This is a genomic window from Mesorhizobium sp. ANAO-SY3R2, from assembly GCF_042466635.1.
GTDB lineage: Bacteria > Pseudomonadota > Alphaproteobacteria > Rhizobiales > Rhizobiaceae > Aminobacter.
In genome coordinates this window covers 3,890,172-3,945,085 of sequence record NZ_CP159955.1, presented here as the reverse complement: position 1 = coordinate 3,945,085, position 54,914 = coordinate 3,890,172, and the positions used below count along the sequence as shown (strand labels likewise).

The 54,914-nt window shown below is 65.0% G+C and carries 56 protein-coding genes and 1 tRNA gene (1 of these 57 only partly in view); 31 read left to right on the top strand and 26 right to left on the bottom strand.

The window, feature by feature from the left end:
- Window positions 1-17: 17 nt before the first annotated feature.
- From ABSY17_RS23750 to ABSY17_RS23705, 10 genes are all read right to left on the bottom strand, one after another.
- Window positions 18-401 (bottom strand): VOC family protein, encoded by a 384-nt coding sequence (locus ABSY17_RS23750; protein WP_378946341.1) that lies wholly within the window; start codon window positions 399-401, stop codon window positions 18-20.
- Between the two features lie 196 nt (window positions 402-597).
- A complete protein-coding gene (locus tag ABSY17_RS23745; RefSeq protein ID WP_378946339.1) occupies window positions 598-1,929 on the bottom strand; it encodes a bifunctional folylpolyglutamate synthase/dihydrofolate synthase in 1,332 nt (443 codons plus the stop codon).
- Window positions 1,930-1,953: 24 nt separating this feature from the next.
- Complete coding sequence (gene accD, locus ABSY17_RS23740; RefSeq protein ID WP_378946337.1) at window positions 1,954-2,844, bottom strand: acetyl-CoA carboxylase, carboxyltransferase subunit beta; 891 nt, start codon at window positions 2,842-2,844, stop codon at window positions 1,954-1,956.
- Window positions 2,845-2,880: 36 nt separating this feature from the next.
- The gene (gene trpA, locus ABSY17_RS23735; RefSeq protein ID WP_378946335.1) at window positions 2,881-3,720 is read right to left on the bottom strand and encodes a tryptophan synthase subunit alpha; all 840 of its coding nucleotides are present in this window, start codon (window positions 3,718-3,720) and stop codon (window positions 2,881-2,883) included.
- Window positions 3,721-3,722: 2 nt separating this feature from the next.
- Window positions 3,723-4,943, bottom strand: a complete 1,221-nt coding sequence (gene trpB, locus ABSY17_RS23730) for a tryptophan synthase subunit beta (protein ID WP_378946333.1) — start codon at window positions 4,941-4,943, stop codon at window positions 3,723-3,725.
- 28 nt (window positions 4,944-4,971) lie between these two features.
- Window positions 4,972-5,631: a phosphoribosylanthranilate isomerase gene (locus tag ABSY17_RS23725; RefSeq protein ID WP_378946331.1), complete on the bottom strand. Its 660-nt coding sequence runs from the start codon at window positions 5,629-5,631 to the stop codon at window positions 4,972-4,974.
- 165 nt (window positions 5,632-5,796) lie between these two features.
- Complete coding sequence (locus ABSY17_RS23720; RefSeq protein ID WP_378946330.1) at window positions 5,797-6,555, bottom strand: M48 family metallopeptidase; 759 nt, start codon at window positions 6,553-6,555, stop codon at window positions 5,797-5,799.
- A gap of 92 nt (window positions 6,556-6,647) precedes the next feature.
- The gene (locus tag ABSY17_RS23715; protein ID WP_378946328.1) at window positions 6,648-7,085 is read right to left on the bottom strand and encodes a DUF2852 domain-containing protein; all 438 of its coding nucleotides are present in this window, start codon (window positions 7,083-7,085) and stop codon (window positions 6,648-6,650) included.
- A 119-nt stretch (window positions 7,086-7,204) separates the two neighbouring features.
- Window positions 7,205-8,347, bottom strand: coding sequence for a benzoate/H(+) symporter BenE family transporter (locus tag ABSY17_RS23710; RefSeq protein ID WP_378946326.1), 1,143 nt, complete (start codon window positions 8,345-8,347; stop codon window positions 7,205-7,207).
- Window positions 8,348-8,351: 4 nt separating this feature from the next.
- On the bottom strand, window positions 8,352-9,125 hold the full coding sequence (locus ABSY17_RS23705; RefSeq protein WP_378946324.1) for an alpha/beta hydrolase: 774 nt from the start codon (window positions 9,123-9,125) through the stop codon (window positions 8,352-8,354).
- 198 nt (window positions 9,126-9,323) lie between these two features.
- Between ABSY17_RS23705 and infC the strand changes: the two genes are divergently transcribed.
- From infC to ABSY17_RS23645, 12 genes are all read left to right on the top strand, one after another.
- Window positions 9,324-9,860 carry a translation initiation factor IF-3 gene (infC, locus tag ABSY17_RS23700; RefSeq protein WP_378952988.1) on the top strand — a complete coding sequence of 179 codons (537 nt, stop codon included), beginning with the start codon at window positions 9,324-9,326 and terminating at the stop codon, window positions 9,858-9,860.
- Window positions 9,861-10,065: 205 nt separating this feature from the next.
- Entirely contained in the window at window positions 10,066-10,692 is a 627-nt protein-coding gene (locus ABSY17_RS23695; protein ID WP_378946322.1) for a methyltransferase family protein, read from the top strand.
- Between the two features lie 208 nt (window positions 10,693-10,900).
- Window positions 10,901-11,104, top strand: a complete 204-nt coding sequence (rpmI, locus tag ABSY17_RS23690) for a 50S ribosomal protein L35 (protein ID WP_055981974.1) — start codon at window positions 10,901-10,903, stop codon at window positions 11,102-11,104.
- A gap of 37 nt (window positions 11,105-11,141) precedes the next feature.
- Entirely contained in the window at window positions 11,142-11,543 is a 402-nt protein-coding gene (rplT, locus tag ABSY17_RS23685) for a 50S ribosomal protein L20 (RefSeq protein ID WP_378946320.1), read from the top strand.
- A gap of 100 nt (window positions 11,544-11,643) precedes the next feature.
- Complete coding sequence (gene pheS, locus ABSY17_RS23680; RefSeq protein WP_378946318.1) at window positions 11,644-12,729, top strand: phenylalanine--tRNA ligase subunit alpha; 1,086 nt, start codon at window positions 11,644-11,646, stop codon at window positions 12,727-12,729.
- On the top strand, window positions 12,726-13,157 hold the full coding sequence (locus tag ABSY17_RS23675) for an ASCH domain-containing protein (RefSeq protein ID WP_378946317.1): 432 nt from the start codon (window positions 12,726-12,728) through the stop codon (window positions 13,155-13,157). Before pheS ends, ABSY17_RS23675 begins: the two co-directional genes overlap by 4 nt.
- Entirely contained in the window at window positions 13,154-15,559 is a 2,406-nt protein-coding gene (gene pheT, locus ABSY17_RS23670; protein ID WP_378946315.1) for a phenylalanine--tRNA ligase subunit beta, read from the top strand. Before ABSY17_RS23675 ends, pheT begins: the two co-directional genes overlap by 4 nt.
- 18 nt (window positions 15,560-15,577) lie before the next feature.
- On the top strand, window positions 15,578-16,177 hold the full coding sequence (locus tag ABSY17_RS23665) for a nucleotidyltransferase family protein (RefSeq protein WP_378946313.1): 600 nt from the start codon (window positions 15,578-15,580) through the stop codon (window positions 16,175-16,177).
- Between the two features lie 57 nt (window positions 16,178-16,234).
- Window positions 16,235-16,813 carry a cytochrome b gene (locus tag ABSY17_RS23660; protein WP_378946311.1) on the top strand — a complete coding sequence of 193 codons (579 nt, stop codon included), beginning with the start codon at window positions 16,235-16,237 and terminating at the stop codon, window positions 16,811-16,813.
- Window positions 16,814-16,884: 71 nt separating this feature from the next.
- A complete protein-coding gene (locus tag ABSY17_RS23655) occupies window positions 16,885-17,463 on the top strand; it encodes a YceI family protein (protein ID WP_378946309.1) in 579 nt (192 codons plus the stop codon).
- Between the two features lie 96 nt (window positions 17,464-17,559).
- Complete coding sequence (locus tag ABSY17_RS23650; RefSeq protein WP_378946307.1) at window positions 17,560-18,546, top strand: Gfo/Idh/MocA family protein; 987 nt, start codon at window positions 17,560-17,562, stop codon at window positions 18,544-18,546.
- 102 nt (window positions 18,547-18,648) lie between these two features.
- Window positions 18,649-19,368: a spermidine synthase gene (locus tag ABSY17_RS23645; protein WP_378946305.1), complete on the top strand. Its 720-nt coding sequence runs from the start codon at window positions 18,649-18,651 to the stop codon at window positions 19,366-19,368.
- Window positions 19,369-19,843: 475 nt separating this feature from the next.
- On the opposite strand, the gene ABSY17_RS23640 is transcribed toward ABSY17_RS23645, so the two are convergent.
- Complete coding sequence (locus ABSY17_RS23640; RefSeq protein ID WP_378946303.1) at window positions 19,844-20,953, bottom strand: zinc metalloprotease HtpX; 1,110 nt, start codon at window positions 20,951-20,953, stop codon at window positions 19,844-19,846.
- A gap of 214 nt (window positions 20,954-21,167) precedes the next feature.
- On the opposite strand from ABSY17_RS23640, the gene dnaK reads away from it, so the two are divergent.
- The 9 genes from dnaK to ABSY17_RS23595 all read left to right on the top strand — a co-directional run bounded on the left by dnaK (window position 21,168) and on the right by ABSY17_RS23595 (window position 30,223).
- On the top strand, window positions 21,168-23,081 hold the full coding sequence (dnaK, locus tag ABSY17_RS23635) for a molecular chaperone DnaK (RefSeq protein ID WP_378946301.1): 1,914 nt from the start codon (window positions 21,168-21,170) through the stop codon (window positions 23,079-23,081).
- Window positions 23,082-23,280: 199 nt separating this feature from the next.
- Window positions 23,281-24,411 (top strand): molecular chaperone DnaJ, encoded by a 1,131-nt coding sequence (dnaJ, locus tag ABSY17_RS23630; RefSeq protein WP_378946299.1) that lies wholly within the window; start codon window positions 23,281-23,283, stop codon window positions 24,409-24,411.
- A 100-nt stretch (window positions 24,412-24,511) separates the two neighbouring features.
- On the top strand, window positions 24,512-25,117 hold the full coding sequence (gene pmtA / locus ABSY17_RS23625) for a phospholipid N-methyltransferase PmtA (RefSeq protein ID WP_378946297.1): 606 nt from the start codon (window positions 24,512-24,514) through the stop codon (window positions 25,115-25,117).
- Window positions 25,118-25,202: 85 nt separating this feature from the next.
- Window positions 25,203-25,799 carry an NADPH-dependent FMN reductase gene (locus ABSY17_RS23620; RefSeq protein WP_378946295.1) on the top strand — a complete coding sequence of 199 codons (597 nt, stop codon included), beginning with the start codon at window positions 25,203-25,205 and terminating at the stop codon, window positions 25,797-25,799.
- Entirely contained in the window at window positions 25,796-26,494 is a 699-nt protein-coding gene (pyrF, locus tag ABSY17_RS23615; RefSeq protein WP_378946293.1) for an orotidine-5'-phosphate decarboxylase, read from the top strand. The genes ABSY17_RS23620 and pyrF overlap by 4 nt, the downstream gene beginning before the upstream one ends.
- Window positions 26,495-26,552: 58 nt before the next feature.
- Window positions 26,553-26,840: a DUF1330 domain-containing protein gene (locus tag ABSY17_RS23610; protein ID WP_378946291.1), complete on the top strand. Its 288-nt coding sequence runs from the start codon at window positions 26,553-26,555 to the stop codon at window positions 26,838-26,840.
- 62 nt (window positions 26,841-26,902) lie between these two features.
- Window positions 26,903-27,736 carry a PhzF family phenazine biosynthesis protein gene (locus ABSY17_RS23605; protein WP_378946289.1) on the top strand — a complete coding sequence of 278 codons (834 nt, stop codon included), beginning with the start codon at window positions 26,903-26,905 and terminating at the stop codon, window positions 27,734-27,736.
- A 277-nt stretch (window positions 27,737-28,013) separates the two neighbouring features.
- Window positions 28,014-29,285: a polyhydroxyalkanoate depolymerase gene (locus ABSY17_RS23600; RefSeq protein WP_378946287.1), complete on the top strand. Its 1,272-nt coding sequence runs from the start codon at window positions 28,014-28,016 to the stop codon at window positions 29,283-29,285.
- Between the two features lie 308 nt (window positions 29,286-29,593).
- Window positions 29,594-30,223, top strand: a complete 630-nt coding sequence (locus tag ABSY17_RS23595) for a transglutaminase-like cysteine peptidase (RefSeq protein WP_378946285.1) — start codon at window positions 29,594-29,596, stop codon at window positions 30,221-30,223.
- A 247-nt stretch (window positions 30,224-30,470) separates the two neighbouring features.
- Here the strand turns inward: ABSY17_RS23595 and ABSY17_RS23590 are convergent, their stop codons facing one another.
- Together ABSY17_RS23590 and gshB are read right to left on the bottom strand one after the other, a co-directional pair.
- Entirely contained in the window at window positions 30,471-32,003 is a 1,533-nt protein-coding gene (locus ABSY17_RS23590) for a YifB family Mg chelatase-like AAA ATPase (protein WP_378946283.1), read from the bottom strand.
- Between the two features lie 202 nt (window positions 32,004-32,205).
- On the bottom strand, window positions 32,206-33,147 hold the full coding sequence (gene gshB / locus ABSY17_RS23585) for a glutathione synthase (RefSeq protein WP_378946281.1): 942 nt from the start codon (window positions 33,145-33,147) through the stop codon (window positions 32,206-32,208).
- A gap of 270 nt (window positions 33,148-33,417) precedes the next feature.
- Here gshB and ABSY17_RS23580 point away from each other — a divergent pair, with 270 nt between their 5' ends.
- The 8 genes from ABSY17_RS23580 to ABSY17_RS23545 all read left to right on the top strand — a co-directional run bounded on the left by ABSY17_RS23580 (window position 33,418) and on the right by ABSY17_RS23545 (window position 41,356).
- On the top strand, window positions 33,418-34,761 hold the full coding sequence (locus tag ABSY17_RS23580; protein WP_378946279.1) for a putative bifunctional diguanylate cyclase/phosphodiesterase: 1,344 nt from the start codon (window positions 33,418-33,420) through the stop codon (window positions 34,759-34,761).
- A 312-nt stretch (window positions 34,762-35,073) separates the two neighbouring features.
- Entirely contained in the window at window positions 35,074-36,225 is a 1,152-nt protein-coding gene (locus ABSY17_RS23575) for an acetyl-CoA C-acetyltransferase (protein ID WP_378946277.1), read from the top strand.
- 35 nt (window positions 36,226-36,260) lie between these two features.
- Window positions 36,261-36,863 (top strand): TetR/AcrR family transcriptional regulator, encoded by a 603-nt coding sequence (locus ABSY17_RS23570; RefSeq protein WP_378946275.1) that lies wholly within the window; start codon window positions 36,261-36,263, stop codon window positions 36,861-36,863.
- Window positions 36,864-36,981: 118 nt separating this feature from the next.
- Window positions 36,982-37,749 carry an SDR family NAD(P)-dependent oxidoreductase gene (locus ABSY17_RS23565; protein WP_378946273.1) on the top strand — a complete coding sequence of 256 codons (768 nt, stop codon included), beginning with the start codon at window positions 36,982-36,984 and terminating at the stop codon, window positions 37,747-37,749.
- A complete protein-coding gene (locus ABSY17_RS23560) occupies window positions 37,746-38,687 on the top strand; it encodes a 2-dehydro-3-deoxygalactonokinase (RefSeq protein ID WP_378946270.1) in 942 nt (313 codons plus the stop codon). Before ABSY17_RS23565 ends, ABSY17_RS23560 begins: the two co-directional genes overlap by 4 nt.
- Window positions 38,684-39,316, top strand: coding sequence for a 2-dehydro-3-deoxy-6-phosphogalactonate aldolase (locus ABSY17_RS23555; RefSeq protein WP_378946268.1), 633 nt, complete (start codon window positions 38,684-38,686; stop codon window positions 39,314-39,316). The genes ABSY17_RS23560 and ABSY17_RS23555 overlap by 4 nt, the downstream gene beginning before the upstream one ends.
- 1 nt (window position 39,317) lies before the next feature.
- Entirely contained in the window at window positions 39,318-40,187 is an 870-nt protein-coding gene (locus ABSY17_RS23550) for an SMP-30/gluconolactonase/LRE family protein (protein ID WP_378946265.1), read from the top strand.
- A gap of 110 nt (window positions 40,188-40,297) precedes the next feature.
- Window positions 40,298-41,356 (top strand): D-alanine:D-lactate ligase-like protein, encoded by a 1,059-nt coding sequence (locus tag ABSY17_RS23545; protein WP_378946262.1) that lies wholly within the window; start codon window positions 40,298-40,300, stop codon window positions 41,354-41,356.
- An 11-nt stretch (window positions 41,357-41,367) separates the two neighbouring features.
- Here the strand turns inward: ABSY17_RS23545 and ABSY17_RS23540 are convergent, their stop codons facing one another.
- Complete coding sequence (locus ABSY17_RS23540; RefSeq protein WP_378946259.1) at window positions 41,368-41,727, bottom strand: septal ring lytic transglycosylase RlpA family protein; 360 nt, start codon at window positions 41,725-41,727, stop codon at window positions 41,368-41,370.
- A 733-nt stretch (window positions 41,728-42,460) separates the two neighbouring features.
- Here ABSY17_RS23540 and ABSY17_RS23535 point away from each other — a divergent pair.
- Window positions 42,461-42,835: a hypothetical protein gene (locus tag ABSY17_RS23535; RefSeq protein ID WP_378946256.1), complete on the top strand. Its 375-nt coding sequence runs from the start codon at window positions 42,461-42,463 to the stop codon at window positions 42,833-42,835.
- A 207-nt stretch (window positions 42,836-43,042) separates the two neighbouring features.
- On the opposite strand, the gene ABSY17_RS23530 is transcribed toward ABSY17_RS23535, so the two are convergent.
- From ABSY17_RS23530 to ABSY17_RS23485, 10 genes are all read right to left on the bottom strand, one after another.
- Window positions 43,043-43,127 (bottom strand) — tRNA-Leu (locus tag ABSY17_RS23530).
- 180 nt (window positions 43,128-43,307) lie between these two features.
- A complete protein-coding gene (locus ABSY17_RS23525) occupies window positions 43,308-43,925 on the bottom strand; it encodes a 2,3-bisphosphoglycerate-dependent phosphoglycerate mutase (protein WP_378946254.1) in 618 nt (205 codons plus the stop codon).
- A 32-nt stretch (window positions 43,926-43,957) separates the two neighbouring features.
- Complete coding sequence (gene dapB / locus ABSY17_RS23520) at window positions 43,958-44,767, bottom strand: 4-hydroxy-tetrahydrodipicolinate reductase (protein WP_378946251.1); 810 nt, start codon at window positions 44,765-44,767, stop codon at window positions 43,958-43,960.
- A gap of 2 nt (window positions 44,768-44,769) precedes the next feature.
- Window positions 44,770-46,620, bottom strand: coding sequence for an ABC transporter ATP-binding protein (locus ABSY17_RS23515; protein ID WP_378946248.1), 1,851 nt, complete (start codon window positions 46,618-46,620; stop codon window positions 44,770-44,772).
- 85 nt (window positions 46,621-46,705) lie between these two features.
- On the bottom strand, window positions 46,706-47,728 hold the full coding sequence (locus ABSY17_RS23510; protein WP_378946246.1) for a glucokinase: 1,023 nt from the start codon (window positions 47,726-47,728) through the stop codon (window positions 46,706-46,708).
- Between the two features lie 33 nt (window positions 47,729-47,761).
- On the bottom strand, window positions 47,762-48,145 hold the full coding sequence (locus ABSY17_RS23505) for a methylglyoxal synthase (protein ID WP_378946243.1): 384 nt from the start codon (window positions 48,143-48,145) through the stop codon (window positions 47,762-47,764).
- Window positions 48,146-48,228: 83 nt separating this feature from the next.
- Window positions 48,229-49,323 (bottom strand): penicillin-insensitive murein endopeptidase, encoded by a 1,095-nt coding sequence (gene mepA, locus ABSY17_RS23500; protein ID WP_378946240.1) that lies wholly within the window; start codon window positions 49,321-49,323, stop codon window positions 48,229-48,231.
- Window positions 49,324-49,421: 98 nt separating this feature from the next.
- Window positions 49,422-50,336 carry an SDR family oxidoreductase gene (locus ABSY17_RS23495; RefSeq protein ID WP_378946237.1) on the bottom strand — a complete coding sequence of 305 codons (915 nt, stop codon included), beginning with the start codon at window positions 50,334-50,336 and terminating at the stop codon, window positions 49,422-49,424.
- Complete coding sequence (gene queG / locus ABSY17_RS23490) at window positions 50,333-51,487, bottom strand: tRNA epoxyqueuosine(34) reductase QueG (protein ID WP_378946234.1); 1,155 nt, start codon at window positions 51,485-51,487, stop codon at window positions 50,333-50,335. Before queG ends, ABSY17_RS23495 begins: the two co-directional genes overlap by 4 nt.
- Window positions 51,468-52,160, bottom strand: coding sequence for a glutathione S-transferase family protein (locus ABSY17_RS23485; RefSeq protein WP_378946232.1), 693 nt, complete (start codon window positions 52,158-52,160; stop codon window positions 51,468-51,470). The genes queG and ABSY17_RS23485 overlap by 20 nt, the downstream gene beginning before the upstream one ends.
- 160 nt (window positions 52,161-52,320) lie before the next feature.
- On the opposite strand from ABSY17_RS23485, the gene ABSY17_RS23480 reads away from it, so the two are divergent.
- On the top strand, window positions 52,321-53,127 hold the full coding sequence (locus ABSY17_RS23480; protein ID WP_378946229.1) for an undecaprenyl-diphosphate phosphatase: 807 nt from the start codon (window positions 52,321-52,323) through the stop codon (window positions 53,125-53,127).
- Window positions 53,128-53,276: 149 nt separating this feature from the next.
- On the opposite strand, the gene ABSY17_RS23475 is transcribed toward ABSY17_RS23480, so the two are convergent.
- Window positions 53,277-54,044, bottom strand: a complete 768-nt coding sequence (locus tag ABSY17_RS23475; protein ID WP_378946226.1) for a sulfite exporter TauE/SafE family protein — start codon at window positions 54,042-54,044, stop codon at window positions 53,277-53,279.
- Between the two features lie 17 nt (window positions 54,045-54,061).
- Window positions 54,062-54,914: the 3' portion of a complex I NDUFA9 subunit family protein gene (locus tag ABSY17_RS23470; RefSeq protein WP_378946223.1), read on the bottom strand. The gene runs 122 nt beyond the window's last position; only the last 853 of its 975 coding nucleotides appear in the window; the start codon falls outside the window, past its right edge; its stop codon occupies window positions 54,062-54,064.

The window sequence follows — 54,914 nt, the reverse complement described above, 5'->3', positions numbered from 1 at the left end:
GCCGGTTTTGCGAAGCGCTAGCCGTTGTAGACCACGGAAATCTTGTTTCCTGCGGGATCGCGCATGTATGCAGCGTACCAGTGCGGCCCGTAGTGCGGGCGTGGGTCAGGGGTGCCTTCGTCCGTACCGCCATTGGCCATGGCAGCTTCGTGAAAAGCATCGACTTCCGCACGAGACTTGACCATGAAACCCACCATCGAGCCATTTCCAGCGCTCGCCGGTTCGCCGTTGAAAGGCTTGCAGACCCACAAGACAAGCCCCTTGCCCGTCCCGCCTTCGGAATATGCGCGCCATCCCGGAAATTCCGTGTGCCTGCTCCATCCGATGGTTGCCAGGACGGCGTCGTAGAAGGAGTTCGACTTGGCGGACTCCAGTGTGCCAACAGTCACGTAGACACTCATTTCTTCTGTTCCTCTGATGGTACGGTATGAAAATTCATATCGCCCCAACCAGAACATAACAAGAACAAAAAATAGCGCTACGTTGACTATCGTGGCAAAAGTCAGCCGCAAAGATCGGAGGTCTGGACCGGCTTAGCGAGAATGAGCATTCCACATGGAAGCTACTGGTTGGGGGCTTCGACCGGGCTTTTGTCGCTCAGGTCGGCGGCGTGCCGTTCTCGGCCAGAACTTCGCCGACCAGATAGAGCGAGCCGCCGATCAGGATGCGCGGCGCAGTCTCGTTTTCGTCCCAGGTATCGCGCAACAGCATCAGCGCATTGGCGACCGAACTGACCGGCTCGGCCGACAGGCCCGCCTCGCTGGCGCGCACGGCAAGCTCCTCATGCGGAACGCCGCTTTCGCTCATCGTCACCGGCACGGTGTAGACATGGCGCGCCATGCCGTGGAACGGACGGAAATAGCCGGTCTGGTCCTTGGTGTTGATCATGCCGGAGATCAGGAACAGCGGCCGCGGAAATCTCTCTTCCTGCTCGGTCAGCGCCTCGGCAATCACCGTGCCGGCACCGGGATTGTGGCCGCCGTCGATCCACACTTCAGCACCCTTCGGCGCAAGGTCGAGCAACTTGCCTTGCGGCAGGCGCTGCATGCGGCCGGGCCAAGCGACGCTTGACATCGCCGTGTCGGCGGCGCGTTGGCTGAGCGGGAAGCCGGCCGCCTTCACGGCAGCGATGGCTGCGGCGGCATTGGCGAACTGGTGGCGGCCGGGAAGCCTTGGCGGCGAAAGGTCCATCAGGCCGTTCTGGTCCTGGTAGACCATGCGGCCGTTCTCTTCATAGGCGAGGAAATCCTGGCCGTAGACGTCGAGCGGGCAATCGAGCCGCTCGGCCGTGTCGATCAGCACCTGCTGTGCTGCCTCGGTTTCCTGCGCACCGATGACCACAGGGCAGCCGCGCTTGATGATGCCGGCCTTTTCTGCGGCGATCAGCTCGACCTTGTCGCCGAGATAGGCCTCATGGTCGAGAGACACCGGCATGATCACCGAACAGGCAGGCCGCTTGATGACATTGGTGGCGTCGAAACGTCCGCCAAGCCCGACCTCGATGATGCAGGCGTCGGCCGGATGCTCGGAAAACAGCACGAAGGTGACGGCGGTCAGGATCTCGAAGACGGTGATTTTCTCGCCGCGATTGGCTTCGCCGACGCGCCGGACCGCGTCCGCCAGCACGTCGTCGGCAACCAGCTGGCCGCCGCCGGGGGCTGCCAGACGGTAGCGCTCATGCCAGTTCACCAGATGCGGCGAGGTGTGCACATGCACCAGCCGGCCGGAGGCTTCGAGCAGCGCCCGCGAGAAGGCTGCGGTCGAGCCCTTGCCGTTGGTGCCGGCGATGTGGATCACCGGCGGGATGTGATCCTGGGGGTTGCCGAGGCGTTCGAGCAGCCGCGAAATGCGGTCGAGCGAAAGGTCGAAACCCTTCGGGTGCAGCGCCAGCAGGCGCTCGATTTCGCGGTCGGCTTCGAGCGTGGTCATGGCAATTCCCGGTCGTGCTCGGCGTTACGCCGCTGGTGCCATGGGTGGCAGGGGCTCTGCCTCGGCCGGCGCCTTGACCAGGATCTTGAGCAGGTTGGCGATCGTCGACTTGAGATCGAGCCGCGACACGACCATGTCGACCATGCCGTGGTCCATCAGATATTCCGAGCGCTGGAAGCCTTCGGGCAGCTTTTCGCGGATGGTCTGCTCGATAACGCGCGGGCCGGCAAAGCCGATCAGCGCGCCCGGCTCGGCAATATGGACGTCGCCCAGCATCGCATAGGAGGCGGTGACGCCGCCGGTGGTCGGATTGGTCAGCACCACGATATAGGGCAGGCCGGCTTCCTTCAGGCGATCCACCGCAACCGTCGTGCGCGGCAGCTGCATAAGGGACAAAATGCCTTCCTGCATGCGCGCGCCGCCAGAGGCGGCAAACAGGATCAGCGGGCGCTTCTTTTCGATTGCCACCTCGAAGGCGCGGATGATCGCATCGCCCGCCGCCATGCCGAGCGAGCCGCCCATGAAGGCAAAATCCTGCACGGTAACGACAACAGGAAGGCCCTCGATCTTGCCGCTTCCCGACAGGATCGCGTCTTCCATGCCGGTCTTGGCCCTGGCGTCCTTCATCCGGTCGACATAGCGCTTCTCGTCGCGGAACTTCAGCGGATCGATCATCACCTTGGGGTTGTCGATCTGCTCGTAGCGGCCGTCATCGAAGAAGAAGCGCAGCCGTTCCTTGGCCGAGATCTTCATGTGATGGCCCGACGAGGGGATGACGTACTGGTTTTCCTCGAGGTCCTTGTGGAACACCATCTCGCCGCTCTCGGGATCCTTGATCCAGAGATTGTCAGGCATTTCCCGGCGGCCCAGCATCGAGTTGATCTTGGGGCGGACGTAGTTGGTGATCCAGTTCATGGTTTTGGTCCTCTTCGACCCAGGGACATGGGATATTTATTGGGCGGGAGCAAGGCGTGCGGCGCGAACGCCTTGGGACAAACCGGTGACAAGCGTGGCGACGGCCTCGGCCGGGTCGGCGGTCTTCTCGCCGTTCGGCCCGATGACGTTGGCCACCGCGTTGACGATCGCCGTCCCCACCACCACGCCGTCGGCGGAAGCGCCGATGGTGCGGGCCTGCTCGGCGGTCTTGACGCCGAAGCCGACGCAGACCGGCAGGTCGGTGTGCGACTTGATGCGTTTGACCGCCTCTTCAACCTTGCCGGTGTCGGCCAGCGCCGAGCCGGTGATGCCGGTCATCGACACGTAGTAGACGAAGCCGGAGGTGTTCTCGAGCACCTTGGGCAGGCGCTTGTCGTCGGTCGTCGGCGTTGCCAGGCGGATGAAGTTGATGCCGGCCTTGAGCGCGGGGATGCACAGCTCGTTGTCCATCTCCGGCGGCAGGTCGACGACGATCAGCCCGTCGATACCAGAGGCCACTGCGTCCGCGAGAAAGCGGTCGACGCCGTAGATGTAGATCGGGTTGTAGTAGCCCATCATGACGATCGGCGTCTCGTCGTCACCCTGGCGGAATTCGCGCGCCATCGAAAGCGTCTTTGCCAGCGTCTGGCCGGCCTTCAGCGCGCGCAGGCCGGCGGCCTGGATCGCCGGGCCGTCGGCCATCGGGTCGGAGAAGGGCATGCCAAGCTCGATGATATCGCTGCCGGCCTTGGGCAGCGCCTTCATGATTGACAGCGACGTCTCGTAGTCCGGGTCGCCGCCCATGAAATAGGTTACGAGCGCGGGACGGCCTTCGGCCTTGAGCTTCGCCATGCGGCGGTCGATGCGGGTGGTCATGATCAGATCTCCATGCCCAGCATTTTCGCCACAGTGTGCACGTCCTTGTCGCCGCGGCCCGACAGGTTGACGATCATCACCTTGTCCTTGCCCATGGTTGGCGCGACCTTGACCGCATGCGCGATGGCGTGGGCGGATTCGAGCGCCGGGATGATGCCTTCGACGCGGGTCGTGAGCTGGAACGCTTCCAGCGCCTCGTCGTCGAGGATCGGCAGATAGTCGACGCGGCCGCTGTCACGCAGCCAGCTGTGCTCGGGGCCGACGCCGGGATAGTCGAGGCCGGCCGAGATCGAGTGGCCGTCCATGATCTGGCCGTCGTCATTCTGCAACAGATAGGTGCGGTTGCCGTGCAGCACGCCGGGGCGGCCGGCATTCATCGAGGCGCAGTGCTCGACGCCGTCGAGGCCGCGTCCGCCGGCTTCGATGCCGACGATCTTGACGCTGCGGTCGTCGAGGAAGGGGTGGAACAGGCCGATGGCGTTGGAACCGCCGCCCACGGCCGCCACGATCATGTCGGGCAGGCGGCCCTCCTGCTCGAGGATCTGCGCGCGCGCCTCGGTGCCGATCACCGACTGGAAGTCGCGCACCAGTTCCGGATAGGGATGCGGGCCGGCAGCGGTGCCGATCAGGTAATAGGTGTCGTGCACGTTGGTGACCCAGTCGCGCAGCGCCTCGTTCATCGCGTCCTTCAGCGTGCCGTGGCCGGAGTTGACGGCGCGCACTTCGGCGCCCAGCAGCTTCATGCGGAAGACGTTGGGCTTCTGCCGCTCGACGTCGGTGGCGCCCATATAGACGAAGCAGGGGAAGCCGAAGCGCGCCGCGACCGTGGCGGAGGCCACGCCGTGCTGGCCGGCACCTGTTTCGGCGATGATGCGGGTTTTGCCCATGCGCTTGGCGAGCAGGATCTGGCCCAGGCAGTTGTTGATCTTGTGCGAGCCGGTGTGGTTGAGGTCCTCGCGCTTGAAATAGATCTTCGCGCCGCCGAGATGTTTCGTCAGGCCTTCGGCATAATAGAGCTTCGACGGCCGGCCGGCATAGAAGGTCGACAGCTCATTGAGCTCGGCCCGGAAGGCCGGGTCGTTCTTGGCCTCGTCCCAGTGCCGCTGGAGTTCGAGGATCAGCGGCATCAGCGTTTCGGCGACGAAACGACCGCCGAAAATGCCGAACATGCCCTGTTCGTCGGGTCCGGTACGGAAGGAATTGGGCTCTGCCGGCATGTTCACGGCCGATCTCCTTGCGGCTGCAGGCCGGTCAGGCGGCGCTGCTTTCGCGCGCGGCCCGGACGGCCCTGAAGAAATTATCGATCAGCGCGTCATCCTTGACGCCCGGCGCGCTTTCCACGCCTGAGGATATGTCGATCCCGGGCGGGCTGGCGAGCGTGATGGCGTCGCCGATATTGGCGGCGTTCAGCCCACCGGAAAGCATGTAATCGACGGAGGCGTCAAGGCCCGCGAGCAACCGCCAGTCGAACGACACGCCGTTGCCGCCCGGAAGCTCCGAGCCGGCCGGCGGCTTGGCGTCGAAAAGCATGCGGTCGGCAATACCGATATAGGCAGCCATCGCCTCGAAGTCAGCGGCTTCGCGAATGGAAAAGGCCTTCATGACCGGCAGGCCGTAGCGCACTTTTACCTCGGCCACGCGCTCGGGAGTTTCCTTGCCGTGCAGCTGGATCATGTCGGGCGCCATTTTGGCGACGATCTCGTCGAGGAAGGCATCGTCCGCGTCGACCGTCACCGCGACTGCCTTGGCCCTGCCCTTCGCCGCCTCACGTAGCCGTCCGGCCTCGTCAGGCGAAACGTTGCGCGGGCTTTTTGCGAAGAAGATGAAGCCGACATGGCTCGCGCCATTGTCGAGCACTGCCTTGAGCGCCTCCTCGGTCTTGAGGCCGCAGATTTTGATGTCGAAAGCCATAGGGCGGGAGTGGCATGAAAAGGCGGCGAAGTCGAGGAAAACAGCGAATAGCGAATAGGGAGTAGCGAATAGGGAGTAGCGAAAATATTGCTTCGAGCGCGCCGGTACTTGGCGTCCTGACCCTATTCCCTATTCCCTATTCCCTATTCCCTATTCCCTATTCGCTCACTCGAACTGTATCGCCTGCAGCGCGCCGCCATTGCGCTTGAGCCAGGCCTTGCAGCGCTCGGTATCGGGACAAAGCTCCTCGCACAGCTTCCAGAATTGCGGGCCGTGGTTCATTTCCCTCAAGTGCGCCACCTCGTGGGCGACGAGGTAATTGATCACCGGCGCTGGCGCCATCATGATCCGCCACGAGAAGGACAGCGTCCCATCGGACGTGCACGAGCCCCAGCGGCTGGTGGTGTCGCGGAAGCGGATCGCCTTGGCGCGGCGGCCGGCGGTTTCGCAGTGTTTGGCAACCAACGCTTCGATGTCGCGCTTCGCCTCGCGCTTGAGGAAGTCGGCGACGCGCCGCGCCAGATGCGCCCGGTCGCCATGGACCAGCAGCGTCGGCCCGTTTTCGTCCTGCGACTGGCGCACGGTGCCGCGCGATCCGCCCTCATGGACGATCAGATGCGGCAGCCCGCGAATGGGGATCTTGATGCCGGGGCGCACCTGCGGCTGGTCGGGCACCTTGGCGAGGCGCTGTTCCAGCCAGCCCTGGTGGCGATTGAGGAAGCGCTCGACCTCGCCGCGCGCCAGGCCGGGCGGCACGGTGACGCGCAGCCCGCGGCCGCCGGCATCGATGCGAAGCGTCAGCCGCCGCGCGCGATCGTTCTCGACGATCCTGAGCGGCAGGGTGCGGCCAGCAACGACATGCTCCCGCTCCTGCACGGGTGCGAGCCTGGGCGGCTGCAGCTTCCTGAGAAAACCAAAGGGCATGGAGGCAGGATAGGTGATTCGAGGGGGCTTTGGAGCAAAAGAAAACGGCGCCGCATCCGGCGGCGCCGTCGTCAGTCGGGGGGTGAGTGGCCTCAGTCGTCGATCTGGCCGGACTTGCCCTTCTTGGGCGTGACCGTTGGCGCGGTCGGCTTGTTGCGGTTGGCCATGAAGCGGTCGAAATCGTCCTGGTCCTTGGCCCGGCGCAGTTCGCGGGCATAGGCGTCGAATTCGTCGCGCATCTCGTCGAGCTTGCGGCGCTCTTCGTTGAGACGCTCGAGTTCCTTTTCGCGCCAGTCGTCGAAGGCGATGTTGCCGGTGGGGGCACTCGCCCTGTAGGAAGCCCGGCGGCAGCCGGCGAAGATGCCGTCCGTCGCGCGGTTGACGTCGCGCTTGAAGCCGTCAAGCCGGTCGCCCCAGATGATATAGGCAAGCATGGCGAGGCCGAGCGGCCAGAACACCATGAATCCGATCACCATCAGCGCGATGGTCGCCGGCGTCCAAGCCGGGCGGATCAATGCAGTCGTGTTCATCGAGTTTGCCGTTCCTTTGTTCGAGGCAGCCACAGAAAAAGCTGCTTCAATGGACATGGGAAGGCGAAAATGGCGATTCAAGACGGCCCGGGGGCAAACCGGACAATGGCCTGGAAAACCTAGCGTTTTTTGATGTTCTCCAGCATCAGCACGATCAGCCCTGCGACCAGCCCCCAAAAGGCCGAGCCGACGCCGAACAGCGTCAGCCCCGAGGCCGTGACCGCAAAGGCGGTGGTTGCCGCCATGCGGTGGTGTTCGTCCTTGAGCGCGATCGCCAGCGCATTGGCCAGCGACGGCATCAGCGCCAGCCCCGCCACCAGCACGATCAGGCTCGCCGGCAGTACGGCGAAGATCGCCACCAGTGAGGCACCGAAGGCGGCGAAGATCACATAGGCGAGCGCATAGAACGGCCCGGTCTTCCAGCGCTCCTTCATGTCGGGATGCACGTCTGGGCCGGTGCAGATCGCCGCCGAGATCGCCGCCAGGTTGGTGGTCGAGGCTCCGAACGGCGCCGACAGGATCGAAAACAGCCCGGTCACGCCGATCAGCGGTCCTGGTGCGGGGTGGTAGCCGGCGGCGCGCAGCACCGCGAGACCGGACAGGTTCTGCGAGGCCATGGTGACGAGATAGAGCGGCAGGGCCAGGCCGATGATCGCGGTTGCCGTGAACTCGGGCGCAATCAGCGTCAGCGTCGACAGTTCGGGTGCCGGCAGCCCGCCGACGCGGCCGGTGAGGAATGCGGCCAGGCCGCCACCGACCAGCACCACAAGGACCGAAAGGGCCGGGTTGAAAAGCCGGATGAAGAAGAACGCGGCGACCAGCGGCAGGACCAGCCAGGGATCACTGGGAACCGTCTTCACCGCATTGATGGCGAAGATGACGACGATTCCGGCGAGCATGCCCGACGCCACCGAGGCCGGTATGCGCGAGATCAACTGCGTCAGCGGCTTGATCAGCCCGGTCAGCACCAGAAGCACGCCGGCAACCAGGAAGGCGCCGACCGCCTCGCCGATGGAAAAGCCGCTGCTTGCCGCGATCAGTGCGGCCCCCGGCGTCGACCAGGCGGTGATGACCGGCATTTTGGTCCGCCATGACAGCCAGGCGGTCTCGAAGGCCATGGCGAGGCAGATGGCGGTGACCCAGCTCGCCGTCTGGACTTGTGTTGCACCCACCGCCTCGGCGGCGGCGATGATGATGGCGAGCGTGCCGCCGAAGCCGACGATGGCCGCGACGAAAGCCGAGATCGGGATCGACAGCCGCATAGGGTCAGCCTGCCCGCCTGATCAGTTCGCCCACCGCCCGGATCATCAGTTCGAGATCCTGCGGCCGCGACAGGCGATGGTTGCCGTTGGGCACCAGCGACAGCGTCGCATCGTCGGCCGGCAAAAGGCTCATCAGCTTGAGCGCGTGGCTGGGCGGCACGTCGGGGTCGGCCAGCCCCTGGATGATATGAACAGGACAGTGCGTGTGGATCGGCGCCCCCATGACGAGGTTCTGCCGCCCGTCCTCGATCAGCGCGCGGGTATAGATGTAGGGCTCCGGCGAATATTCGGACGGCTCCTCGAAATAGCCTTTTTCCATGAGGTCGCGCCGTTGCGCCTCGGTCAGGTCAGGCTCGACCAGCTCGGCAGTGAAGTCGGGCGCGGGTGCGAGCAGCACGAGGCCCGCGACCCGGTCGCCCTCGCCCGCCTTGTCGAGTTCGGCCTTCATGCGCAGCGCGATCCACGCCCCCATCGACGAGCCGACCAGGATCTGCGGCCCTTGCGTGAAGGCGCGGAACACCGCCAGGCTCTCGCCCAGCCATCTGGAGATCGTGCCGTCGGCGAAGGCGCCGCCGGATTCGCCATGGCCGGAATAGTCGTGGCGCAGGAAGGCGCGCCCTTCGCTGGCCGTCCAGGCGGCGAGCGCTTCGGTCTTGGTGCCGAGCATGTCGGACTTGTAGCCGCCGAGCCAGACAACGCCCGGTGCTGCGCCTGCCACGTGTCTCAAGGCGATGCGGTTGCCGTCCACCTCGATGAAGGCTGGTGCGCTTGCTGTCATGTCAAATCCCTCCGGCACGGACTTGTGGCACAGCCGGCCGCAAGGTGGTAGTACCCTGCAAATTCCTTCATTTGGCCCATTTCGGATGCGCAGAAGCAGGTGATTTCCTGTGATTGCTGTGTTATTGACAACGCCCGCGCGCTCCCCACATTGGCGCGCACACAACCTAAACGTAAATGGCTCGAGGAGACCACGACCATTCGCAGACCTTTCAAAGCAGCCGCGCCCACCAAGGACGGCCCGCGCTCCAACCGTGACATCCGGGTTCCCCGGGTCCAGCTGATCGACGTCGACGGTTCGAACCGCGGCGATGTTTCCATCAACGAGGCACTTCTGGCCGCCGAAGAGGCAGGCCTCGACCTCGTCGAGATTTCCCCCAATGCCACGCCGCCCGTCGTCAAGATTCTTGACCTCGGCAAGCTGAAATACGCCAACCAGAAGAAGGCGGCCGAGGCGCGCAAGAACCAGAAGGTCATCGAGATCAAAGAGATCAAGATGCGCCCGAACATCGACGACCACGATTACGAGACCAAGATGAAGGCGGTTCGCCGCTTCTTCGAGGAAGGCGACAAGGTCAAGCTGACGCTGAGGTTCCGCGGCCGCGAGATGGCGCACATGGAGCTCGGCATGCAACTCCTCAACAAGGTCCGCGAGGAGACCGCCGCCATCGCCAAGGTCGAAGCCGAGCCCAAGCTCGAAGGCCGCCAGATGATGATGGTGCTCGCGCCACGCTGACGCCTTGGCGTCAGCGGCCCGAAAATCGACACAGATTTTCGGAAAGCAGGTGGCGCGGAGTAAAATTGTTGGAGCGTCCCTTGCGCGCCTGTTTGGGCGCGCGGCGCTTCATTGCCCCGGCACAGGCCGGGGCGGCATGCATTTCTCTAAAAAGGCGTTGAGCGGTTGAACTCGCCATGCGGGAGCTGCTGGCGAGTGGACTGCAATGAGCGAAAAAGACAAGAACGGCCTGGGCCGGTACCAGCAGATGCGGCGGCTCGTGCTTGCCATCATGATCGCGGTGATGTTCGCCGCCTTGCTTTTCGGCCAGTCCATCTTCCCGCCTGACACCCATATTCACGAGGCCATCGAGATGCTCGGCATCCTGATGATCTTCCTCGGCATCGTCGGGCGGCTGTGGGCCACACTCTATATTGGCGGCCGCAAGTCGGGCGAGGTCGTCACCGGCGGCCCCTATTCGACTACCCGCAACCCGCTCTACGTCTTTTCGACGCTGGCCGCCGCCGGCGTCGGCGCGCAGATGGGTAGCATCGTCGCCACGGTCGGCTTTGCGGTGCTCTGTGCCGCGGCCTTCCACATCGTCATCCTGCGCGAAGAGCGCTTTCTCGAGGCGACATTCGGCGACGATTTTCGTGCCTATGTCGCCAGGGTCCCGCGTTTCTTCCCCAAATTGTCGCTCTACCAGGAGGGGGATACCGGCAAATTCGTTCCGCGGACGCTCCTGACGACCTTGCTCGACGGGCTCGTTTTCCTCGTCGCTCTGCCGGTGTTCGAGATGATCGACTACGCCCAGCAATCCGGCATCGTGCCGGTGCTGTTCCGGTTGCCCTGAGCCCCAGGATTCATTGCAATCGCAGCACTCGCAGGGTGTTGCGAAACGCAGCGCTTGCGGGTATATAGCCGCGTCCAAGAACCGCCCGGCAGGGCATGCCGTGGCGGTTTCCTTTGCTTTTCAGGCTTTGGTCGGCCTGAAAACAACAACATGAAGGGTTTCGAGACGCCTCCGGGCGCCGCGGGATTCCGAAGAACGGAGTAGCAAAATGCCCAAGATGAAGACCAAATCCGCTGCCAAGAAGCGGTTCAAGATTACCGCGACCGGCAAGGTCCTGGCGGCTGCCGCTGGCAAGCGCCATGGCATGATCAAGCGTTCCAACAAGTTCATTCGCGATGCCCGTGGCACGATGGTTCTGGCTGAACCGGACGGCAAGAAGGTCATCAAGAATTTTCTGCCGAACGGCCTCTGAGCACTCGGTCTGGACAGCTTTTTAAGGAGATCATGACATGGCACGTGTAAAGAGGGGCGTTACCGCCCACGCCAAGCACAAGAAGGTTCTCGCCCAGGCCAAGGGTTTCTACGGCCGCCGCAAGAACACCATCCGCATCGCCAAGCAGGCGGTCGAGAAGTCGCTGCAGTACGCTTACCGCGACCGCAAGAACCGCAAGCGCAACTTCCGCGCCCTGTGGGTCCAGCGTATCAACGCCGCGGTTCGCGAGCACGGCCTGACCTACGGCCGCTTCATCGATGGCCTCAACAAGGCCAACATCGAGATCGATCGCAAGATCCTCTCCGACATGGCCATCCATGAGCCGCAGGCTTTCGCTGCGCTCGTTGCCAAGGCCAAGGTCGCTCTTGAGTACCTCAAGAACACGACCCCGAACGCTTTTGAAAGCGCTGTCGGTTAAAGACCAGCGCTTCCCAAGCTTTCTACATTTTGATTTGGGAAACCCGCGCTGGCAGGGCTAGCGCGGGTTTTTCTTTGCAGCAACGCAACGGAACTGGACCATGAGCGATCTGGAAACTCTCGAACAATCGCTGCTGAGCGACATCGCCTCTGCTGCCGACGAGCAGGCGATCGAGGCGGTGCGCGTCGCAGCCCTCGGCAAGAAGGGCTCGGTCTCGGAAATGTTGAAGACGCTCGGCGCCATGAGCGCCGACGAGCGCCAGACCAAGGGCCCTGTCATCAACGGGCTGAAGAACCGCGTCACCGAGGCGCTGGCTACCCGCAAGACCGAACTGCGCGACGCAGCCATCACCGCGCGTCTCGTCGCCGAAAAGGTCGACGTCACCTTGCCGGTGCGCCAGTCGCCGGCCGAGCGCGGCCGCATCCATCCGATCAGCCAGGTCATCGACGAGATCGCGGCGATCTTCGGCGATCTCGGCTTTGCCATTGCCGAAGGTCCCGATGTCGAGACCGACCACTACAATTTCACCGCGCTGAACTTCCCCGAGGGACACCCGGCGCGCGAGATGCACGACACCTTCTTCTTCCCGCCCGGCCAGAATGGCGAGCGCAAGCTTCTGCGCACCCACACCTCGCCGGTGCAGATCCGCACCATGGAGACGCAGAAGCCGCCGATCCGCATCGTCATTCCTGGAAAAACCTACCGCCAGGATTCGGATGCCACCCACTCGCCGATGTTCCATCAGGTCGAGGGGCTGGTGATCGATAAGACCGCCAACATCGCCAACATGAAGTGGGTGCTCGAAGAGTTCTGCAAGGCCTTCTTCGAGGTGCCGTCCGTCAAGATGCGCTTCCGCCCGTCCTTCTTCCCCTTCACCGAGCCGAGCCTCGAGGTCGACATCCAGTGCGACCGCTCGCGGCCGGGCGAAGTGCGCTTCGGCGAGGGCAACGACTGGATGGAGATCCTTGGCTGCGGCATGGTTCACCCGAATGTGCTGCGCCATGGCGGTCTCGATCCCGACGAGTACCAGGGCTTCGCCTGGGGCATGGGCATCGACCGCATCGCCATGCTGAAATACGGCATGCCCGACCTGCGCGCCTTCTTCGACGCCGATGTCCGCTGGCTGTCGCACTATGGTTTCAGGCCGCTCGACATGCCGACGCTGTTCGGTGGCCTGAGCGCATGATCGAGGCTGCCGACCGATATGCCGGTGCGGTGACCTTCGCCTTCGGCGACAGCCCTGAGCTCGCCGACGAACTGCTGGCCCTGGTGCTGTCGGGCCGCAAGACCGCGACCTGCGGCGCCTTGCGCGACTACGGCGGCGCCGAGCCGGTGCCGGAGGTCGGTCGCCGCGATGTGGTGCTCGACGGCCAGGGCCGGCGTGCAGCGGTCATCGAGACGGTCTCGGTCGAGCACAAGCGCTTCGATGAGGTCGATGCCGAGTTTGCTGCCGCGGAAGGCGAAGGCGACTTGTCCTACGACTATTGGCGGGAGGCCCATGAGGGCTATTTCGGCCGCAATGGTGGCTTTTCGCCAGACATGATTTTGGTTTGTGAGCGGTTCCGGCTGGTGGAAGTGCTCGACCGCAACGACACGAAACGAGTGAACCCATGAAATTCACCCTCTCCTGGCTCAAGGATCATCTCGAAACCGACGCCACGCTCGAAGAGATCGTCGAGCGGCTGACCTCGATCGGCCTCGAAGTCGAATCCGTCGACGACAAGGCGGCCCTGAAACCCTTCGTCATCGCCAAGATCCTGACGGCCGAGCGTCATCCCGATGCCGACAAGCTGCAGGTGCTGACCGTCGACACCGGCGCCGGTACCTCCGTCCAGGTCGTCTGCGGAGCGCCCAATGCACGCGCCGGCCTGATCGGTGCCTTCGCCGCCCCTGGCGCCTATGTGCCCGGCATCGACGTCACCCTGTCGGTCGGCAAGATCCGCGGCGTCGAAAGCCATGGCATGATGTGCTCCGAGCGCGAGCTGCAGCTGTCGGACGAGCACAACGGCATCATCGACCTGCCGGCCGATGCGCCCATTGGCACGTCCTTCGCCGCCTACGCCCATCTCGACGATCCCATGATCGAGATCAATTTGACGCCGAACCGTCCCGACGCCACCAGCGTTCACGGCATCGCGCGCGATCTCGCCGCTTCCGGTCTCGGCACGCTCAAGGGTGGCGCGGTTGCCTCGATTGCTGGCGAAGGCGACTGCCCAGTCAAGGTGACGATCGAAGCACCCGACCTGTGCCCGGGCTTTGCGCTGCGCCTGGTGCGCGGCGTCAAGAATGGCCCCTCGCCCAAGTGGATGCAGCAGCGCCTGCTCGCCATCGGCCTGCGCCCCATCAACGCGCTGGTCGACATCACCAACTACGTCACCTTCGATCGCGGCCGCCCGCTGCACGTCTTCGACGCCAAGAAGGTCGCCGGCAATCTGGTGGTCCGCCGTGGCCGCGAGGGCGACAAGGTGCTGGCGGTTGACGGCCGCGAATACGCGCTGACGCCTGAGATGTGCGTGATCTCGGATGACAACGGTGTCGAATCTATCGCCGGTGTCATGGGCGGCGAGCATTCGGGCTGCGACGAGAACACCACCGACGTGCTGATCGAGTCGGCGCTCTGGGCGCCGCTCAACATCGCCCGCACCGGCCGCACGCTCGGCATCATCACCGATGCGCGCTACCGCTTCGAGCGTGGCGTCGACCCTGAATTCATGGTTCCGGGCGTCGAACTTGCGACGAAGCTGGTGCTCGACCTGTGCGGCGGCGCTCCGACGAAGACCGATGTCGTCGGTTATGCCGGCCACACGCCAAAAGTCGTCACCTTCCCGCTGTCCGAGGTCAAGCGCCTGACCGGCATCGAGGTCGCCAAGGCCGAGAGCCTCGACATCCTCACCCGTCTCGGCTTCGGTGTTATGGGCGATGGCGACGTCGTCGACGTCACCGTTCCGTCCTGGCGCCCTGATGTCGACGGCAAGGCCGATCTGGTCGAGGAGGTCATGCGTATCCATGGCGTCGACAACATCGTGCCGCAGCCGCTCGGCGCGCATGATGCGGTCAATGGCAAGATCCTGACCACGCTGCAGATCCGCACCAGTTCGGCACGGCGCGCGCTCGCCGTGCGCGGCATGATGGAGGCCGTCACCTGGTCGTTCATCCCGGCCAGGCACGCCGAGCTGTTCGGCGGTGGCCAGGAAAACCTCAAGCTGTCGAACCCGATCGCGTCCGACATGTCGGACATGCGGCCTTCGCTGCTGCCCGGCCTGATCGCCGCTGCCCAGCGCAACGCCGACCGCGGGCTCGGCGATGTCGCGCTGTTCGAGGTCTCGGGCACCTATGAGAGCGACACGCCGGAGGGCCAGCGCCGTGTCGCCGCTGGCATCCGCCGCGGCACCGCCAAGCTCGAGGGCTCCGGCCGCAATTGGTCGGGCAATGCGGGCAATGTCGGCGTGTTCGATGCCAAGGCCGATGCGATCGCAGCCCTTGAGGCCTGCGGCGCACCGGTCGACCGGCTGCAGATCGAGACCGGCGCGCCCGCCTGGTACCATCCGGGCCGTTCGGGAGTGATCAAGCTCGGCCCCAAGGTCGTGCTCGGCACCTTCGGCGAGTTCCATCCGAAGACGCTCGAAGGCCTCGACGTCTCGGGCCCGCTCTGCGGCTTCGAGGTTTATGTCGATGCCATCCCCGAGCCCAAGGCCAAGCCGACCAAGACCAAGCCGAAGCTCGAGCTGTCGCCGTTCCAGGCCGTCAAGCGCGACTTCGCCTTCGTCGTCGACAAGGTGGTCGAGGCCGGCACGCTGACGCGCGCAGCTCTTGCCGCCGACAAGAAGCTGATCACTGCGGTTTCGGTCTTCGACATCTTCGAGGGCGCTTCGCTCGGCGAGGGCAAGAAGTCGGTCGCCATCGAGGTCACCATCCAGCCGGTCGAAAAGACGCTGACCGACCAAGACTTCGAGGCGCTGGCGGCGAAGATCGTCGAGAACGTCAAGAAGCAGACGGGCGGCGTGCTGCGCAGTTGATCGCCCTCAGGGAGGAGCATGGAGCATCTTCGCTACAATGGCCTGCCGTTTGAAGACCAGCGGCAGGTCCTGCTCGACATCCTCCTTGCCGACCCGATTGTCCGCCCTGCACTCGCGGCGGCCGAGCGGCTGGATCTGTCGCAGTGGATGCTAGTTTCCGGCGCGCTTTACAATAGTGTCTGGAACCATCTGACCGGCCGTCCCGGCGGCTACGGCATCCGTGATATCGACCTGTTCTATTTCGATGGTTCGGACCTCTCCTGGGAGGCCGAGGACGTGGTCATCCGTCGTGGCAGTGACGCCTTTGCGCATCTGCCGTTGCCGGTTGAAATCCGCAACCAGGCCCGCGTCCATCTCTGGTTCGAGGATCATTTCGGCTTGCCGCGCGCACCGCTCGGCTCTTGCGCCGAGTCGCTCGAACACTTCGCCTCGCGCACCCATGCCGTCGGTCTCGCCCTCGTCGATGGTGCACCGCAGGTCTGGGCGCCGTTCGGCCTCGACGACATCTTCGCCTTCCGGCTGACGCCCAACCATCGCAACGACAACCGCGCCACCCACGAAGCTAAGGGCCAACGTGCCAGGCAGATGTGGCCCGAGGTGACAGTCGTCGACTGGTGAGATCCTGTTCCGGGACGAAATCCGCCCCAGATTCGTTGTGCGACGGAGGTGCCGTCGATGCTGCGCAACACCATGACCCGTTTCGGCTGGACAGCCATCCTGATCCACTGGCTGATCGCGGCTCTCTTCATCGGCCAGTTCGTGCTCGGGCTGGTCATGGTCCGCATTGCCAGCCAGCTCACCTCCTTCGAACTGATCCAGCTGCACAAGTCCTTCGGCTTCCTGCTACTCGGGCTGGTGCTGATCCGCATCGGCTGGCGGCTTGCCAGCGTCAGCCCCGAACTGCCTGAAGGGGTCGGGCCGATGGAGCGCAAGGCAGCGCCCGCGGTGCATTTTCTGCTTTACGCGGCGCAACTGGCCGTGCCGCTGTCGGGCTGGATCCTCGTGTCGGTCTCGGTGCTCGAAATCCCTTCCATGCCGTTCGATCTTTTCGTCATGCCCAACCTGCCATTCGAGATTTCGGAGCAGGCGGAGAGTTTCTGGATCGCCGCGCACAAATGGCTCGCCTATGGCGGTATCGCGCTGGTGCTGCTGCATGTTCTGGCGGCACTGCGGCACCATTTCTTGCTGCGCGACTTCGTTCTGGTGCGCATGATTTCGCCCAATCTCGCCCGCCGCAGAAAATTTCCGGAATAGGCGCCGAGACCGAATCGTTGGTCTTCCTGCATGGCACCCCGAAGTGCCGCGCGATCAGGGAGTATGATGAAATGTCCTTGCGTATTCTTGGCGTTGCCACCCTCCTCGCCCTCGGTTCGATCAGCAGTTCTGCCACGGCTGTGGCGCTGTCCGATGCTGCCGGGCGCTATGCCGTCTCCCCCAGTGGCTCGAGCATCCACTTCGTCATCGGAAAGGCCGGCGGCGGCGGCCTCAACGGCGCCTTTGGCCGCTTCAAGGGCACCATCCGCATCGACGGCGGCGACATCGGCCGCTCGCATGTCGATTTCACCATCTATCCAGACAGTGTCGGTACCGGCCAGGGTCGCATCGATGCCTTCCTGAAGTCTGATGCCGTCTTCGACGCCGCCAGGTCGCGTCAGATCACCTTCCGTTCGACGTCGGTGCAGCGCACCGGCGACAATTCGGCAGTCATCACCGGCCAATTGACGGCGCGCGGCCACACCAACACCGAGAAGTTCACCGCCACCTTGCAGGGCGTGAATGGCGGCCAGATCCGCTTCCATGTCAGTGGCAATGTCTATCGCTCGCGCTACCACATGGATGCCGGCACGCCGATCTATTCCAACGTCGTCGGCTTCGACATGCAGTTCACCGGCCATCGCGGCTGATGAGCAACCGACCAACCGAAACCTCTGGCATTTGGCCGCTGCTTCCGCCAATCTCGGGCAGCGGCCGAAAGGGGTCGCTTTTCGCGCGGAGGCCAGATGTTTCGCTGGGGTATTCTTTCCACCGCCAAGATCGGGCGGGAACACGTGTTGCCGGCCATCGCCGATTCCGACAATGGCGTGGTGGCGGCGATCGCCAGCCGCGACATCGGCAAGGCACACGCGCTGGCCGGCCGTTTCGGCGCCCAGCACGCCTTCGGTTCCTATGACGAGCTGTTGGCTTCGGACACCGTCGACGGCGTCTACGTCCCTTTGCCGACCTCGCAGCATCTCGAATGGGCCATCAAGGCCGCCGAGGCCGGCAAGCATGTGCTGGTCGAAAAGCCGCTGGCGCTGAATGCCCAGGACATCGCACCGCTGATCGCGGCCCGCGACCGCAACAAGGTCGTCGTCTCCGAAGCCTTCATGGTCACCTACCACCCACAGTGGATCAAGGTGCGCGACCTGATCGCCGCCGGCGCCATCGGCCGGCTGCGCCATGTCCAGGGGGCGTTTTCCTATTACAATGTCGACCCCAACAACATGCGCAACCAGCTCGATCTCGGCGGCGGCGCCCTGCCCGACATCGGCGTCTATCCGACGGTGACAACGCGGTTTTCCACGGGCAAGGAGCCCAGCCGCGTCCAGGCGAGCATCGAGCGCGACAAGACTTTCGGCACCGATATCTATTCCAGCGTGCGCGCCGATTTCGGCGACTTCGAGCTGTCCTTCTACCTGTCGACCCAGCTAGCCAACCGCCAGGTCATGGTGTTCCACGGCGACAAGGGCTTCATCGAGGTCCGGGCACCCTTCAACGCCGGCCTATACGAGCAGGAACGCGTCGAGCTGCACAACGCGTCGCATAACGAGACGACGGTGTTCCATTTCTCCGGCGCGAAGCATTATCGGCTCGAGGTCGAGGCTTTCGTCCGTGCGGCGCGCGGCGGCAAGGACCATGTCTTTTCGCTCGAGGAGTCGGTGCTCAACCAGAAGGTCATCGACGCCATCTTCCGCGCCGGCGACCACGACGGCTGGGAGAAGGTGTAGTTTTCCCGCTCGCCGGTCCGGCCTCCGTTGGTTGCGGCTGTCGCGTGCGCTACTCTGTGCTAGGGAGCCATCGATGCACTCCCAGCCGACGAGCCTCTGCCGATGATTCCCTGGATCGTACTCGACACCGCGAAAATCCCCGGCGGCGGCGAACTGCGCCTCAAGCAGCGCGGCACCGAGTTCTCGATCATGCTCGGCTCCAACGAACTGATGAACAGCCGGCTCAGCGGTTCCGAGGAGGCGCTGGCGAAGCTCGCCTGCGAGCGCATCGCCGGTCGTGGCAAGCCTAAAATCCTGATCGGCGGGCTTGGCATGGGCTTTACCCTGCGAGCTGCGCTGGCGCTGCTCGGCAAGGACGCCCGCATCGTCGTTGCCGAACTCGTGCCCGAGGTGGTTGCCTGGGCGCGCGGCCCGATGGCCGAAGTTTTCGCCGGCTGCCTCGACGATCCGCGCGTCGAGGTGGTGGAGGGCGATGTCGGCCGGCTGATCCGTGACGGCAAGGGCACCTATGACGCCATCCTGCTCGACGTCGACAACGGCCCCGAGGGCCTGTCGCGCGACGCCAATGACAGCCTTTACAACCATGCCGGCCTGCATGCCGCGCGTAGCGCGTTGAAGCCGGGCGGCGTGCTGACCGTGTGGTCGCAAGGGCCCGACCGGGCTTTTACCCGCCGCCTGCACGAGAGCGGCTTCGTCGTCGACGAGGTCAAGGTCCGCGCCAGCACCAAAGGCGGCGGTGCGCGGCACGTTATCTGGGTAGCGGCCAATGGCGGGGCGGCAGTTTCCAGGCCCCGCTCGTCCCCACGCACCGGCCAAGCCTGAGTTCGAGGCTCGCCGTCGCTTCGCTTGGCACGCACATTTGCTGTAGTCGCATGCTGGTTTTGGACCGCGGCGACAGCTTCAGCGTTACGGCATGGATCCCCGGGTCTCCGCAGTTCGCTGCGCTCCTGCTCCGCCCGAGGATGACGAAGGCGTTGGGCTTGCGGCCAATCGCTGACGTCGGTGGCTGGCCGTCTTTGCAGCCCAATTCCAGCATTCCTGCCAACCGCCGACCTATGAGATTAGCCAAAAGCCAACCGGCCTTCGTCATCTTCGGGTCGGAGCGCGAGCGAAGCGAGCGGCGGAGATCCCGGGGATCCATGCCGTGATGGCGAAGCCGGACCGGCGGCGCAGGACATGGGAAACGGCGTGAAACGACAAGCGTCGTCATAACGGGGGAGCGGCATTGTCGCGGCGACGCCCGACGAAAAAAACGCTCGCACCATGGATACTCTTTCCCCGCATCGGTGGAAAAAAATCACCACCACACCCCGCCGCGGGTGACGCGGATGCGGGGGGCGCTGTCGGGCGGGTTGAGCGGGGTGTCGCTGGCGGGGCGGGTGTCGTCGGCGAAGTCGGAATTGGCGGCGTTGATGAAGCCGCGCGCGCCCTGCGGCAGGTAGGTGCCGGGATGGGCGCGAATTTTCGGGATGATCGACGGCCGCGCAAGGCGCGGCAGCCCGGCAGCTCCGGCGGGAACAAGCTCGTCCTGCATGTCGGCCGCCTTGAGTGCCCTGAGCCGGGCGATGCGGTCGGAAGTCAGCGGATGGGTGCGCAGCACCGAAGGGTCGGGAATGCGGCCGCTTGGCAGAAGGATGTTTTCCCAGACCCTGCCCTGGGCGCGTTCGAGCTTGGCCAGGGCCGAAGCCAGTCCGTCGGGATCGCCGGTGAGCGCCACGGCGCCGAGATCGGCGTCGAATTCGCGGGTGCGCGACAGCGCCATCTGCAACAGCCCGCCGACGGTCGGGGCGGCGAGCAGCACCACGATCGCAAGCCACGGCACCTGCGTGCCGGCACCGCGGGCGACGCCGAACAGGTTGAAGAACAAGGAAAACAGCCCGACCGTCGACATGAAGGAGGTGAAGCGCGCGACCATGTCGGCAAAGGCCATGACCTTGACGTCGTCGTGGGCGACGTGGCTGACTTCATGGGCGAGAACGCCGGCCAGTTCGCGCGGCGTCAGGCTGCGGGCGAGCGCATCGGTGACGGCGATTGCCGCAACGCTGCGGCTGCCCACGGCAAAGGCGTTCATCATCTTCGAGGGGATGACGTAGAGCTTGGGCACCGCCGGCAGATCAGCGCGGCGGGCGAGTTCCTCGATGATGCGGAAGCCGGCGGGAAAGTCGAGTGGGCTGACCTGCCGCGCCTTGTACATGGAAAGCACCATCTGCGGGCTGATCCGGCGCACCGCCCACATCGAGACGACGCCGAAGATCAGCGCATAGACGATGCCGGTCGTGCCGGCGAATGCCCAGGCGGTGACGGTCAAAAGCAGCAGGCTTCCAGCGCCCAGAAGCCATGTCTGCAGCGAATTGAGCGCCCGATTGCGGCGATGCTCGAGCAGGTTGATTGAGTTGAACTCGCTCATATCTTGAATATGAGTATGTCCCAGGCGTTTGCCGAGACCCCCCACACGGAAAGTTGCGGGACGCTTGCGCTGTCAGAATGCTGTTCTTATATACGCCGCAACGCCGCTTCGGCCCGGAAATCCGGTGTCCGAAGCGGAATTTCTTGTGATCAGGGGCTTGCGCCGGAACGCCGTTTGGGTCCAGCGAGCCTGCTAAGCGGAGAGAAGACGTAAAATGGCAAAAGTTATCGGCATTGACCTGGGGACGACCAATTCCTGCGTCGCCGTTATGGACGGCAAGGACGCCAAGGTAATCGAGAACGCGGAAGGCGCGCGCACGACCCCTTCCATCGTCGCCTTCAGCGGTGACGGCGAGCGTCTCGTCGGCCAGCCGGCCAAGCGCCAGGCAGTCACCAATCCTGAGAATACGGTTTTCGCGGTCAAGCGCCTGATCGGCCGCCGCTATGACGATCCGGTCACCGAAAAGGACAAGAAGCTTGTCCCCTACCACATCGTCAATGGCGACAATGGCGATGCCTGGGTCGAGGCCGGCGGCAAGAAGCAGTCGCCCAGCCAGATCTCGGCGATGATCCTGCAGAAGATGAAGGAAACGGCGGAAGCCTATCTCGGCGAGAAGGTCGAGAAGGCCGTCATCACCGTTCCGGCCTATTTCAACGACGCCCAGCGCCAGGCCACCAAGGATGCCGGCAAGATCGCCGGCCTGGAAGTGCTGCGCATCATCAACGAGCCGACCGCGGCAGCGCTGGCCTATGGCCTCGACAAGACGGAAGGCAAGACCATTGCCGTCTATGACCTTGGCGGCGGCACCTTCGATATCTCGGTTCTCGAGATCGGCGACGGCGTGTTCGAGGTGAAGTCGACCAACGGCGACACCTTCCTCGGCGGCGAGGACTTCGACATGCGCTTGGTCGAGTACCTGGCGGCCGAGTTCAAGAAGGAACAGGGCATCGACCTGAAGAACGACAAGCTGGCCCTGCAGCGCCTCAAGGAAGCTGCCGAAAAGGCCAAGATCGAGCTGTCGTCGACGACCCAGACCGAGATCAACTTGCCCTTCATCACCGCCGACGCCTCCGGGCCGAAGCACCTGACGATGAAGCTGTCGCGCGCCAAGTTCGAGCAGCTGGTCGACGATTTCGTCCAGCGCACCATCGAGCCGTGCAAGGCAGCGCTCAAGGATGCCGGCCTCAAGGCTGGCGAGATCGACGAAGTGGTCCTGGTCGGCGGCATGACCCGCATGCCCAAGATCCAGGAGATCGTGAAGCAGTTCTTCGGCAAGGAGCCGCACAAGGGCGTCAACCCCGATGAGGTGGTGGCACTTGGTGCTGCGATCCAGGCCGGCGTGCTGCAGGGCGACGTCAAGGACGTTCTGCTGCTCGACGTGACCCCGCTGTCGCTGGGCATCGAGACGCTGGGCGGCGTGTTCACCCGCCTGATCGAGCGCAACACCACGATCCCGACCAAGAAGAGCCAGGTCTTCTCGACGGCTGAAGACAGCCAGTCGGCGGTGACCATCCGCGTCTTCCAGGGCGAGCGCGAAATGGCGGCCGACAACAAGATGCTCGGCCAGTTCGACCTCGTCGGCATTCCGCCCGCACCGCGTGGCGTGCCGCAGATCGAAGTGACCTTCGACATCGACGCCAACGGCATCGTCAACGTCTCGGCCAAGGACAAGGGCACCGGCAAGGAGCACCAGATCCGCATCCAGGCGTCGGGCGGCCTGTCGGACGCCGACATCGAAAAGATGGTCAAGGACGCCGAGGTGAACGCTGAGGCCGACAAGAAGCGCAAGGCGCTGGTCGAGGCGCGCAACCAGGCTGAAAGCCTGCTGAACTCGTCGGAGAAGTCGCTGAAGGAATATGGCGACAAGGTCACCGAGGCCGACCGCACCGCAATTTCCGATGCGATCGCAGCACTCAAGACCGCTACCGAGGGCGATGACGTCGAGGCCATCAATGCCAAGTCGCAGACGCTTGCCGAAGCTTCGATGAAGCTTGGCCAGGCGATGTACGAGGCTTCGCAGAAGGAAGCGGCCGAATCCGACGCTGCTGCCGACGCGGCCAAGGACAGCGACGTGGTCGACGCCGACTTCGAGGAAATCGACGACGACGACAAGAAGAAGTCGGCCTGACCGGCCCTTTTTCGGCGCAAACAGGAAAGCCCGGCGGATTGGCCGGGCTTTTTTGCAGGTTCCAATCGAAAAAAAGCGGCGAAAGCCGCCCCAACTCTGGCATCGCGGCTTCCGGCTCACTAAATCGGAAACCTGACGCCGAGCAACAAGACCGGCAAACAATGCCAAAAGACATTGAGCAACCGGGCAGTAGGAAAAGATGAAAGCCGATTTCTACGAAACTTTGGGCGTTCAAAAGGGCGCGGACGAAAAGGAACTGAAGGTGGCTTTTCGCAAGCTCGCCATGCAGTACCACCCCGACCGCAACCCCGGCGACGAAACCTGCGAACACAAGTTCAAGGAAATCAACGAGGCCTACGAGACGCTGAAGGACCCGCAGAAGCGCGCGGCCTATGACCGTTTCGGCCATGCCGCCTTCGAGAACGGCGGCATGGGCAATGGCCATGGTGGCTTCGGTGCCGGCGGCTTTGCCGACATTTTCGAAGACATCTTCGGCGATATGATGGGTGGCCGCCAGCGCCGCTCGTCGGGTGGGCGCGAACGCGGCGCCGATCTGCGCTACAACATGGAAATCACCCTCGAGGAGGCCTTTGCCGGCAAGACCGCGCAGATCCACGTGCCGACCTCGGTGTCGTGCACAGAGTGCTCAGGCTCGGGCGCCAAGCCCGGCACCCAGCCGGTGACCTGCTCGATGTGCCAGGGCCACGGCAAGGTGCGCGCCAGCCAGGGCTTCTTCTCGATCGAGCGCACCTGCCCGCAGTGCCAGGGCCGCGGCCAGACGATCAAGGACCCGTGCGGCAAGTGCGCCGGCCAGGGCCGTACCACCGAGGAGCGCTCGCTTTCGGTCAACATCCCCTCGGGCATCGAGGACGGCACCCGCATCCGGCTCGCCAACGAGGGTGAGGCGGGCTTGCGCGGCGGCCCTCCCGGCGACCTCTACATCTTCCTGTCGGTCAAGCCGCACGAGTTCTTCCAGCGCGACGGCGCCGACCTCTATTGCAAGGTGCCGATCTCGATGACCACGGCCGCCCTCGGCGGCCAGTTCGAGGTGACGACGCTCGATGGCACCCAGACGCGGGTCAAGGTGCCCGAGGGTACGCAGAATGGTCGCCAGTTCCGCCTCAAGGGCAAGGGCATGCCGGTGCTGCGGCAGCCGCAGGTCGGCGACCTTTACATCCAGACCGCGGTCGAGACGCCGCAGAACCTGACCCGGCGTCAGCGCGAGCTGCTCGAAGAGTTCGAGAAGCTGTCCTCGACCGAGAATTCGCCGCAATCGAGTGGTTTCTTTGATCGCATGAAGGACTTTTTCGAATCCTTCGGGGAAAAATGACGCTGCGGCATAACCCGGGGTAAGTTGAGCCAGATTTCGACTTGCCTTGGGCCAGTTTCTTGCTAATGGTCCACGGCGGCAGGGGTAGGAGACAAGATCGATGCCACGCGGTTCCGGATTGCGAAAGACCCTTGCAGCCAAGTTCGACGACGAACTGAAGTTCTTCAAGGGCTGGATGGACAAGCCCAAGGCCGTCGGCTCGATCGTGCCGACGAGCTCGGTTACCGCCCGCCGCATGGCTTCGGTGATCGATGTCGGTTCAGGCCTGCCCGTCCTGGAGGTCGGCCCCGGCACCGGCGTCATCACCAAGGCGATCCTGGCCCACGGCGTGAAGCCGGAGAATCTGTACACGGTCGAATATTCGGCCGATTTCGTCCGGCACCTGCGCCGGCTCTATCCCGGCGTCAATGTCATCGAGGGCGACGCCTTCGATCTCGACACGACCTTGGGCGACAAGAAGGACCTGACCTTCGACGCCGTCATTTCGGGCGTGCCGCTGCTCAATTTCCCGGTTGTCAGCCGCGTTGCCTATCTGGAAGGCCTGCTCAAGCGCATTCCCGTCGGCCGGCCTGTGATCCAGCTTACCTACGGGCCGAAATCGCCGATACCGCCGGGCCTGGGCGACTACACGGTTGAGCATTTCGACTTCGTCATTCGCAACATCCCGCCGACGCAGCTTTGGGTCTACCGCCGCAGTCAGCACTGAGTGCTGCCGCCTTGATTTGGCGGGCCGATTGCCTATACCCATCCTGACTGCAATGCGCCCGCAGCGGACGCGCAACAGGATGGCCATGGCGATAGTTCCCAAGATTCTCGTGTTCGCAGGTTCGATCCGGACCGGCGCGTATAGCGGCAAGACCGCCGATTGCGCGCAGAAGGAACTGGCGCTGCAGGGCGCAGACGTGACCCGCATTTCGCTGGCCGATTACCCGCTGCCGATCATGGACCAGGACCTCGAGAAGGCCGAGGGCGTGCCGGCAAACGCGGTCGCGCTGGCCCGCCTGTTCGTCGCCCATGACGCGATCCTGATTGCCACGCCCGAGTATAACGGCTCGATCCCGCCGCTGCTCAAGAATGCCATCGACTGGGTGAGCCGGGTCCGCAGCGACGGCGGCGTGCCGCTCAACCCCTACCCCGGCAAGCTCGTGGCGCTGTGCTCGTCGTCGAACGGCCATTTCGCCGGCATCCGCTGCATCAACCATCTGCGCGCCGTGCTGTCGCATATCCAGATGGAGGTGATCTCGCCGCAGGTTTCGGTGCCCAATGGCAGCGAGGCCTTCGACGAGAACGGCGAGTTCAAGGAGGAGCGGCTGCGCAAGGGCATGGCGCGCCTGTGCGGTGCATTGATCGAAAGGGCGACCTTGCTGTCGACGAGGGTGGAACCATGAGCATCGAAGCAATGCGCGACAAGCTGATAGTCGGGCTCGACGTGCCAACCGTCAAGGATGCGGAGAATGTCGTGCGCGACCTCGAGGGCACGGCCAACTTCTACAAGATCGGCTATCAGCTCGCCTTTGCCGGCGGGCTCGACTTCGCCCGCGAGCTGGCGAGTGGCGGCAACAAGGTCTTTCTCGACATGAAGCTGCTCGACATCGACAATACGGTCGCCAAGGGCGTCGAGAACATCGTCAAGATGGGCATGACCATGCTGACGCTGCATGCCTATCCCAAGGCCATGAGGGCGGCGGTCAAGGCCGCCGAAGGCAGCGACCTGTGCCTGCTGGCGGTGACGGTGCTGACCTCGATGGACGACAAGGACATGATCGAAGCCGGCTATGAGTTCGACCCGCAGACGCTGGTGCTGCATCGCGCCGAGCAGGCGTTGAACGCCGGCATGGGCGGCATCGTCTGCTCGGCCAGCGAGGCCTCGGCGGTGCGCCGCATCGTTGGGCACAACATGGCGGTCGTCACGCCCGGCATCCGCCCGGCAGGCGCCGAGCATGGCGACCAGAAGCGCGTCGTCACCCCGGCCGACGCCATCCGCAACGGTTCCAGCCATCTGGTCGTCGCGCGCCCCATCGTGGGTGCGGTTGACAGGCGGGCCGCCGCACAGGCTATCTTGGAGGAAATGGCGGCCGCATAGACCGTCTTGCGTCCTTCGAGCCTCGAGGGACGCACCAAGGCAAAACGGGGAGGAAATCATGACCAAGGCTTATTGGATCGCACGCGTGGACGTGCGCGACCCCGAAGGCTACAAGGGCTATGTCGCCGCCGCCAAGCCGGCTTTCGAGCGCTTCGGCGCGAAATTCATTGCCCGCGGCGGCGCCAGCGAGGCGGTCGAGGGCCTCGGGCGAGCCCGCAACGTCGTCATCGAGTTCGCCTCGATGGAAGACGCCCGCAACTGTTACTTCTCGCCCGAATACCAGCACGCCAAGTCGATCCGCCAGCAGTTTGCCGACGGGGAGATCGTGCTGGTCGAGGGCATCTAAGCGCCCTGACCTTTCGGGGGCGCCTGCCGATTGATCGACACGAATTCGAGGGGATGACTGAGATGTCCGAGGTCCTGCGGATTGCCGCCTTTTCTGAAGGCGGCAGCGGCGGCAACCCGGCCGGCGTGATGATCGCTGATGCCTTGCCCGAGGCGGCCGAGATGCAGCGCATCGCAGCCCGAGTGGGGTTTTCCGAAACGGCCTTCGCCGCGCCGCACGGCGATGCATGGCGGGTTCGCTACTTCGCGCCCGAGATGGAGGTGCCGTTCTGTGGCCACGCCACCATCGCGCTGGGCGCTGCTCTGGCGATGAGGTACGGCGACGGCATTTTTGCCCTGAGGCTCAACCAGGCGGAGATCACGGTCGAGGGCTGGCGTGCGGACGGCGACTTCGAGGCCGCGCTGCAGTCGCCGCCGACGCACAGCCGGCCGGCGCCGCCGGAATTGACGGCCGAGATGCTCGCGCTGTTCGGCTATCGCGGCGAAGAGCTGGACGCGGCCATTCCGCCAGCCATCATCAATGGCGGCGCCGAACATTTCGTGCTGGCGCTCGCTTCTCGGCCGGCGCTGGCCCGCATGACCTATGATTTCGAAGCCGGACGGGCGCTGATGCGGCGGCATGGCTGGGCAACGATCCTGCTCGTCTATGCAGAGTCTCCGAGCCTGTTCCACAGCCGCAACGCCTTTGCCGCCGGCGGGGTCTACGAGGACCCGGCGACGGGTGCCGCGACGGCGGCCTTCGCGGGCTACCTGCGCGACCTCGGCTGGCCGCATGGCGGCCGCATCGAGGTTATCCAGGGCGAGGACATGGGGATGCGCTCGCGGCTGCACGCCGAAATCGCGCCCGAGCCGGGAAGCTCGATCCGGGTTTCCGGAGCCGCCCGCCTGATGGGGTAATGATGTTCAGTTGGAGGTGGCCCATCTTTCGAGGGGCGCCAGCGCCGGCCGGGTAGGCTTGCCGCCCCGCCACATTTTTGGCGCTGCACAATGTCAAGGCGGCGTTTCCCCTGGGCCAGCGCTGGGTTGGAAACGTTTTTTCAACGGCTTGCACCCAACGATGCCGATATTTCGCGATTTATGAGATATTGCATCGCAGCAGATGTTTGTTAACTTCGCTGCATCGCATGACGGGCCTCCGGCCGGCTCGCCTCCCGAATGGCCGCATGAGGACTGCATGTTCTACCAGCTTTATGAATCCACCCACGCGGCGCTGCAGCCGGCGCGGGCCTATGTCGACGCGGTCAGGATGTTCTATTCCAATCCGCTCAACCCGTTCTCGCACATGCCGCTCGGCCGTTCGGTGGCGGCGATGGCCGAACTGTTCGAGCGCACGACGCGGCGCTACGGCAAGCCGCAGTTCGGCCTCGACAAGACGGTGGTCGATTCCAAGCCGGTGGCGGTGACCGAGCGCATCGTCTGGCAGCGACCCTTCTGCAACCTGATCCATTTCCAGCGCGACTTGCCCGAGGGCAGCCGCCCCCAGCCCAGGCTTCTGATCGTGGCGCCGATGTCGGGCCACTACGCGACGCTGCTGCGCGGCACGGTCGAGGCGATGCTGCCCCATGCCGACGTCTACATCACCGACTGGGCCGACGCCCGCATGGTGCCGATGAGCGAGGGCAGGTTCGATCTCGACGACTATATCGACTATGTCATCGACATGTTCCATGCGTTGGGGCCGGACACCCATGTGATGGCGGTGTGTCAGCCTTCGGTGCCGGTACTGGCCGCTGTGGCGGTGATGGAGGCGCGCGGCGACCGTTTCGCGCCGTCGACCATGACGCTGATGGGCGGCCCGATCGACACGCGGCGCAACCCGACCGCCGTCAACGAACTGGCCGAGAAGAAGAGCATCGACTGGTTCCGCGACAACGTCGTCATGCAGGTGCCGTGGCCGGCGCCGGGCTTCGGTCGCGACGTCTATCCGGGCTTCCTGCAGCTGTCGGGCTTCATGAGCATGAATCTCGACCGCCACATCATCGCCCACAAGGACTTCTTCATGCATCTGGTGAAGAACGACGGCGATGGCGCCGAGAAGCACCGCGACTTCTACGACGAGTATCTGGCGGTGATGGACCTGACCGCCGAGTTCTACCTGCAGACGGTGGAAACCGTGTTCATCCGTCATGCCCTGCCCAAGGGCGAGATGAACCATCGCGGCCAGCCGGTCGACCTTGCTGCCATTCGCAACGTCGCGCTGTTCACCGTCGAGGGCGAGAACGACGACATTTCCGGGCTTGGCCAGACGCAGGCCGCGCATGATCTGTGCGCGAACATCCCAGGCGAGATGAAGGCGCATTACATGCAGCCGGCGGTCGGTCACTACGGCGTCTTCAACGGCTCGCGCTTCCGCGCCGAGATCGTGCCGCGCATCGCCGATTTCATGGAAAGCCACGGCGCCGAAGCGCGCAAAGGGGGCAAGCCCAAGGTGGTGCGCAAGGCCTGAAACGCCCGCCCCACCCGGCAAGGCGGCCTCACTTATCCACAGCAGGGCCCGGCGCGAACCGCCGGGCCATACAGCGCCGCGCGTCCTTTCTGACGCGCAAAGGCGCTGTAACACTTTGAATTTGTGCATGATCCTTTCCGAAAATCGATTCCGATTTTCGGGGTCATGCACAAGCATTTCTGTTGCACAATAGTCGCGTGCCGGCAGCCGCGGTAACCATGTCTGCAATCTGTCGCCGGCGTTGATTGACTCGCCACGCCCCGAGACCTTAACGTTTTATTAACGATGTAAAGGGGCGGGCGGGGGACATGATTTCCGCAGCAGGCTTGGCGCGCACGGCACGGCGCGGCGCAGTTTTCTTTGGGTTGGCGGCAGGCGTTGTCGCCGGTGCCGGCGCGGCCTCTGCTGCGTCCCAGCCGATGGCCACCGGCGGGCTGACCTCGCAGCCGATCGGCCATTATGACTTCTGTCGTCTCAATCCTGCGGAATGCGCGATCAAGCAGCGCGACACCGGGCCCGAGGAGTTGACCGGTGAGTTGTGGCGCAAGATCGTTTCGATCAACGTAGCGATCAACGCTGCGATCAAGCCGATGAACGACATCGACATCTATGGCCGCGACGAGGTCTGGACCTATCCCGACAATGGCGAAGGCGACTGCGAGGACTATGTGCTCGAAAAGCGCCGGACGCTCAGCCGCGAGGGTGTGTCGCTTTCGAACCTGCTCATAACAGTGGTGCGCAAGCCCGATGGCGAGGGCCATGCGGTGCTGACCGTGCGCACTTCCAGGGGCGACTTCATCCTCGACAACCTGACCGACGCCGTGCAGCAGTGGGACGAGACCGGCTACAATTTTCTCAAGCGGCAATCGACGGAAAACACCGGCCGCTGGGTGAGCATCCGCGAAGGCCAGACCACGCTGGTCGGCTCGGTCAAGTAGCGCCCTTCCCCGCCGTTCAGGCTGGATCCGCGAGGTTGGTTGCTGTTGCGTCGGCACAAGCTTGCGTATCGCCGCCGCAATGTGGCCCGCACGAAAAGGCCACTCAGGCATAGACCGGCCCAGGCGGCGCTGCAGCCCCGGCTGGTTCCTTGTGGCGCTTGTCCATTCCCGTTGAACAGCAATGCAGATCCATTCCGGAAACGGTCGCCTCTATCCGCGATAGCGAACTTCGCTCAGCGATGGTGCGTCATGCCGCCTGTGCCATGCGCTCGGAGGCGATGCGGTAGGAGATCGCTTCCGCAAGATGGATGCGCCCGACCGTCTCGCTGGCGTCGAGATCGGCGAGCGTGCGCGCCACCTTGAGCACACGGTGGTATGCGCGGGCGGAGAAGCCGAGCTTTTCGCTGGCCTCCCTGAGCAGCGAAAGGCCGGCGGCGTCGGGGGCGGCGATGTCCTCGATCAGGCCGGCGGCGCATTGGGCATTGGTGGTGGCATTGGTGACGCCGCGCGCCTCGAGGCGCTCCCGCTGGATCGCGCGGGCCCGGGCGACGCGGGCCGCGACCTCGGCGCTGGCTTCCGACTTGCCGGGCCTGATCAGGTCGGCGGCGGAAACCGCGGGCACCTCGATGCGCAGATCGATGCGGTCGAGCAGCGGCCCTGAAATGCGCGCCTGGTAGTCGGCCTGGCAGCGGGTGCCGCGCAGGCAGCGATAGCCCGGCTCGCCGGCCATGCCGCAACGGCACGGGTTCATGGCGGCAACGAGCTGGATGCGCGCCGGATAGGTGACGCGATGGTTGGCCCGCGCGATCATGCAGTCGCCGGTTTCCAGCGGCTGGCGCAGCGAATCGAGCACCTGCGGGGTGAATTCCGGGAATTCGTCGAGGAACAGCACGCCGTGATGGGCCAGCGAGACCTCGCCCGGCCGCGCCCTGAGCCCGCCGCCGATCATCGCCGCCATCGAGGCCGAATGATGCGGCGCGCGAAACGGCCGCCGGTCGGTGAGCTTGCCCTCGGCCAGTTCGCCGGCCACCGAGGCGATCATCGAGACTTCGAGCAGTTCCTTGGGTGACAAGGGTGGCAGGATCGACGGCAGGCGTGCCGCCAGCATCGATTTTCCCGAGCCCGGCGGCCCGACGAACAACAGGTTATGGCCGCCGGCGGCGGCCACTTCGAGCGCTCGCTTGGCGCTTTCCTGGCCCTTGATGTCGGCGAGGTCGGGCAGGTCGCGCGCCGGCGCACGGATGCCGGCCTCGGGCCGCGACAACACCTGGGTGCCGCGAAAATGGTTGGCGATGGCAATCAGGCTGCGCGGCGCCAGGATGTCGATGTCGGCACCCGCCCATGCCGCCTCGGAACCACAAGCCGACGGGCAGATCAGCCCCCTGCCCTCGGTGTTCGCCGCGATTGCCGCTGGCAGCGCGCCGGCGACCGCCGCGATCGTGCCGTCGAGCGAGAGCTCGCCAAGCACGACATAGCTGGCCAGCGCGTCGCCGGGCACGGCACCAAGCGCAGCCATCAGGCCGAGCGCGATGGGAAGGTCGTAATGGCTGCCCTCCTTCGGCAAGTCGGCGGGGGCGAGGTTGACCGTTACCTTCTTGGCCGGCATCGACAGACCCGAGGCGTGCAGTGCCGCCTGCACCCGCTCGCGGCTTTCGGCCACCGCCTTGTCGGGCAGGCCGACGATCTGCATGCCGACCTTGCCGGGCGCCACCATCACCTGCACGTCGACGGGAACCGCCTCGATGCCCTGGAACGCAACCGTGCGCACGCGCGAAACCATGCTGCCCCCTCCGCGGAATGCTGCCCCTGTTCCGCGCGATATGGTCGAGTGACCTCGCGCAAGACAAGCACAGATTGCAAAGTTGCGCAAGAACAATCCAGGAACAGATGTGCTCCGGCGCGTTGCGCTGTCGTTTGGTAGTCCAGCAGCAGGCAGAGAAGAGGCCGGGCGCTCTTACGTCGGCACGCCGCGAGCGGGCCGGTCAGGCCCGCTTCCGCTCCACCGCGTCCCAAAACAGGGCAGCGATGTCGGCGCCGCCGAACTTCTTGACCTCGCGGATGCCGGTCGGCGAGGTCACGTTGATCTCGGTCATGTAGTCGCCGATGACGTCGATGCCCACGAGGATGAAGCCGCGCTCGCGCAGCGAGGGGCCGATTGCCGCGCAGATCTCGCGCTCGCGCGCCGTCAACTCGGTCTTCTCGGCGCGGCCGCCGACATGCATGTTGGAGCGCGAATCGTGTTCGGCCGGGACGCGGTTGATGGCGCCGACCGGCTCGCCGTCGATCAGGATGATGCGCTTGTCGCCCTTGCGCACGTCCTTGAGGTAGCGCTGGACGATGTAGGGCTCGCGGAACATCTGGCCGAACATTTCCAAGAGCGAGGCGAGGTTGCGGTCGGCCTCGTGCAGATGGAAGATGCCAGCACCACCATTGCCGTAGAGCGGCTTTACGATGATGTCGCCGAATTCCCTGCGGAAGGCGGCGACCTCCTGCGGATCCTTGGTGATCAGCGTTTCCGGCATCAGGTCGGAGAATTCGGTGACGAAGATCTTTTCGGGGCTGTTGCGCACCCAGGCAGGGTCGTTGACGACCAGCGTCTTGGGATGGATGCGCTCGAGGATGTGGGTGGTGGTGATGTAGTTCATGTCGAAGGGCGGATCCTGGCGCAACAGGATCACGTCCATTTCCGACAGGTCGGTGCGAACAGGCTCGCCGAGGGTGAAATGGTCGCCCTTGACGTCGCGCACCTCGAGCGTCTCGATGCGGGCGAAAACCTTGCCGTCGCGCAGGGACAGCCGGTCGGGTGTGTAGTGGTAGAGCTCATGGCCGCGGCGCTGCGCCTCCAGCGACAGCGCAAACGACGTGTCGCCGGCGATCGAGATGGTTGCGATGTGGTCCATCTGGACGGCGATCTTGAGCGGCATGGAGGTCTCCGGCGCGGCTGGTCGTGGGGCAATTCGCGCAACCGGGCGGCCGGTCGCGCGCTGTGGTGACGAGGATGTAGCGATTTGCCGGGCCGATGCAATGGCGGCGTGGTGCCGGAATGAAGACGGGGCCGGCATCAGGGACGCAAAAACCGAGAGTGCGAAAAAATAGACGCTGCGTCAAATAAGTGGACGCGATGCGAAAACAATTCCTAAACCCTTTGCTGCGAGGGTCCAGAAACGATCGCAGTAGCAGAACTGAGAATACGCATGACCCTCGGCGCCAGCCATCTCGACAGGGAACCGGCAGATCTGGCCCTTACCGATGCCTTGACCGGCCTCGGCAACCAGCGCCGATTCCATGACAAGGTCGAGCGGCTGATCGTCGAACGCGCCGATGACCCCGCTCCCTTTACCGTCGGCATTCTCGATCTGGACGGCTTCAAGCCGATCAACGACCTGTTCGGCCATCGCGCCGGCGACGACATCCTGATCCAGGTGGCGATGCGCCTGCGCGCGGCCTGCGACGGCCATTCGGCAGTCGCCCGCATTGGCGCCGACGAATTCGCCTTCCTCTATCCGCTGGTGTTCTCCGAGGAGGCGGCGGCCGACAAGGCCCGCATGCTGATCGAGATCCTGTCTGCGCCCTACGATGTCGGCGAGCGCACGGCGCGCCTGTCGGCCTCGGTCGGCTGCTCGCTGTTTCAATCGACCGACGACAACACCGAAACCCTGATGCGCAAGGCCGAGACGGCACTCTATCACGCCAAGCGCTCGGGCCGTGGGCGCGTCGTCGTCTACAGCCGTGAGATGGAAGAGGCCGCCAAGCGCATTACCCGCATCGAGCAGGCGCTGCGCCGGGCGGTTGCCGCCGGCGAGGTGACGCCGCATTTCCAGCCGATCGTCGATCTAAACAGCCGCCGTACCATCGGCTTCGAGGCGCTGGCGCGCTGGACCGACCGCGACCTCGGCCAGGTTTCGCCGGCGATCTTCATTCCCATCGCCGAGGAACGCGGCATCATCGGACCGCTGTCGCAACTGGTGCTGCGCAAGGCAACCGAAGCGGCGCGCAGCTGGCCGAGCGACATGTTCCTGTCCTTCAATCTGTCGCCATCGCAGCTGGTAGACCAGAACACCGGGCTGCACATCCTTGCCATCCTCCAGCGCACCGGCTTCGATCCGCGCCGCCTCGAGATCGAGATCACCGAAACCGGCCTGATGAGCGATCCGGTCTCGGCCGGTAAGATCGTCGAGGATCTCAGGCGCGTCGGCATTCGCGTGTCGCTCGACGATTTCGGCACCGGCCAGTCCTCGCTCGGGCGGTTGCGCGAATTCCGTTTCGACAAGCTCAAGATCGATCGCGCCTTCGTTGCCTCCATCCTCGAGGACCGGCCGTCCGAACACATCATCCGCGCCATCCTGGCGATGTGCGATGGGCTTGGCATGGACGTGGTGGCCGAAGGCATCGAACAGGAAGCACAGGCCGAGCGGCTGGTGCAGTTCGGTTGCGCCGGCGGCCAGGGCTACCTGTTCGGCCGCCCGGCCGATGCGGAAGCGACGCTCGGCTACCTGCGCGAAGCCTATCGCGGCGCGTCCCACGCCAAGGCGATCTGAAACGGCCATCTCTTCGGAAGGCACAAGTCGGCAAGACCTTGCGCCTGCGCCCGCCCGGCTCCGACCGAGCCGGGGGCTTTCCTCTTGTCCGAGCCCTATCCCCATCCGGATACGCGCACCCATCCTTCGCGGCAGGCATTCGTGGCCGCTGCGTCGGGGCGCCCTTTCCTGCCTGATCTTCTGGGCGTCTTGCCGCGTGGTTGAGTTTTTCGGCAAATCGCAACTTGACCATTTAGATTATGATTATAATCTAAATGCGTTGAGAGGCGCGGGCTCGTTCAGGCCCGGTGCCGGATAGAAGGAAAAGCGATTTTGTCTGAAGCTTATATTGTCGATGCCCTGCGCACCCCGACCGGCAAGCGCCGCGGCGGTCTTTCTCACATTCACGCAGCCGATCTCGGCGCCCACGCGGCCGGTGCGCTGGTGGAGCGCAACATGGTGCCCGCCGAGGACTATGACGACGTGATCTTCGGCTGCATCGACGCGGTCGGGCCGCACTCCCAGAACATCGCGCGGACAAGCTGGCTCGCCGCCGGTCTGCCGCTTCGCGTCCCCGGAGTCACCGTCGACCGCCAATGCGGCTCCTCGCAGCAGGCATTGCATTTCGCCGCACAGGCGGTGATGTCCGGCACCCAGGATGTTATCCTCGTGGGCGGGGTTCAGACAATGAGCCAGGTTCCGCTTGGCAGCGCCTCGGCGGCGGGCAAGGCACTCGGCCACGACACGCCTTTCGCCAGGTCGGAAAGGTGGAAGGCGCGCTTTGGCGAAGTGCCCATCACGCAGTTTCGCGCCGCCGAGCTGATCGCGGCGAAATGGGGCATCTCGCGGGCGAGGATGGAAGAGTTTGCGCTCCAGAGCCACCAACGCGCGCTGGCCGCGCAGGTCGGTGGCTTCTTCGAGCGCGAGATACTTCCCACCGATGGCCTTGCCCATGACGAGACCGTCCGTCGCACGACGCTGGCGGACATGGCGGCGCTTGCGCCGCTCGCCGATGGCGGGGCGATTACAGCCGCGCTCGCCAGCCAGAACGGCGACGGTGCGGCGGCGCTGCTGGTGGTCTCCGAAAGGGCGCTCAAACGCTACGATCTCGTGCCGCGGGCGCGGATCCACCACATGAGCGTGCTTGCCGACGATCCGATCATGATGCTGACGGCCCCCATTCCGGCGACCTTGAGGGCGTTGGAACGGACCGGCCTGACAGCGGATGACATCGACCTAGTCGAGATCAACGAGGCCTTTGCGCCGGTGGTGCTGGCCTGGCTGGACGAGACCCGCTTTCCGGCCGACAAGGTAAACGTCAACGGCGGCGCGCTTGCGCTTGCGCATCCGCTCGGCGCCACCGGAGCCAAGCTGATGACGACGCTGCTGCACGAACTGGAGCGCCGCAAGGGGCGCTACGGGCTGCAGACGATGTGCGAGGCCGGCGGCGTCGCCAATGTGACAATCATCGAGCGACTGGGCTAAAGGAACGGGATCGCAGCGACGAGGAGGGAGCTGACATGCGTGCCAGCCGCAAACAGGCCGAAGAGAACCGCAAGCGGGTCATCGCCGCATCGAGTGCGCTCTTTCGCGAGCGCGGCTTCGACGGCATCGGAATCGTCGACCTGATGAAGTCGGCGGGGCTGACCCAGGGCGGCTTCTACAAGCAGTTCGCCTCCAAGGAGGATCTTTCAAGGGTGGCCTGCGAACAGGCGCACGATGAGAACCTCGTCTTCTGGCGGGACTACCTCGATGGTGCGACGGACGACCAGAAGGCGCTCGCCGCCTTCGTCCGCGCCTATCTGTCGCCAACACATCGCATGCAGCCCGACAAGGGCTGCATGCTGGCTGCGCTCGCTCCCGAAGCCAGGCGGCGGGAGCAGCCGGTCCGTGCCGTTTTCGCAAAGGCGATCGACGACTATGCCGAAATGCTCTGTCCCTTGATGCCGGCGGCAAACGGGGCCGAGCAGCGGAAGGCTGCATTGGCGCTGCTCGCGCAAATGGTCGGGGCGCTGTCGCTGGCGCGCGCCGTTCCCGACCCTGCTGTCTCCGACGAAATCCTCGATGCCGCCGTCCAGGCGATCACGACCGGCATTGCTGCCCAAGCCCCAGCGAACAGCTAGAACCTCGTATTCGTGGCACTTTCCGCGGCCGAAAAGCGATTCCGCTTTCCGGGGCAATCGGTTATGACTGGCGCGAAACCGGCTCGATCGGGAGCGTCGTGCCTGGGGGGAGCAAAGCATGGTGTCAACGGCGCGATTTCCTGATCTGGAGGGGCGGTCGGTGCTCATCACCGGCGGCGGTACAGGCATCGGTGCAGCGCTGACCGAGGCTTTTGCCGGCCAGGGTGCCAAGGTCGCCTTCATCGATATCGCCCTCAAGGCCAGCAAGCAGCTCTGCGACGACGTCGAGAAAACGACAGGCAACCGCCCCTTTTATCTGCGCGCCGACCTGCGCGATATTTCGGAACTTCGCCGTGCCGTGGCCCGCGCAGTCGAAGAGCATGGCCCAGTGACGGTGCTGGTCAACAATGCCGCCAACGACACCCGCCACGAGGTCGCCGACGTCACGCCCGAAAGCTGGGACGAAAACCAGGCGGTGAACATCAGGCCGCATTTTTTCACCATCCAGGCACTGGCGCCTGATATGGCGGCAGCGGGCGGCGGCTCGATCATCAACTTCACCTCGACGTCCTATATGCTGAACATCGGCACCATGCCGGCCTATACGGCTGCAAAGGCCGCCATCGTCGGCCTGACCAAGGGGCTCGCCGGCCGCTACGGTCCGGACAACATCAGGGTCAATGCGGTTGCTCCCGGCTGGGTCATCACCGAGCGGCAGCGCGAATTGTGGGTCAGCAAGAAGTCTCTCAAGGGGCACATCGCAAGGCAATGCATCCCCAGGATGATGCTGCCCGAGGACATGGTCGGGCCGGTGCTGTTTCTGGCCTCGGACGCCTCGCAAATGCTGACGGCGCAGACGCTGATCGTCGACGGAGGTATCCTTTGAGCGGAAAAGCTGAGATTGCGGCCGTCGACTGGGGCACGACCAGGCTGCGCGTCTGGCTGCTCGATGCCGCCGGCACCGTGCTCGACGAGCGGCGCAGCGACGACGGCATGCTGACGGCGCAGCAGAAGGGGTTTGCCGCGATCCTTGAGCGCCATCTCGGGGACATGGGGGCAGAACGAGACCTGCCCGTGATCGTCTGCGGCATGGCCGGTGCTCGCCAGGGCTGGGTGGAAGCGCCCTATGTCGACGTGCCATCCTTGCTCGATGACATTCTCGGTGCTGCCGTGCCGGTGCCGGGCGTCGGGCGCAACATCCGCATCGTGCCGGGGCTGGCCCAGCGCAACCCGCGCACGCCCGACGTGATGCGGGGCGAGGAAACCCAGCTTGCCGGCATCAGCCACTTGGTCGGCTCGGGCAGCCATTTGGTCTGCATGCCGGGCACGCATTCGAAATGGGTGATCGCAGAAGGCGGGACGATTTCGGGCTTCGGCACCTGGGCCACGGGCGAGATGTTTTCGGTACTGGCGCAGCATTCGATCCTGCGCCATTCGATCGGCGACAGGCCGGCGGCGGTGGCGCCGACCGGCCAAGTGTTCCGCGACTGGTGCCAGGAGGCGTTGTTTGACGCCGACATCGGCGCCCGACTGTTCGGCATCCGCGCAGCTAGCCTGCTGTCCGGCCTTGGTCAGGAGGATGCGGCGGCAGCGCTTTCTGGTCTTTTGATCGGCGCCGAGATCGCTTCGGCCACGAGACGCTTCGGCCGGCGCGGCGCGCCGGTCATCCTTGTCGGCTCGGGGCCGCTCGGCGCATTGTATGCCGAGGCGATGCACCTCGACGGCATTGCGGTCGAGATCGCCGATGCGGATGCCGCAGTACTTGCAGGGCTGGTGGCCGCCGCCCGCCGCAACGGCATGCTGCCTGAAGGAGACGCACAATGAGCGTGACCGCCCCGTTCCCGACGCTTCGCCGCGGACTGGTCGCCATACTGCGCGGGCTGACGCCGGAAGAAGCGGTCGACGTCGGCCAGGCCGTCTTCGACGCCGGCATCGAGGCGATCGAGGTGCCGCTGAACTCGCCCGACCCGTTCCGTTCGATCGAAACGCTGGCGAAGGCGTTGCCCAAGGCGCTAGTCGGCGGCGGCACGGTGGTCTGGGCCAAGGACGTCGACCAGCTGAATGACGCCGGCGGCCGCCTGCTGGTCAGCCCCAATATCGACGCCGAGGTGATGGGCCGTGCGGCAGTCCGCAAGATGGTGACGATGCCGGGCGTGTTCACCCCGACCGAAGCGTTTCTGGCGCTGCGCCTGGGCGCCTCGGCGCTGAAGTTCTTCCCCGCCAGCGTGCTCGGCGCTGGCGGTATTGCTGCGATCCGCGCGGTGCTGCCGAAGGAAACGCAGGTTGGCGTCGTCGGCGGCGTGTCGGAAGCCGATTTCGCCGCCTATGCCAAGGTCGGCGTACAGCTGTTCGGGCTGGGCTCGAGCCTCTACAAGCCGGGCATGAGCGCTGCCGAGGTTGGTGCGCGTGCGCGGGCCGCCGTGGCCGGCTGGGACGCGATCCAGGGAGGGTGAGATGGCGGCTGCGGTCCTGTCCGACGTTGCATGCGAACTGGGCGAGGGGCCAAGCTACGACCCGGCCACCGACACGCTCTACTGGTTCGACATCCTAGCGAGCCGGATGCTCGAAAAGAACATGTCAGGCGGCGAAACCAGAATCCACCAACTTGGCGAGATGGCGAGCGCCATCGCCAGGATCGACGACCAGCGGCAATTGCTGCTGACCGAGACCGGGCTGCATATTCGCGATGCCCTGACCGGCCGGACGTCGCTGCACGTTTCGGTCGAGGCGGCCAACGCCGCCACCCGGTCCAACGATGCGCGGGTGCATCCGTGCGGAGCGCTGTGGTTCGGCACCATGGGCAAGAAGGCCGAGGCCGGGGCAGGGGCGATCTACTGGTTCTTCCGCGGCGAGCTCAGGCTGCTGTTTCCGGCGATCACCATCCCGAACTCGATCTGCTTCACCGAAGACGGCAAGACGGCCTACTACGCCGACACCGCGGTCAACCTGCTCTATCGCATCGACTGCGATGCCGACACCGGCCTGCCGACAGGCGAACCCAAGCTGTTCGTCGATGGGCGCGCCAGGACCGGCGGCATCGACGGCTCGGTATGCGACCGCGACGGCGTGCTGTGGAACGCCTGCTGGGGCGGCGGACGGGTCGACGCCTATGCCCCCGATGGCTCCCTGCTGCGCTCCGTGCCGGTGCCGGTCATGCAGCCGTCCTGTCCAGCCTTCGTCGGTGCTGCGGCCGACCGGATGGCGGTGACTTCGGCCTGGGAGGGGCTGAACGCCAAGGCCCGCCGGGCCGACCCTCAGACCGGCAAGACCTTCCTGCTCGATATCGCCGTCAATGGCCGCCATGAGCCGAATGTGCTGATCTGAGGGCATTGCTGGGCGCCCGTCGCCCGAGCGATGACAACAGGTCGGATTTCCGGCAGGTTTCTGAGCGTCGGGATGCGACTGTCGTAGAAGGGCAGGCGCAGGGGGAAACGATGGCCGCACGCAAACCGATGCTGATCCTTGTTTACGAACCCGAGCGCGCCTGTTTCGACCGGCTGCTGGCCGATGGCTTTACGCCGCGCGCGGCGATGGAGATTTCGTCCTATCTGGCGCAGTCGACGGACCTAGCACCGGAGTTCGGCGCCATTGCCGAGGCTTGTTTCGCGCGCGGTCTCGATTTTCACGCGGTCGAACTCGATGACGCAGCCGGAATGCTCGTCGGCTGCGACCGGGGCAAAAGTCTGGTGTGGACGCTGACCGACGGCATCGCCTATTTCCGGGGTGGGGCGGCGCCGGCGCTGGCTCGGCTCTACGGGCTGCCCACGATAGGGGTGGACGACAGCCTGTTTGCGCTCTGCCAGGACAAGTTCCGCTCTGGCGCGGTGCTGGCAGCACTTGGCTTGCCGGTGCCGGCTGCCGGGCTGGCGCGTGATGGCCGCTGGGTGGTCGAGCTGCAGGAGTCGAGCTCAGGCTATTTCGTCAAGCCGAACCGGCTGGGCGCCAAGATCGGCATCTGGGAGGAGTCGCGCTGCCGCACCCCAAATGAGGCGCTTGCGCTTGCGGGCCGCGTGTTCGAGGCCTATCGCGACGACGTCGTGGTCCAGCCCTATGTCGCGGGCCGCAACGTGCGGGCGAGCTTCCTGGCGGTCGATCCCAAGGCCGGGGCCGAGGCGCTGGGCATCGCCTTTGTCGATTCAGGTGGTGATTTCCAGACCATGGCCGACAGCATGGCGCTCTACGGCGACACCGGTGCCGCCGCGAAAGACGAGGGCCGCTACGCTGAGCCGGAACTGGTGCCGGTGGCCTCCCTGCAGCCGCGTGCGGCGGGCAGGATCAGGCGGATCGCGGCAAGGCTGATGGCAGGACTCGGGCTCCGAGACGTCTTTTCGCTCGACCTGCGGGTCGAGGCCGACGATACGGTTCACCTGATCGAGTTCGAGGTCTGTCCCGGCCTGCCCTGTTTCGATTTCCGCGCCTATTGCCGGGCCGAGTGGGGGCTTGGCCTCGCTGACGCGATGGCCGAGACGGCGGCGCGCCGTCTGCTGTCTTAGCCTCTACCGTCTCAGCTCTGCCGCTCCATGCACACTGCGGTGTGGCCGGAGCTGATGAAGCCGATCTGCTGGGCCGCGGCTTTCGACAGGTCGAGCACGCGTCCCTTGGCGTAGGGGCCGCGGTCGTTGATGCGGACGACGACACTCTTGCCGTTGTCCTTGTTTGTGACCCTGAGCTTGGTGCCGAAGGGAAGCGAACGATGAGCTGCGGTCAGGGCTGACGGATTCATGCGCTCGCCTGAAGCAGTCTTCGAGGTCAGGGCGTACCAGGAAGCGCGGCCGCATTGGGCCGAGGCGGTTCCGGTGGAGGCGACAATCATCATTCCGGCGGTAAGGGTGGCCGCCACGATCGCGGGCTTGGCGTTCTTCATCTTCTGGTTAATGCTCCGTTGTTGAACACACGGAACGGTTTCGGACGAAATGTGGCATTGAATGGGGCAGGCTTCGGGCGGTTCCGTGGCGCGCGCGCACGTTTGGAGTCCGCGGGTAACAGTCTGTCAGCCGGATGCTGCAGTGCAGAAGGAATATCTTCACAATTTGCGTTGCCGCGATGCAGGTGAGCGGCAGAAGTGCCGAAACGCCGTAACTCGGAAATTACATCGCGATGCTTGGGCGGCGGGGCAGGGTTGCGGAATTAACCGGTCATGGGAGACAGCTCGCATGCGAACAATTGCCAACATTGTTGCCGCACTCGCCGTCGTCATCGGCGTGATCTGGATGCTGCAGGGGGGGGCTGCTCGGCGGCAGCTTCATGACCGGGCGCAGCGAGTGGCTCTGGATCGGCTGTGCTGCCGCGCTGGCGGGATGTGCCGGCCTGGCCTGGCTGCGACGCAGCAGGCGCGGCTAGACCGCGCGGCTATTGGTCAGGCCGACGCGCGGTCTCGGCGCGTGCGGATCAAGGTCGCGGCTCCATGCAAATGCGACGGGCGGATAGCGCCTGCGACTCAAGCGCCGGAAATGCGGATTTCATTGAATTTTTTGCATGTTCTTGCGATAATGCAGCCAGTGCGAAGAACGTCCGCTTGAGGAGTTCCACAGGTAAGCACTCATAGTCCTCACGGGCGCTCGAGCTTAACTCGAACGTAGCCAAAAGGACTTTTTGCCATGGCAACTCTCGATAAGATGGCCCCAGCGGGGCTTATGCAACACAGGCGCTGGGAGGACATCGCGTCGATGATCCTCGGCGCGATGATCATCGTGTCGCCGCTATGGTTCCGGCAAACCGACATGACGACAATGATGGCGACTACCGCGGTGATTGGTGCCGCGATTGTCGTGCTTTCCGGACTGGAGCAGATCTTCCTGCGGCGCTGGGAGGAAATCCTGTCGCTGTTCTGCGGGATCTGGATGATGGTGCAGCCATTCGTCTTCGCCTATGGCGCGCCGTTGCGCAGTTGGCATATCGGGCTCGGCGCCGCCGTCGCCTTGCTGGCAATCCTGGAACTCTGGCAGGACCGCAACCGCAACCTTGAAGCCTGATGCTCGACGGCTGAATGACGCCTGGCCCCCGGAGATTGGGGCGGGGGCTTTTCTCTCGAACGAAGCGATGCTGTTTGGGCTGTAGTCCCGGAGCGGCTGGGGAAAATCCATTCCCCGCCAACGAGCCGGAATTCAGGCAACAAAAAAGCCCGGCGAACCGGGCTTCTTGAATGTTTCTGGACAGATGAACTGTCTGAAACAGGAAATTGGTGCCCAGAAGAGGACTCGAACCTCCACGCCTCGCGGCACACGGACCTGAACCGTGCGCGTCTACCAATTCCGCCATCTGGGCTGGTGGGCGGTGATGTAAGCGGGCGAAGCGACTGTGTCAACGCGCTTTTTCAGCTTTTGTCGAGGAATGTCGCGACAGGCCCGTTTTGTCGCATTTTGGCGCTCCGGCTGACGTTGCGGCATGCGGCATTCTAAAGCCGGCGAAGGGGCGGGAGCCGCGAATCGCAACTCCCGTGTCGGCTCAGGCCAGCACTTCCTTGGAAGCAACGGTCGAATCAGCGTTGAGCTTGTAGACGATCGGCACGCCGGTCCCGAGTTCGAGCTTGAGGATCTCCTCGCTGGAAATTCCGTCCAACGCCATGATCAGGGCGCGCAGCGAATTGCCGTGGGCTGCGACCAGCACCGTGCCGCCCGACAGCACGTGCTTCTGCATGTCGTGCAAATAGTAGGGCCAGACGCGGGCGCCGGTGTCCTTCAGGCTTTCGCCGCCGGGCGGCGGGGTGTCGTAGGAGCGGCGCCAGATATGGACCTGCTCCTCGCCCCATTTGGCGCGGGCGTCGTCCTTGTTGAGGCCGTTGAGGTCGCCATAGTCGCGCTCATTGAGCGCCGCGTTGCGGATGGTCTTGAGATCGCTCTGGCCGAGCACGTCGAGAATGTGCTGGCAGGTGGTCTGGGCGCGCGACAGCGCCGAGGTGAAGGCGATGTCGAACTTCAGGCCGCGCGCCTTGAGTTTCTCGCCGGCAGCCTTGGCTTCGGCGTGGCCCTGTTCGGTCAGGCCGGGATCGCGCCAGCCGGTGAACAGATTCTTGAGATTCCATTCGCTCTGGCCGTGGCGGACGAGCACGAGTGTTCCGGACATTTTTTCTCCCTTGGGTGAGGATGTAGGTTGATCTAGAGGCCGAGCACGTCGCGCATCGAATAGAGACCGGGCTTGCGGCCATGCGCCCAAAGGGCTGCCTTGACGGCGCCGCGCGCGAAGATCGAGCGATCCTCGGCCTGATGGGACATGGTGATGCGTTCGCCAGATCCGGCGAGGATGACCGAATGGTCGCCGACGACGGAGCCGCCACGCAGCGCGGCAAAGCCGATCGCGCCGGTTTCGCGCACGCCGGTATGGCCGTCGCGCACCCGCACACTGTGGTCGGCAAGTGCGATCTTGCGCCCTTCGGCCGCGGCCTCGCCGAGCAGCAGTGCCGTGCCCGAGGGGGCGTCGACCTTGTGGCGGTGGTGCATTTCGAGGATTTCGATGTCGAAGTCGCTGGGTCCCAGCGCCTGCGCCGCCTTCTCGACCAGCACGGCCAGCAGATTGACGCCAAGGCTCATATTGCCTGATTTGACGATGGTGGCATGGCGCGCCGCCGCCGCGATCTGGGCGTCGTGCTCCGGCAGGCAGCCGGTCGTGCCGATGATGTGGGCGATGCGCGCCTGCGCGGCGTAGCCGGCGAATTCGACGGTGGCCGCGGGTGCCGTGAAATCGAGCACGCCGTCGGCCTTGGCGAAGGCGGCGAGCGGATCGTCTGATATCGGCACGTTAATGATGCCGATGCCGGCGAGTTCGCCTGCATCCTTGCCGAGATAGGGCGAGCCGCTGCGCTCGATGGCGCCGACGACGCGCACGCCCTCCATCGCATGCACGGTGCGCAACAGCACCTGCCCCATGCGGCCGGCGGCCCCCACCACAACAAGACCCATTTCGCTCATCGTCAGCTCCCTGCTGCAGCGCCCGCGCGCTGAGCCTCCTCTAGTGCGGTTTCCGCAGTGTCGTCCAGCAGTCCGAGCCCCGCCTCGTCGTGGAGATTGTGGAAGCGGGCATAGATGCTGTTCGGATCGGCCATCAGGCCGGCATGCGTGCCTTCCTCGACCAGCCGGCCGTGATCGAGCACGACGATATGGTCTGCATTGATCACCGTTGAGAGGCGGTGGGCGATGACGATGGTGGTGCGGCCCTTGGTGGCCGTTGCCAGCGCCGCCTGCACGCGGGCCTCCGATTCATTGTCGAGCGCCGACGTCGCCTCATCGAGTAGCAGGATCGGGGCGTTGCGCACGAGGGCGCGAGCGATGGAGATGCGCTGGCGCTGGCCGCCGGAAAGCGTGGCGCCGCTTTCGCCCACCGGCGTATCGTAGCCCTTCGGCTGCTCGCGGATGAAGTCGTCGGCGAAGGCTTGCCGCGCCGCTGCTTCGACCTCGGTGTCGGTGGCGTCGGGGCGGCCGTAGCGGATGTTGTCGCCGATGCTGCCTTCGAACAGAAACGGGTGCTGCGAGACATAGGCGATCTGCTGGCGCAGCGACCGCTTGGTGACGGTCGAGATGTCCTGACCGTCGATCTCGATGAGGCCGCCGCTGACGTCGTAGAAGCGCTGTAGCAGTGCGATCAGCGTCGACTTGCCGGCGCCCGATGCACCGACGATTGCCGTTGTCTTGCCGCCCGGCGCAAGGAAACTCAGGTCGTGCAGCACCGGCGCTTCCGGCCCGTAGCGGAAAGAGACACTGTCGAAGCGGATGTCGCCCTTGCCGACCTCGAGCTGGCCAGCGTCGGCCGCGTCTTCCTGGCGCGGCACGGTGTCGAGCACTTCGTAGATCATGCGGGCATTGACGAGCGCGCGCTCAAGCCCGACCTGGGTGCGGGCGAGGCGGCGAGCCGGGTCATAGGCGAGTATCAAGGCCGTGAGAAAGGCAACGATCGTGCCCGGCGGCTGCGCGCCGAACGTCGCGCGGTAGCCGGCATAGCCGATGACGGCGGCAAAGACGAAACCGCCCAGCATTTCGGAGATCGGCGACAGTCGCTCGGAGACACGGGCGATCTTGTTGGAGCGCGCTTCGGAGTCTGCGACCAGGTCATGCATCTTGCCCGACAGCTGGTCTTCCATGGTGAAGGCCTTGACGATGGCCATGCCCTGGATCGCTTCCTGCATGGCCCCGATCAGGCGCGAATTGACCAGGATGGCATCGTGGTTCAGCCTGCGCAGCCGGCGCATCAGATGGCTGACGAAGAAGACCAGCGGCGGGCCGATCAGAAGCGCAAACAGCGACAGGATCGGATCCTGAAATACCATCACCCCGACCAGTCCGATCAGCGATACGAAGTCGCGGGCGATGGAGGTGACCGTGATGTTGAGGATCGAACGGATGCCGCTGACATTTTCGTTGATCTGGGCGGCGACCTGGCCTGAGCGCGTCGTGGAAAAGAACTCCATGTCGAGCTTCATCAGGTGGTCGAAGAGGCGGCGCTGGTAGCGTGCGACGAGGTTGTTGCCGACCTTGGCCAGGATCACGGCCTGGCCGTAGGTTGCGATGCCCCGCAGCACGAAGGCGGCGGCGATCGACAGGGAGATCAGGACGATGAGGTCGGCGCGCTGGCGGTAGAAGATCTCGTCGATGACATCGCGCATGATCCATGCGGTGAACGCAGTGGTGCCGGCAATCGCGGCCAGAAACGCGGCGGCGAGTACATAATGCCAAACGAAATCGCGACCGTTCTCGGCGGCGATGCGCTTGATGACAGCGTAGACCTCACCGGGAGCTGCCCGGCCGCGTTTTGACTTGTTTGAGTTCAAACCGGTAATCCCATGGGCCTCCCGCACCTCCGCGATGCCCTCTTAGAGCATGACGGCTGATGGGGAAACCGCCTTTTGCCGCGGCTTATGCGCGCCAGCGCCTGTGGCCTGTCTCGATGCCGAACAGCGAGGGCGTGCGTGCATAGGCAGCAAGCCCGGCGAGCGCCGCCAGCGGATGGGTTATGACATAGACCGGCATCGAGCGCATCAGCTCGCGATGCGGGGCCTTGTCCTCGAAGGCGTCGCGGAAATTGCCGGTCTTCAGCGCCGGCACAATTTTCTGGGCGATGCCGCCGGTGAGAAAGACGCCACCCTTGCTCTTGAACACCAGCGCCAGGTCCCCGGCGGTGCGGCCGAGACAGGTGACGAACAACTCCAGCGCTTCCTCGGCGATAGCATCACGGCCGTCGAGTGCGGCAGCGGTGACTTCGGCCGGCTGGGTGAGGGTGGGGACCTTGCCGTCGGCGATTGCCACGGCGCGGTAGGTGTTGACCAGGCCGCGGCCGCACAGGATCTGCTCGCCCGAGATGCGGCCCTCGAGCTTTTCGATATGCGGGAAGACCTCGAAATCGCGCTGAGAGCGCGGGCCGATATCCATGTGGCCGCCCTCGCCGGGGACCGGAATCCAGCGGCCTAGCGCGTGGATGAGGCCGGCGACGCCGAGGCCGGTGCCCGGTCCGAGCACGACGCGGGCCGCACCCGGTTCGGGCTCGCCTCCGCCGATTTTCTCCATGTGCTCGTCGCCGAGTGCCACCACGGCGAGCGCCTGGGCCTCGAAGTCGTTAAGCACCAGTATGTCGGAGAGGCCAATGCTCGAGAACATCTGCCTCGGGCGCACCACCCAGGGGCAGTTGGTCAGCGCGATCTCCTCGCCCTCGACCGGCCCGGCGACCGCCAGCACCGCCGAGCGCGGGCGGATGGGCGAGCCGTCGAGCACGGCGAGGATCGCCTCGTCGATGGTCGGGTAGCTGGCAGTCTGGACGATCTTCGGCTCGCCGGCCGGCCGGTCGGCGCTTTCGACGATGGCAAAGCGTGCATTGGTGCCCCCGATGTCGCCGATCAGGATCGGGAAGGGGAGAGCCTGCGCCTGCTCGCTCTGATGTGACATGCCCGGTTGTGTCCCCAGAATCTGCGACGGCGTTCAGCCGTTCTCTTGGTTTTCCAGCATGATCTCGGCAGTCGCCCGGTTCAACGCCATGGGAATGTCGTAGACGATGGCGAGCCGCGTCAATGCCTTGACATCGACGTCATGCGGCATCGGCGTCAGCGGATCAACGAAGAAGATCAGCGCGTCGATCCGGCCTTCGCTGATCAGCGCGCCGATTTGCTGGTCGCCGCCGAGCGGACCGCTTTTCAGCGGTGTCAGGTTGAGGCCGGGGCAGGCGGCCAGGATGCGCTGGCCGGTCGTGCCGGTGGCGACGATGTGGCAGGTCTGCAGGAACTCGACGTGATCGCCGGCGAAGGCGACCATGTCGTCCTTCTTCTGGTCATGGGCGATGAGCGCGAGGCGCAATGCTGGTGTCACGGTGAAAGTCGACCTGACTGGTTAAATCGGTTGAAATCCTTAGACGGATTTCACCGCTTTTGAAAGTGCGCGCAGCACCGGGGTCAAGGATTTGCCGGGCGTGGACGCGGCAGGGGAATGTCGACCGAAGGCCTGGGCACGAAGGATTTGGCCGTCGCCGGCACGCCTGGGTCAGAAATGACGGGATTGCCCGGTTCCTGCGGCCGGGGCGCAGGCGCAGTGGCGACCGCCGCCGGTGCGCCGGTGCCGTGGTAGGTCACGGCGGCCTCGTTGACCGGGGAGGGTGCGGCGAGCACGGCGCGGCACTCCTTGGGCAGGCTGGCCATGGTCATGATGTCGCGCGCCTTGGGCTTTTCCGGCCCCGTCGCCGGCCGCCACGGCTCCTCGGTGAACCACCAGGCCAGCGATTTGTCGCAGCCGTCGCCGCGTGGCGTCGGATCCTGCTCCTTGCAGCCCTGCGAGCCGGGCTGGCAGCCGATGCGGACGTGGAAATGATAGTCGTGGCCCCAGAACGGCCGGACCTTGCGCAGCCAGGAACGGTCGCCGGTAACGGTGTCGCAGAGCTTCTTCTTGATGCCCGGGTTGACCAGGATGCGCTCGACCTCAGGATAGCTCGCGGCGCGCTGCAAGAGCCGCGCATGCGCTGGGGTCCAGCGCTTGTCGATGACGAGATGGGTCTTGTCGTTGACCATCGAGACCGCGCTCATGTTTTCGCGCTCGGTCGCAGACAGCCTGCGGTCGGGCATCGGCGTGAACCAGATGTCGGCATCGAGGCCGATCTGGTGGGAGGCGTGGCCGGTCAGCATCGGCCCGCCGCGTGGCTGCGAGATGTCGCCGATCAGAAGGCCCGGCCAACCGTCGGCGGTGGCATCACGCGACAGTTTTTCGATCAGCGAGATCATCGCCGGATGGCCCCAGCGCCGATTGCGCGACAGGCGCATGGCCTGCCAGGTCGGCCCGTCGGTGGCAATCGCCATGCCGCCGGAAAAGCAGCCCTTGGAATAGAAGCCGTAGGAGCGGGCGTCGGTGGCGGCGGGCAGCTTCTTCGAACCGAACAGGTCCTTGGCGAGGTCCTCGGCACTTGCCGCCTGCATGTCGAGGCCGACGAGGCCGAGCGTTGCGACCGCCATCGCAAGCCGCGCCGCCTTGCCCAGAAAACCGCTGAAAAATGCCGTCATCAACCCAATCCTCTCCGCCAAGCTTGAGCCACCGTGGTTACCCGAAGGTAAATTCCGGCACCGCTGCCCCTGCCATTTCGTCGCGCCGCACGACCCGGTCAGCCCTCGCGGATCGGGCTGCGCCTGTCGCCTTCGCCTTCGCCGCTCCAACTTCCGTCGGCCCACATGCTGTCCAGCGCCGCCCGGTAGTCGGGAAACCGGAACTGGTAGCCGAGCGCCTTGATCGCGGTGTTGGAGACGCGCTTGTTCTCGCCATAAAAGGACCGCGCCATGGGCGAAAGTTGGGCAGTCTCGAAAGGAATTTCGGGCGGCGGGGCAACCCCCATCAGCTCGGCGGCATAGGCGACCACGTCTTGCGGCGGGGCGGGCTCGTCGTCGGTGACGTTGAAGATGCCGCCATATTCGCCGTCGCCAAGGTGCCAGAGCGCGCCGGCAATGTCCTCGACATGGATGCGGTTGAACACCTGGCCCTGCTTGACCAGCCGCCGGGCGGTGCCGTTGTCGAGATTGACGAAGGCGTTGCGGCCGGGGCCGTAGATGCCCGACAGGCGCAGGATCGCGACCGGGCGGCCGATTTCCTCCCCCAACTCGTGCCATGCCCGTTCGGTGTCGAGACGCATCTGCGAGCGGCCGGGCCTGGGCCGGCATTCGGCGGTTTCGTCGATCCACTTGCCGTCATAGTCGCCATAGACCCCGACGGTGGAGAGATAACCGATCCAGCGCAGCGCCGGCATGTGATGGACGATCGCATCGCGAGCGGCGTTGAGCACCGGGTCGCCATCGTCGCCGGGGGCGGCCGACACCACCAGATGGGTGGTTTCCGACAGCTTGGCCCTGATCTCCGGCGTGAGATGGTCGTCGAAGACGAAGGGTTCGATCCCTGCCGCCTCAAGTCCGGCGAATTTCTCGGCCGAGCGGGTGGTGCCGGCGATGCGCACACCCTCCGGCCGCTGCCGAGCAAAAGCCTTGCCGGAATAGCCGGCGCCGAAGATGAAGATCTTTTGCTCGCTCATGTCTGCGCCCCGTTGGCCTCAAGCGCCGTCCGCCATTCGGCCAGCACGTCCGGATCGGTTTCGGCCGTCAGCGCCTGATGCGCAAGGGCCGAAAACGCCCTGGCCTCGACGAGCCGCGACAGCGCCCACACGGCAGCACCGCGCACGAGGGCCGAGGCATCGCCGAGCAGTGCCTGGCAGGGGTCGACCAACGCGGCGTCGGCGGAGTTGCCGGCGGCGATCAGCACGTTGCGGACAAAACGGTCGCGGCCGATGCGCTTGACCGGGGAGCCCGAGAAGAAGGCGCGGAAGGCTGCATCGTCAAGGGCGAGCAGGTCGGCAAGGCGCGGCTCGCGCAGGTCGTCAAGGGCGGCGAGCTTCTGTTCGGAGGCGGCCTGCGCGAACTTGTTCCACGGGCAGGCGGCGAGGCAGTCGTCGCAGCCATAGATGCGGTTGCCGATTTTCTGGCGGAATTCGAGCGGGATCGGGCCCTTGTTCTCGATGGTGAGATAGGAGATGCAGCGCCGCGCATCGAGCCGGTAGGGCGCGGGGAAGGCGTTTGTCGGGCAGGCGTCGAGGCAGGCGTGACAGGAGCCGCAACGGTCGACCTCGGGCGCGTCGGGGGCTATCTCGGCGGTGGTGAAGATGGTGCCCAAGAACAGCCACGAGCCGAATTCGCGGCTGACGAGATTGGTGTGCTTGCCCTGCCAGCCGAGCCCGGCGGCCTCGGCCAGCGGCTTTTCCATGACCGGGGCTGTGTCGACGAACACCTTCACGTCGCCGCCGGTGCGGGCGACGATTTTTCCTGCGATTTCCTTGAGCCGGCCCTTGATGACGTCGTGGTAGTCGCGGTTGCGGGCGTAGACGGAGATCGCGCCACGGTCGGTCAGGGTCTGCAACTCGCGCGGATCCGTGTCCGGGCCGTAGTTCATCGCCAGAACGATGATCGAGCGCACCTCGGGCCAGAGCGCGGACGGGGCGGCGCGGCGTTCAAGCGTCTCTGCCATCCACGCCATCGAGCCGTGGAAGCCGTCGCCGACGAATTGTGAAAGCCGGGCAGGCGCAAGGGGAATGGCGTCGGGGCGCGTGACGGCAACGGCAGCAAAACCGGCGCGACTTGCCTCGCGCTCGATCAGCTGGCGTAGCGCCGTATCAGAAATCGAGGTCCGCATAGTGCGATGCCGGGGTCAGCCCGCGCACCCGGTCGGTGAGCAGGGGACGGAAGGACGGCCGCGACTTGACGCGCGTATACCATTCGCGCGCCGAGGCGTGTTCGTGCCAGTCGATCTCGCCGAGATAGTCGAGCACCGAAATGGCGGCGGCGGCGGCGAGGTCGGCATAGGTGATGCGCGGGCCGGCCAGCCAGTGGCGCGTGCCGGCGAGCCAGTTGGTGTATTTCATGTGCTGGCGGATGTTGGCGCGGGCCGCACGGATGGCGCCCGAATCGGGCGAGCCGCCGCCGGCCGATTCCGGCATCATCGGCTTCAGCACGCGCTCGCGCACCAGATGACGGGTCACCTCGCTCTCGGTCTTGGTGAGGTACCAATCGGTCAGGCGGCGGATCTCGGCGCGTTCCATCGGGTCTTCGGCAAACAGCCGGCGGTCGCGCTTGAGCACGCCGCGCGTCTCGTCGACATATTCGGAGATGATCATGGCGCCGACGATCGGTACATCGCCCTCGGCGAGCAGCACCGGCAGCGTGCCGGCCGGATTCAGCGCCAGGAATTCCTTGCGCCGGGTCCAGGGCTTTTCCTCGATTAGCGCCAGTTCCTCGCCATATTCGCCGAACGCCAGACGGACGAATCGGCATGTCGCGAACATGGGGTGATGGAAAAGCGTCAGCATGGTCCTGCTAAAATTCGTGATCGGTGGCGCTCTGGCGAATCGCATGTCGCGCCGCTAGAGCTTTCTGGCCCGGCGCGCCGGGCTCTCGGGCGACCCGACCTATAGGGTGAGTTCAGCCCCGTGACAAGCAATCGCGATCGAACGAACTCGCGGGGATGCAATGGATATCCATACACTCTTCAATGCGCTGCTGCTCGGCCTGCTCGAGGGGCTTACCGAATTCATCCCGGTCTCCTCGACCGGCCATATCCTGCTTGCCGGGCATTTCCTCGGCTTCAACTCGACCGGCAAGACCTTCGAGATCCTGATCCAGCTCGGCGCCATCCTGGCGATCCTGTCGGTCTACTGGGCGCGGCTGTGGCAGATGCTGATTACCCTGCCGCGCGATCCGGCCACCCAGCGCTTCGTCGCCGGCATCCTGATTGCCTTCCTGCCGGCGGTGGTGATCGGCGTCCTGGCGCACGACTTCATCAAGACGGTGCTGTTCGAGACGCCGAAGCTGATCTGCATCATGCTGATCCTCGGCGGCTTCGTGCTGCTGTATGTCGACAAGCTCGACCTCAAGCCGAAGTACCACGACGTGACGAAGTTCCCGCTGTCGGTCTATCTCAAGATCGGCCTGTTCCAGTGCCTGGCGATGATCCCCGGCACCTCACGCTCGGGCGCCACCATCGTCGGCTCGATGCTGATGGGCGTGGACAAGCGCGCGGCGGCGGAGTTTTCCTTCTTCCTCGCCATGCCGACCATGGCCGGCGCCTTCGCCTACGACCTCTACAAGAACCGCGACATCCTGTCGGCCGCCGACCTGCCGGTGATCGGCATCGGCTTCATCGCCGCCTTCATCACCGCGCTGTTCGTGGTGCGCCACCTGCTCGACTACGTCTCGCGCAACGGCTACGCGCTGTTCGGCTGGTGGCGTCTGCTGGTCGGCGGCGTGGGGCTGGTTGCGCTGCTGGTCTGGGGGTAGGCTCGGGTTCCCTTCCCCCCACTCACAGTACCCAGACACCCCCACCCTTTATCCCTCCCCACAAGGGGGAGGGAGGACGTCGCCGTCGTGCTCGTCCTGGATGCGGCAGTTCCAGCACCAGGCTGGTCAAATGCGCGCGAGAACCTTGGCTAAAACAGTCCCATCGCCCCGCGCCGCAGCAAATCGAGCGCCAGCACGGTGATGGCGATCTTGAACCACTTGCGAAAACTTTCTTCCGGCATGCGTTCGAGCAGCTTCGTGCCGTAGACGGTGCCGAGATAACCCGAAACGACCATCGCCGCGATCAGCGGCAACCATTCCCAAAAGGCAAAGCCGGCAAGGCCGAAGACGACGATCTTGAGCCCGTGCTGGGCCACCATTCCGGCGGCGTGCGTGGCGACCAGTGCCTTGCGGTCGTTGGCGAAGAACTGCGCAAACAGCACCGACACCAGTGGGCCGGTGGCGCCGACCAGCATGCCGAGCAGGGCGACGACTACGCTCGCCACGGCAAGGCCGGTGCGGGTCAGCTTCTCGATGCCGGGGATCCTGGCCCAGGTGATCGCGATGACGAAGGCGCCGAGCACCAGCTTGAGCGCCGCATCGGGCAGCTGGATCACCACGAAAGCGCCGATGACGGCACCAACTACGCTGCCGGCAATGAAGGGGGCGGCGACATCCATGCGCACATTGGCGCGCTGGTGCCAGGCGCGGCCGGTGTTGGAGCCGAGCTGGACCGCGCCGTGGACGGGGATGAGGGCCGCAACCGGCACGAACAGTCCCATCAGGGTCAGCATGGCGATGCCGCCGCCGACGCCGAAGGCGGCCGTCAGCGCCGAGGTGAAGGCGCTGGCAACGACCAGCAGCCCGGCGACGAGCGGGTCGAGCCCTTGGGGCAGGAAGGAGGTGAGGGCGTCCATGCGCCCTCAGCCCGCTTTCAGGCTTCCGTCCGGCGGGTGAACTGGCCCGTAGTGCGGTAGCGCCAGAGATAGGTGGGCAGGATCGAGGCCGTAGTCTTGGGAGCGATGGCAATGGCGTCGATGGTGCGGCCTTCGTCCTCGGCTGCCTTGGACACGACGTTGTCGGTGCGCAACAGCGTGACCTGGTCCTTGGTCAGCGGCGGATTGGGCAGCAGGCCGAGAACCGACGCCTGCAGCTCGGCCGCCCACCATGGCAGCGGCAGAAGGATGCGCTTGCGACCGATGACCTCGAGCATCTCTTCCATGCACTGCTTGAAGGTGAGAACCTGAGGTCCGCCGAGCTCATAGATCGTGCCACCCTTGACCTTGCCGTCGACGGCGCGGGCGATGGCCTCGGCGACGTCGCCGACATAGATCGGCTGGAAGCGCGTTTCACCACCGCCGATCAGCGGCAGGAACGGCGACAAGCGGGCCATGCTGGCGAAGCGGTTGAAGAAGGCGTCCTCGGGGCCGAAAACGATCGACGGGCGATAGATGACGGCGTCAGGCATGACATCGAGAACGGCCTTTTCGCCACGCGCCTTGGTCTGGGCGTAGACGGATGGGGAGTTTTCGTTGGCGCCGAGGGCCGAGACATGGGTCAGCGTCGCACCGGCGGCGCGCGCCGCCTCGGCGACCGCGCGGGCGCCAAAGTCATGCACTGTGGAAAAGCGCTGGCGGCCGCCCTGATGCAGGATGCCGACGAGGTTGACGACATGGGACGCGCCCTGGACGGCCCGGTCGATCGACCAGCGCACGCGCAGATTGGCCTGCACCGGCTGGATCTGGCCGACATTGCCGAGCGGCTGGACATAGTTGGCGAGATCGGGG

What these genes read in the sequence shown, in the direction of transcription:
- ABSY17_RS23750 (WP_378946341.1), bottom strand. Translation starts at nt 401, where the DNA reads ATGAGTGTCTACGTGACTGTTGGCACACTGGAGTCCGCCAAGTCGAAC.
- ABSY17_RS23745 (WP_378946339.1), bottom strand. Translation starts at nt 1,929, where the DNA reads ATGACCACGCTCGAAGCCGACCGCGAAATCGAGCGCCTGCTGGCGCTG.
- accD (WP_378946337.1), bottom strand. Translation starts at nt 2,844, where the DNA reads ATGAACTGGATCACCAACTACGTCCGCCCCAAGATCAACTCGATGCTG.
- trpA (WP_378946335.1), bottom strand. Translation starts at nt 3,720, where the DNA reads ATGACCACCCGCATCGACCGCCGCATGGCGAAGCTCAAGGCCGAAGGC.
- ABSY17_RS23725 (WP_378946331.1), bottom strand. Translation starts at nt 5,631, where the DNA reads ATGGCTTTCGACATCAAAATCTGCGGCCTCAAGACCGAGGAGGCGCTC.
- ABSY17_RS23720 (WP_378946330.1), bottom strand. Translation starts at nt 6,555, where the DNA reads ATGCCCTTTGGTTTTCTCAGGAAGCTGCAGCCGCCCAGGCTCGCACCC.
- ABSY17_RS23715 (WP_378946328.1), bottom strand. Translation starts at nt 7,085, where the DNA reads ATGAACACGACTGCATTGATCCGCCCGGCTTGGACGCCGGCGACCATC.
- ABSY17_RS23710 (WP_378946326.1), bottom strand. Translation starts at nt 8,347, where the DNA reads ATGCGGCTGTCGATCCCGATCTCGGCTTTCGTCGCGGCCATCGTCGGC.
- ABSY17_RS23705 (WP_378946324.1), bottom strand. Translation starts at nt 9,125, where the DNA reads ATGACAGCAAGCGCACCAGCCTTCATCGAGGTGGACGGCAACCGCATC.
- ABSY17_RS23695 (WP_378946322.1), top strand. Translation starts at nt 10,066, where the DNA reads ATGAGCGAAAAAGACAAGAACGGCCTGGGCCGGTACCAGCAGATGCGG.
- rpmI (WP_055981974.1), top strand. Translation starts at nt 10,901, where the DNA reads ATGCCCAAGATGAAGACCAAATCCGCTGCCAAGAAGCGGTTCAAGATT.
- rplT (WP_378946320.1), top strand. Translation starts at nt 11,142, where the DNA reads ATGGCACGTGTAAAGAGGGGCGTTACCGCCCACGCCAAGCACAAGAAG.
- pheS (WP_378946318.1), top strand. Translation starts at nt 11,644, where the DNA reads ATGAGCGATCTGGAAACTCTCGAACAATCGCTGCTGAGCGACATCGCC.
- ABSY17_RS23675 (WP_378946317.1), top strand. Translation starts at nt 12,726, where the DNA reads ATGATCGAGGCTGCCGACCGATATGCCGGTGCGGTGACCTTCGCCTTC.
- pheT (WP_378946315.1), top strand. Translation starts at nt 13,154, where the DNA reads ATGAAATTCACCCTCTCCTGGCTCAAGGATCATCTCGAAACCGACGCC.
- ABSY17_RS23665 (WP_378946313.1), top strand. Translation starts at nt 15,578, where the DNA reads ATGGAGCATCTTCGCTACAATGGCCTGCCGTTTGAAGACCAGCGGCAG.
- ABSY17_RS23660 (WP_378946311.1), top strand. Translation starts at nt 16,235, where the DNA reads ATGCTGCGCAACACCATGACCCGTTTCGGCTGGACAGCCATCCTGATC.
- ABSY17_RS23655 (WP_378946309.1), top strand. Translation starts at nt 16,885, where the DNA reads ATGTCCTTGCGTATTCTTGGCGTTGCCACCCTCCTCGCCCTCGGTTCG.
- ABSY17_RS23650 (WP_378946307.1), top strand. Translation starts at nt 17,560, where the DNA reads ATGTTTCGCTGGGGTATTCTTTCCACCGCCAAGATCGGGCGGGAACAC.
- ABSY17_RS23645 (WP_378946305.1), top strand. Translation starts at nt 18,649, where the DNA reads ATGATTCCCTGGATCGTACTCGACACCGCGAAAATCCCCGGCGGCGGC.
- ABSY17_RS23640 (WP_378946303.1), bottom strand. Translation starts at nt 20,953, where the DNA reads ATGAGCGAGTTCAACTCAATCAACCTGCTCGAGCATCGCCGCAATCGG.
- dnaK (WP_378946301.1), top strand. Translation starts at nt 21,168, where the DNA reads ATGGCAAAAGTTATCGGCATTGACCTGGGGACGACCAATTCCTGCGTC.
- dnaJ (WP_378946299.1), top strand. Translation starts at nt 23,281, where the DNA reads ATGAAAGCCGATTTCTACGAAACTTTGGGCGTTCAAAAGGGCGCGGAC.
- pmtA (WP_378946297.1), top strand. Translation starts at nt 24,512, where the DNA reads ATGCCACGCGGTTCCGGATTGCGAAAGACCCTTGCAGCCAAGTTCGAC.
- ABSY17_RS23620 (WP_378946295.1), top strand. Translation starts at nt 25,203, where the DNA reads ATGGCGATAGTTCCCAAGATTCTCGTGTTCGCAGGTTCGATCCGGACC.
- pyrF (WP_378946293.1), top strand. Translation starts at nt 25,796, where the DNA reads ATGAGCATCGAAGCAATGCGCGACAAGCTGATAGTCGGGCTCGACGTG.
- ABSY17_RS23610 (WP_378946291.1), top strand. Translation starts at nt 26,553, where the DNA reads ATGACCAAGGCTTATTGGATCGCACGCGTGGACGTGCGCGACCCCGAA.
- ABSY17_RS23605 (WP_378946289.1), top strand. Translation starts at nt 26,903, where the DNA reads ATGTCCGAGGTCCTGCGGATTGCCGCCTTTTCTGAAGGCGGCAGCGGC.
- ABSY17_RS23600 (WP_378946287.1), top strand. Translation starts at nt 28,014, where the DNA reads ATGTTCTACCAGCTTTATGAATCCACCCACGCGGCGCTGCAGCCGGCG.
- ABSY17_RS23595 (WP_378946285.1), top strand. Translation starts at nt 29,594, where the DNA reads ATGATTTCCGCAGCAGGCTTGGCGCGCACGGCACGGCGCGGCGCAGTT.
- ABSY17_RS23590 (WP_378946283.1), bottom strand. Translation starts at nt 32,003, where the DNA reads ATGGTTTCGCGCGTGCGCACGGTTGCGTTCCAGGGCATCGAGGCGGTT.
- gshB (WP_378946281.1), bottom strand. Translation starts at nt 33,147, where the DNA reads ATGCCGCTCAAGATCGCCGTCCAGATGGACCACATCGCAACCATCTCG.
- ABSY17_RS23580 (WP_378946279.1), top strand. Translation starts at nt 33,418, where the DNA reads ATGACCCTCGGCGCCAGCCATCTCGACAGGGAACCGGCAGATCTGGCC.
- ABSY17_RS23570 (WP_378946275.1), top strand. Translation starts at nt 36,261, where the DNA reads ATGCGTGCCAGCCGCAAACAGGCCGAAGAGAACCGCAAGCGGGTCATC.
- ABSY17_RS23565 (WP_378946273.1), top strand. Translation starts at nt 36,982, where the DNA reads ATGGTGTCAACGGCGCGATTTCCTGATCTGGAGGGGCGGTCGGTGCTC.
- ABSY17_RS23555 (WP_378946268.1), top strand. Translation starts at nt 38,684, where the DNA reads ATGAGCGTGACCGCCCCGTTCCCGACGCTTCGCCGCGGACTGGTCGCC.
- ABSY17_RS23550 (WP_378946265.1), top strand. Translation starts at nt 39,318, where the DNA reads ATGGCGGCTGCGGTCCTGTCCGACGTTGCATGCGAACTGGGCGAGGGG.
- ABSY17_RS23545 (WP_378946262.1), top strand. Translation starts at nt 40,298, where the DNA reads ATGGCCGCACGCAAACCGATGCTGATCCTTGTTTACGAACCCGAGCGC.
- ABSY17_RS23540 (WP_378946259.1), bottom strand. Translation starts at nt 41,727, where the DNA reads ATGAAGAACGCCAAGCCCGCGATCGTGGCGGCCACCCTTACCGCCGGA.
- ABSY17_RS23535 (WP_378946256.1), top strand. Translation starts at nt 42,461, where the DNA reads ATGGCAACTCTCGATAAGATGGCCCCAGCGGGGCTTATGCAACACAGG.
- ABSY17_RS23525 (WP_378946254.1), bottom strand. Translation starts at nt 43,925, where the DNA reads ATGTCCGGAACACTCGTGCTCGTCCGCCACGGCCAGAGCGAATGGAAT.
- dapB (WP_378946251.1), bottom strand. Translation starts at nt 44,767, where the DNA reads ATGAGCGAAATGGGTCTTGTTGTGGTGGGGGCCGCCGGCCGCATGGGG.
- ABSY17_RS23510 (WP_378946246.1), bottom strand. Translation starts at nt 47,728, where the DNA reads ATGTCACATCAGAGCGAGCAGGCGCAGGCTCTCCCCTTCCCGATCCTG.
- mepA (WP_378946240.1), bottom strand. Translation starts at nt 49,323, where the DNA reads ATGACGGCATTTTTCAGCGGTTTTCTGGGCAAGGCGGCGCGGCTTGCG.
- ABSY17_RS23495 (WP_378946237.1), bottom strand. Translation starts at nt 50,336, where the DNA reads ATGAGCGAGCAAAAGATCTTCATCTTCGGCGCCGGCTATTCCGGCAAG.
- queG (WP_378946234.1), bottom strand. Translation starts at nt 51,487, where the DNA reads ATGCGGACCTCGATTTCTGATACGGCGCTACGCCAGCTGATCGAGCGC.
- ABSY17_RS23485 (WP_378946232.1), bottom strand. Translation starts at nt 52,160, where the DNA reads ATGCTGACGCTTTTCCATCACCCCATGTTCGCGACATGCCGATTCGTC.
- ABSY17_RS23480 (WP_378946229.1), top strand. Translation starts at nt 52,321, where the DNA reads ATGGATATCCATACACTCTTCAATGCGCTGCTGCTCGGCCTGCTCGAG.
- ABSY17_RS23475 (WP_378946226.1), bottom strand. Translation starts at nt 54,044, where the DNA reads ATGGACGCCCTCACCTCCTTCCTGCCCCAAGGGCTCGACCCGCTCGTC.